The organism is Arthrobacter sp. (genome assembly GCF_031179985.1).
GTDB lineage: Bacteria > Actinomycetota > Actinomycetes > Actinomycetales > Micrococcaceae > Arthrobacter.
Genome location: NZ_JAPSHJ010000033.1, coordinates 1 through 41894 on the forward strand (window position 1 = coordinate 1; position 41894 = coordinate 41894).

40 protein-coding genes are annotated in these 41894 nt (G+C 59.7%); 21 read left to right on the top strand and 19 right to left on the bottom strand.

The window, feature by feature from the left end:
- Positions 1-227 precede the first annotated feature (227 nt).
- From RIN13_RS14310 to RIN13_RS14320, 3 genes are read right to left on the bottom strand one after another with little or no spacing between them, the layout of a single operon-like run.
- On the bottom strand, positions 228-833 hold the full coding sequence (locus RIN13_RS14310; protein ID WP_309108009.1) for a TetR/AcrR family transcriptional regulator: 606 nt from the start codon (positions 831-833) through the stop codon (positions 228-230).
- A gap of 13 nt (positions 834-846) precedes the next feature.
- Positions 847-2229 (bottom strand): phenylacetate--CoA ligase PaaK, encoded by a 1383-nt coding sequence (gene paaK, locus RIN13_RS14315; protein WP_309108010.1) that lies wholly within the window; start codon positions 2227-2229, stop codon positions 847-849.
- Between the two features lie 32 nt (positions 2230-2261).
- Complete coding sequence (locus RIN13_RS14320) at positions 2262-2801, bottom strand: hotdog fold thioesterase (RefSeq protein ID WP_309108011.1); 540 nt, start codon at positions 2799-2801, stop codon at positions 2262-2264.
- Positions 2802-2916: 115 nt separating this feature from the next.
- Here RIN13_RS14320 and pta point away from each other — a divergent pair, with 115 nt between their 5' ends.
- Complete coding sequence (gene pta / locus RIN13_RS14325) at positions 2917-5028, top strand: phosphate acetyltransferase (RefSeq protein ID WP_309108012.1); 2112 nt, start codon at positions 2917-2919, stop codon at positions 5026-5028.
- Here the strand turns inward: pta and RIN13_RS14330 are convergent.
- Positions 5025-5282 (bottom strand): hypothetical protein, encoded by a 258-nt coding sequence (locus RIN13_RS14330; RefSeq protein WP_309108013.1) that lies wholly within the window; start codon positions 5280-5282, stop codon positions 5025-5027. The two genes, pta and RIN13_RS14330, sit on opposite strands and share 4 nt — an antisense overlap.
- 239 nt (positions 5283-5521) lie before the next feature.
- Here RIN13_RS14330 and RIN13_RS14335 point away from each other — a divergent pair, with 239 nt between their 5' ends.
- Together RIN13_RS14335 and RIN13_RS14340 are read left to right on the top strand one after the other, a co-directional pair.
- Complete coding sequence (locus RIN13_RS14335) at positions 5522-6706, top strand: acetate kinase (protein WP_309108014.1); 1185 nt, start codon at positions 5522-5524, stop codon at positions 6704-6706.
- 184 nt (positions 6707-6890) lie between these two features.
- Complete coding sequence (locus RIN13_RS14340) at positions 6891-8048, top strand: glutamate--cysteine ligase (RefSeq protein WP_309108015.1); 1158 nt, start codon at positions 6891-6893, stop codon at positions 8046-8048.
- Positions 8049-8143: 95 nt separating this feature from the next.
- Here the strand turns inward: RIN13_RS14340 and RIN13_RS14345 are convergent, their stop codons facing one another.
- The 3 genes from RIN13_RS14345 to RIN13_RS14355 form a co-directional block, all read right to left on the bottom strand.
- Positions 8144-8572 (bottom strand): nuclear transport factor 2 family protein, encoded by a 429-nt coding sequence (locus tag RIN13_RS14345; protein WP_309108016.1) that lies wholly within the window; start codon positions 8570-8572, stop codon positions 8144-8146.
- A 53-nt stretch (positions 8573-8625) separates the two neighbouring features.
- Positions 8626-10845 carry a S9 family peptidase gene (locus RIN13_RS14350; RefSeq protein ID WP_309108017.1) on the bottom strand — a complete coding sequence of 740 codons (2220 nt, stop codon included), beginning with the start codon at positions 10843-10845 and terminating at the stop codon, positions 8626-8628.
- A 153-nt stretch (positions 10846-10998) separates the two neighbouring features.
- A complete protein-coding gene (locus RIN13_RS14355; protein ID WP_309108018.1) occupies positions 10999-11373 on the bottom strand; it encodes a cupin domain-containing protein in 375 nt (124 codons plus the stop codon).
- Positions 11374-11555: 182 nt separating this feature from the next.
- Here RIN13_RS14355 and RIN13_RS14360 point away from each other — a divergent pair, with 182 nt between their 5' ends.
- A complete protein-coding gene (locus RIN13_RS14360; protein ID WP_309108019.1) occupies positions 11556-11927 on the top strand; it encodes a hypothetical protein in 372 nt (123 codons plus the stop codon).
- Between the two features lie 65 nt (positions 11928-11992).
- Here the strand turns inward: RIN13_RS14360 and RIN13_RS14365 are convergent, their stop codons facing one another.
- Complete coding sequence (locus RIN13_RS14365; protein WP_309108020.1) at positions 11993-12706, bottom strand: metalloregulator ArsR/SmtB family transcription factor; 714 nt, start codon at positions 12704-12706, stop codon at positions 11993-11995.
- Positions 12707-12839: 133 nt separating this feature from the next.
- Here RIN13_RS14365 and RIN13_RS14370 point away from each other — a divergent pair, with 133 nt between their 5' ends.
- Positions 12840-13670 (top strand): methyltransferase domain-containing protein, encoded by an 831-nt coding sequence (locus RIN13_RS14370; RefSeq protein ID WP_309108021.1) that lies wholly within the window; start codon positions 12840-12842, stop codon positions 13668-13670.
- A gap of 96 nt (positions 13671-13766) precedes the next feature.
- Here the strand turns inward: RIN13_RS14370 and RIN13_RS14375 are convergent, their stop codons facing one another.
- The 4 genes from RIN13_RS14375 to RIN13_RS14390 form a co-directional block, all read right to left on the bottom strand.
- Entirely contained in the window at positions 13767-14282 is a 516-nt protein-coding gene (locus tag RIN13_RS14375; protein ID WP_309108022.1) for a DM13 domain-containing protein, read from the bottom strand.
- 61 nt (positions 14283-14343) lie between these two features.
- Complete coding sequence (locus RIN13_RS14380) at positions 14344-14535, bottom strand: three-helix bundle dimerization domain-containing protein (protein WP_309108023.1); 192 nt, start codon at positions 14533-14535, stop codon at positions 14344-14346.
- Between the two features lie 56 nt (positions 14536-14591).
- Entirely contained in the window at positions 14592-15671 is a 1080-nt protein-coding gene (locus RIN13_RS14385) for an LCP family protein (RefSeq protein WP_309108024.1), read from the bottom strand.
- 143 nt (positions 15672-15814) lie between these two features.
- Complete coding sequence (locus RIN13_RS14390) at positions 15815-16459, bottom strand: low molecular weight phosphatase family protein (protein ID WP_309108025.1); 645 nt, start codon at positions 16457-16459, stop codon at positions 15815-15817.
- A gap of 208 nt (positions 16460-16667) precedes the next feature.
- Here RIN13_RS14390 and paaA point away from each other — a divergent pair, with 208 nt between their 5' ends.
- The 7 genes from paaA (at position 16668) to galU (ending at position 22979) form a co-directional block, all read left to right on the top strand.
- Complete coding sequence (gene paaA / locus RIN13_RS14395; RefSeq protein ID WP_309108026.1) at positions 16668-17660, top strand: 1,2-phenylacetyl-CoA epoxidase subunit PaaA; 993 nt, start codon at positions 16668-16670, stop codon at positions 17658-17660.
- Positions 17657-18127, top strand: a complete 471-nt coding sequence (gene paaB, locus RIN13_RS14400) for a 1,2-phenylacetyl-CoA epoxidase subunit PaaB (protein ID WP_309108027.1) — start codon at positions 17657-17659, stop codon at positions 18125-18127. Before paaA ends, paaB begins: the two co-directional genes overlap by 4 nt.
- On the top strand, positions 18127-19014 hold the full coding sequence (gene paaC, locus RIN13_RS14405; protein ID WP_375164778.1) for a 1,2-phenylacetyl-CoA epoxidase subunit PaaC: 888 nt from the start codon (positions 18127-18129) through the stop codon (positions 19012-19014). The genes paaB and paaC overlap by 1 nt, the downstream gene beginning before the upstream one ends.
- Positions 19011-19577 (top strand): 1,2-phenylacetyl-CoA epoxidase subunit PaaD, encoded by a 567-nt coding sequence (paaD, locus tag RIN13_RS14410; RefSeq protein WP_309108028.1) that lies wholly within the window; start codon positions 19011-19013, stop codon positions 19575-19577. Before paaC ends, paaD begins: the two co-directional genes overlap by 4 nt.
- 14 nt (positions 19578-19591) lie before the next feature.
- A complete protein-coding gene (gene paaE / locus RIN13_RS14415; protein ID WP_309108029.1) occupies positions 19592-20830 on the top strand; it encodes a 1,2-phenylacetyl-CoA epoxidase subunit PaaE in 1239 nt (412 codons plus the stop codon).
- Positions 20831-20896: 66 nt separating this feature from the next.
- Positions 20897-21685 (top strand): enoyl-CoA hydratase/isomerase family protein, encoded by a 789-nt coding sequence (locus tag RIN13_RS14420; RefSeq protein ID WP_309108030.1) that lies wholly within the window; start codon positions 20897-20899, stop codon positions 21683-21685.
- Between the two features lie 409 nt (positions 21686-22094).
- Positions 22095-22979 carry a UTP--glucose-1-phosphate uridylyltransferase GalU gene (galU, locus tag RIN13_RS14425; protein ID WP_309108031.1) on the top strand — a complete coding sequence of 295 codons (885 nt, stop codon included), beginning with the start codon at positions 22095-22097 and terminating at the stop codon, positions 22977-22979.
- A gap of 29 nt (positions 22980-23008) precedes the next feature.
- On the opposite strand, the gene RIN13_RS14430 is transcribed toward galU, so the two are convergent.
- From RIN13_RS14430 to RIN13_RS14445, 4 genes are all read right to left on the bottom strand, one after another.
- Positions 23009-23443 carry a VanZ family protein gene (locus tag RIN13_RS14430; protein WP_309108032.1) on the bottom strand — a complete coding sequence of 145 codons (435 nt, stop codon included), beginning with the start codon at positions 23441-23443 and terminating at the stop codon, positions 23009-23011.
- 291 nt (positions 23444-23734) lie between these two features.
- Positions 23735-24328: an LPXTG cell wall anchor domain-containing protein gene (locus tag RIN13_RS14435; RefSeq protein ID WP_309108033.1), complete on the bottom strand. Its 594-nt coding sequence runs from the start codon at positions 24326-24328 to the stop codon at positions 23735-23737.
- A 165-nt stretch (positions 24329-24493) separates the two neighbouring features.
- Positions 24494-26227 (bottom strand): DUF4012 domain-containing protein, encoded by a 1734-nt coding sequence (locus tag RIN13_RS14440; protein WP_309108034.1) that lies wholly within the window; start codon positions 26225-26227, stop codon positions 24494-24496.
- A 179-nt stretch (positions 26228-26406) separates the two neighbouring features.
- Positions 26407-27909 (bottom strand): polysaccharide biosynthesis tyrosine autokinase, encoded by a 1503-nt coding sequence (locus RIN13_RS14445; protein WP_309108035.1) that lies wholly within the window; start codon positions 27907-27909, stop codon positions 26407-26409.
- Between the two features lie 349 nt (positions 27910-28258).
- Between RIN13_RS14445 and RIN13_RS14450 the strand changes: the two genes are divergently transcribed.
- From RIN13_RS14450 to RIN13_RS14470, 5 genes are all read left to right on the top strand, one after another.
- The gene (locus RIN13_RS14450) at positions 28259-30106 is read left to right on the top strand and encodes a nucleoside-diphosphate sugar epimerase/dehydratase (RefSeq protein ID WP_309108036.1); all 1848 of its coding nucleotides are present in this window, start codon (positions 28259-28261) and stop codon (positions 30104-30106) included.
- 115 nt (positions 30107-30221) lie between these two features.
- A complete protein-coding gene (locus RIN13_RS14455; RefSeq protein WP_309108037.1) occupies positions 30222-30872 on the top strand; it encodes an acetyltransferase in 651 nt (216 codons plus the stop codon).
- A complete protein-coding gene (locus tag RIN13_RS14460; RefSeq protein WP_309108038.1) occupies positions 30869-32074 on the top strand; it encodes a DegT/DnrJ/EryC1/StrS family aminotransferase in 1206 nt (401 codons plus the stop codon). The genes RIN13_RS14455 and RIN13_RS14460 overlap by 4 nt, the downstream gene beginning before the upstream one ends.
- On the top strand, positions 32075-32734 hold the full coding sequence (locus tag RIN13_RS14465; protein WP_309108039.1) for a sugar transferase: 660 nt from the start codon (positions 32075-32077) through the stop codon (positions 32732-32734).
- 106 nt (positions 32735-32840) lie between these two features.
- The gene (locus RIN13_RS14470; RefSeq protein WP_309108040.1) at positions 32841-34028 is read left to right on the top strand and encodes a glycosyltransferase family 4 protein; all 1188 of its coding nucleotides are present in this window, start codon (positions 32841-32843) and stop codon (positions 34026-34028) included.
- A gap of 166 nt (positions 34029-34194) precedes the next feature.
- On the opposite strand, the gene RIN13_RS14475 is transcribed toward RIN13_RS14470, so the two are convergent.
- On the bottom strand, positions 34195-35487 hold the full coding sequence (locus RIN13_RS14475; protein WP_309108041.1) for an oligosaccharide flippase family protein: 1293 nt from the start codon (positions 35485-35487) through the stop codon (positions 34195-34197).
- Positions 35484-36659 carry a glycosyltransferase gene (locus tag RIN13_RS14480; protein WP_309108042.1) on the bottom strand — a complete coding sequence of 392 codons (1176 nt, stop codon included), beginning with the start codon at positions 36657-36659 and terminating at the stop codon, positions 35484-35486. The genes RIN13_RS14475 and RIN13_RS14480 overlap by 4 nt, the downstream gene beginning before the upstream one ends.
- 471 nt (positions 36660-37130) lie before the next feature.
- Between RIN13_RS14480 and RIN13_RS14485 the strand changes: the two genes are divergently transcribed.
- From RIN13_RS14485 to RIN13_RS14500, 4 genes are read left to right on the top strand one after another with little or no spacing between them, the layout of a single operon-like run.
- On the top strand, positions 37131-38420 hold the full coding sequence (locus tag RIN13_RS14485; protein ID WP_309108043.1) for a nucleotide sugar dehydrogenase: 1290 nt from the start codon (positions 37131-37133) through the stop codon (positions 38418-38420).
- Positions 38421-38478: 58 nt separating this feature from the next.
- On the top strand, positions 38479-39078 hold the full coding sequence (locus RIN13_RS14490) for an acyltransferase (protein ID WP_309108044.1): 600 nt from the start codon (positions 38479-38481) through the stop codon (positions 39076-39078).
- Complete coding sequence (locus RIN13_RS14495; RefSeq protein WP_309108045.1) at positions 39075-40166, top strand: DegT/DnrJ/EryC1/StrS family aminotransferase; 1092 nt, start codon at positions 39075-39077, stop codon at positions 40164-40166. The genes RIN13_RS14490 and RIN13_RS14495 overlap by 4 nt, the downstream gene beginning before the upstream one ends.
- The gene (locus tag RIN13_RS14500; RefSeq protein ID WP_309108046.1) at positions 40166-41167 is read left to right on the top strand and encodes a Gfo/Idh/MocA family oxidoreductase; all 1002 of its coding nucleotides are present in this window, start codon (positions 40166-40168) and stop codon (positions 41165-41167) included. Before RIN13_RS14495 ends, RIN13_RS14500 begins: the two co-directional genes overlap by 1 nt.
- Before the next feature lie 227 nt (positions 41168-41394).
- Here RIN13_RS14500 and RIN13_RS14505 read toward each other — a convergent pair whose 3' ends face one another.
- Positions 41395-41859: an Lrp/AsnC family transcriptional regulator gene (locus RIN13_RS14505; protein WP_309108048.1), complete on the bottom strand. Its 465-nt coding sequence runs from the start codon at positions 41857-41859 to the stop codon at positions 41395-41397.
- Between the last annotated feature and the right edge of the window lie 35 nt (positions 41860-41894).

The window sequence follows — 41894 nt, forward strand, 5'->3', positions numbered from 1 at the left end:
CACTTCCGGGCCACCGGTGAACCCGCCTTCTCAGGGCGTACCTACCAATCCTTCCCAGCCACGCTGATCGGAGCCTCACGGATGTGAGGGAGCGTTCGGGAAACGCCCGCAGGATGTGAGGGAGCGTCCGGGAAACGCCCGCAGGATGTGAGGGAGCGTTCGGGAAACGCCCGCAGGATGTGAGGGAGCGTCCGGGAAACGCCCGCAGGATGTGAGGGAGCGTCCGGTTAGGGGTTGGCGTGGAGCCCGCGGAAGGCCATGGCGATGACGTCGTCGGCCAGCTTTTCGGGGGACAGGGAACCGGCCGGTTTGTACCACTCCACGATCGAGTTGATCGTTCCGAACAGGAGCCTGGTCACCGTGCGCGGGTCGATGTCCTTGCGCATGGAGCCCTCGTCCTGGGCCGAGGAGATCAAGCCGGCAACAATGTGGTCGAAGGCCCGGCGGCGTTCCATGGCGTTCCGCTCGATCTCCGTATTGCCCCTCAGGCGCAGGAGCAGAGTCACGAACGGCAGGCGGTCCACCAGCACGGAGATGGTCTGGCGCAGCACGAATTCCAGCCGCGCCTCCGCGGAACCTTCCTTGGCCTCCGGCTCTTCCAGGATGGCTTCCAAACCGCCCAGGGCGTGTTCCAGAGCCAGCTTGAGCAGATCGCCCTTGGACGGGACGTGGTGGTAGATCGCCGACTTGGAGATGCCCAGGTTCTCGGCCAGGATCCCCATCGACGTGGCGTCGTAGCCGTGCTTGTTGAAAACGTCGACGGCAATCAGCAGCACCGACTGCTGGTCGTAACCGGGCCGGCCGCGCTTCGTGGGTGCTTCTGTACTGGACATGTTGGCTAGTTTCTCATGAACGGTCGGTTGGCGCGGCCTGGCTGTGTTGGCCCTTGGGCCGCAGATCGTAGATCCTCCGCAGCTTCCCGCTTGAGCGCTCCAGCGTTCCAGGCTCCACCACGGCGACCTCGCACGATGAACCCACGTGGATCTTGATCTGTTCCTGCAACGCCCGTGCCGCCGTCGAGCTTTGCTCCGGCGTTACCGATTCCCGCCGCTCGATCTTGACCGTCATCTGGTCCATGCGCTGGCCTTCAGGGCGGGTGAGTTCCAGTTGGAAGTGCGGGCTCAACTCCGGGATCCGCAGTGCAATCTCCTCGATCTGGGACGGGAACAGATTGACGCCCCTGAGGATGATCATGTCGTCACTGCGGCCAGTGATGCGGCCCATCCTTCGGTGCGCGGGGCGGGCGGTACCGGGCAGGAGCCGGGTGAGGTCCTTGGTGCGGTAACGGATGATGGGCAGCGCTTCCTTGGTGAGGGACGTGAACACCAGTTCGCCGTGCTCGCCATCGCCCAGCACCGCGTCCACGCCAATCACCGGGTTGAACGCGTCGATGATTTCAGGGCGGAAGTGGTCCTCCCAGATGTGGCTGCCGTCCTGCGTCTCCACGGCTTCCCCGGCCACTCCCGGGCCCATGACTTCGGAGAGCCCGTAAATGTCGCAGGCCTTGATGTTCATGGTGGCTTCAAGCTCGTGCCGCATCTCCTCGGTCCATGGCTCCGCTCCCAGCACGGCGTATTTCAAGGACGTCGAGGCGGGGTCGATCCCGGCGTGCACCATGGCGTCGGCGATGGTCAGCAGGTAGGTAGGCGTGCACAGAATGGCGTCCGGCTCAAAGTCCTGGATGAGCTGAATCTGGCGCTCGGTCTGCCCGCCGGACATGGGAATGACGGTGCAGCCGAGGACTTCCGCTCCGGCGTGTGCCCCCAGGCCGCCGGTAAAGAGGCCGTAGCCGTAGGCGTTGTGGACTTTCATTCCAGGGCGGATGCCGGAAGCGCGCAGGCAGCGGGCCACCAGTTTGGCCCAGTCGGCGAGGTCCTGTTTGGTATAGCCAACCACGGTGGGGCGGCCGGTGGTGCCCGAGCTGGCGTGGACGCGGGCCACCTCGTTTTGCGGCACTGCGAACATGCCGAACGGGTATTCCTGCCGGAGGTCCTCCTTGGTGGTGAAGGGGAAGTTTCCGAGGTCGGCCAAATCCGCCAAATCGCTGGGGTGGATCCCGGCCTCGTCGAATTTGCGCTTGTACAGGGGCACCCGCTCATAGGCGTAGGCCACCGTGTCCTGCAGACGCTTGAGCTGCAGGGCCTCCAGTTCGTCGCGGGACATGGTTTCTTCGCGGTCCAGGACTGCATCGCTGGAAGCTGATGCGGGCTCGGTGGCGTGCAGGGTCATGATGGTTCTCTGTTCTGTTGCCTGGAGGCGTTCTATTGCCTGGTGGGGTTCTGTTTCTTGGCGATGGTCCGGCTGCGCCCCCGGAACTCGGCGATGAGGTCGCCTGGAGCGAAGGCGGCAACGGCGTCGGAAGTTGGCGTCGCCGTCGCGGCGGGAGTTCCGGCGTCGGCAGCAAAGATCCGGATGTCGTAGAGCCCGGTTCGCCCCGCGCTCGCCCGGAGATCGGCGATGGCGGTGATCACCTGGCCTGTATAGGCAGGCTGCAGGAAGTTAATGTCGACGCCGGCGGCAACAGTGATGGTGTCCGCCTCCTCTGCTGTCGGGTTGACCGGGTTGCAGGCGAGCGCAAAGGCCGAATCGGCGAAGGCGAAGATCATTCCGCCGTGCGCCATACCGAAGCCGTTGAGCATTTCCTGGCGGAGGGTCATCCGGATGGTGGCATGGCCTTCACCGAGCGCGAGGACTTCGATTCCCATCCATTCGGAGGCGTAGTCGTCCTTCAATATCGGATGGGTGGTGGCCTGCTCTTGGGAGGTGCCTGTAGCGGCGCCAGGGATGGTGAGTTCAGCCATGCGTCATTGCCTCCAGCTTTATTTACCGAATGTTCATTAGGTAATCCCATTTGGGTGGTGGCTGTCAAGAGGTGAAAGTATGGTGGGACGGGACCAGCACAATCAAGGGTGGACCATGGCTAAAGGGATCTACGTCAGCGCAACAACTCCAGGCTCCGGGAAGTCGCTCGTTGCATTGGGCCTGGCGGACACGCTCCACAGGCACGCGGACCGGATCGGGTTCTTCAAGCCGGTGGTACACGGGGATGAGCCCTCGGCTGATCCCATGGTGGCGCTGATGAGGGCCCGCTTCGACCTGGACGATCAACGATGCCGTGGTGGCCTGACCTCCACTGAAGTCAGGAAGCTCCTGGCCGAGGGCAACCGGGCCGAGATCGACACCCGGTGTGTTGAGATCTTCGCGGAAATGTCCCGTCACTGCGATGTGGTGATTGTTGAAGGCACCGACCTGACCGGCCAGGATGCTGCCGTCGAATTCGATCTCAACGCCCGCCTTGCCAACAATCTTGCCGCCCCTGTGGTGGCCGTTGTGGGGGCAAAAGGCCGCACCGTGGCGGAAGCAGCGGACGCCGTCGAGGTAGCCCGCAAGGAACTGGTGGCGGAGCGCTGTTCCCTCCTGGCCATCATGGTGAACCGCGCCGATGCCGGCGATCTTGAGGCCATCACCGCAGCCGTGCGTCCCGGCGCATCCGGCCGCCCGGTCTATGTCCTACCCGAGCTCGAGGACATTGCCCGGCCCACCATCGGGGAAGTGGCGTCCGCCCTCGGCATCCGCCAAGTAGCAGGGCGCCAGGACATGGAACGGGATGTCCACTCCAACAAAGTTGCGGCCATGAATGTGGCCAACTTCCTGCACGTGCTCGACGACGGCGCCCTGGTGATCGTTCCGGGTGACAGGGCGGACGTGATGGTGGCCTGCCTCGCATCGTCGTTCTCCCCGGAGTTTCCGGTGCCCTCCGGCCTGATCCTCACCGGCAACCTCGCCCCGGATCCCACCATCTATTCACTCCTGGCGCAGGCACCCTTCCCCGTGTTCACGGCGCCGCACGATACGTACACCACAGCCAAGCAGGTCTCCGAGGTCCGCAGCGAGATCTGGTCCGGCCACCGCCGGAAGGTTGCTTCTGCCCTCGGCCTGTGGGCCCGGCGGGTGGACGAAACGGAACTGGTGGAGCGGCTTCACCTGCCACGTGCGGAGCGGATGACGCCGCTGCGCTTCCTGCACGACCTGGTTGAGCGGGCAAGGTCGCAGCGACGGCACATTGTGCTCCCCGAAGGCACGGACGTGCGGATACTGCGGGCAGCCGAGATCCTGCAACGGCGTGATGTCTGCGATCTGACGGTGCTGGGGCGGGAAGCGGACATCCGGGAGCTCGCGGCGAGCCAGGGGATTGACCTGACCGGGATCAACATCGTGGATCCGCTCACCTCCCGGTGGCGCCAAGAATTTGCCAGGAAGTACGCCGAGCTGCGCGCGCACAAGGGCGTTGACTTCCCTAAGGCGCTTGAGGTGATGCACGATGAAAGCTATTTCGGCACCATGATGGTCCAGCTGGGAGTGGTGGACGGGATGGTGTCCGGCGCCGCCCACACCACGGCCCACACCATCCGGCCGGCGCTGGAATTCGTGAAGACCCGCGACGGCGTCAAGATTGTGTCCTCGGTGTTCCTGATGCTGATGCCGGACCGCGTGCTGGTGTACGGGGACTGCGCAGTGAACCCGAATCCGAACGTGGAACAGCTCGCCGACATCGCCCTGGCCTCGGCTGAAACCGCTGCCCAGTTCGGGGTGGAGCCGCGGGTTGCCATGCTCTCGTACTCCACCGGTGGATCCGGCTCCGGTGAGGCAGTGGAGGCTGTCCGGCAGGCCACCGAACTGGTCAAGGACCGGCGGCCGGATCTGGCTGTCGAAGGTCCCATCCAGTACGACGCCGCCGTGGACGCCGCGATCGCCGAGTCCAAGATGCCGGGATCAACAGTTGCCGGCCAGGCCACCGTGTTCATCTTCCCCGATCTGAACACGGGCAACAACACCTATAAGGCGGTGCAGCAATCCTCGGGGGCGGTAGCCGTCGGACCTGTCCTGCAGGGGCTGCGGAAGCCGGTGAACGATCTCTCCCGCGGCTGCACAGTGGAGGACATCGTCAACACTGTGGCCATCACCGCCATTCAGGCCCAGGTGACAGTCACACAGCTTCCGGCAGCCCAGTCCCTACCGCAGAATTAGCTGTTTTCGGGCTTGGCGAAGCTCTCCGGGTCCTCCTCTTTGGCCGGTTCGTCCGAAAGACCCAGGGGCGTGAGTTCCATGTCATCAGCATCCTTGCCCTTCGCGGCTTCGCCCGGAGCTGCCTTGCTGCGGCCCGTATCGTCCAGAGCAGGATTTTCGCCCTCTGTGCCGCCTGCGGGCGGCTGGGCCGTTTCGGTATGGGCCTCGATGTTCTCAGGCGTGGTGTTGTCCGGCTGCGTGGTGTCTTTCGTCATGGGAGGTTCCTCTCGGGGTGTCCAGGGTGTCCGCCGACTCTCGGCGTCACCCACAGGATCCGCAAGGCAACCGTATCGTGGCCGGGCGAGTCACGGAACTGCCGGCCCGGCAATTTATAGTGGAACTTATGGGCGCTGCGCCAGGCCCCCTGCGACGCCGGAGCAGTAAGCCTGCCGGACGCCCCGGCCGAAGCTCCGATACAAGAACTTTCAGCAGAACCGAAGGCTTAGGAGGCCCCGTGCTCGTCCTCGTCATCAATTCCGGCTCGTCCTCGCTCAAGTACCAGGTCCGTGATGTGGAAGCCGCCAACGTGCTCACCGAAGGGCTGATCGAGAAAATCGGCATGGGCAACGGAGGCGAGGGTGACGGTGAAATCATGGGGCCCAGGGACCACGCCGAGGCGCTGGAGCAGGTGGATGCCGCCATCCATCAGGAACTCGGGGAGCTGGAGCTCGCAGCCGTGGGGCACCGCGTTGTGCATGGCGGCGAACGGTTTTCCGAGCCCGTCCTGATCGACAACGAGATCACCCGGGCCATTGAACGACTCAACCCGCTGGCGCCCCTGCACAATCCGGCGAACGTGCTGGGCATCCGCGCCATCTCCAAAAAGTGGCCGGACATGCCGCAGGTGGCCGTCTTCGACACCGCCTTCCACCGCACCCTGCCCGAGCACGCGTGGCGGTACGCGGTCCCGGACGAGCTCTACACGAACCACGGCATCCGCCGCTACGGCTTCCACGGAACCTCACATGAGTATGTGACGCACCGTGCCGCCGCCATGCTGGATCTTCCCGTGGAAGAGTTCGACGGCGTCATCGCCCACCTGGGGAACGGCGCCTCCGTCACGGCGATCCAAGGCGGAAAATCCGTGGACACCTCCATGGGATTCACTCCCTTGGAGGGGCTGGTCATGGGCACCCGGTCCGGAGACCTGGACCCGTCCATCCTCGTTTTCCTGGCCCGCGCGGGCTGGTCCACCGAGGACATCGACTCGATGCTCAACCGCCAGTCCGGGCTCAAGGGCCTGTCCGGGGACAACGACATGAGGTCAGTCGTAGAGGCGTCCGAGGCCGGCGATGCCAAGGCGTCCATGGCGCTCGCGGTTGCTGCATACCGGCTTGCGAAGTACATCGGCGGCTACCACGTGGCGGCCGGCGGGGCCAAGGCCATCGTGTTTACGGCAGGGATCGGCGAAAACTCCCATCAGTTCCGCGCCCTCGTCGGGGAGCACCTGACCGCCCTGGGAATACAGCTCGACGCCGGTCTTAACCAGGTCCGATCCAAAATGGCCCGCATCATCTCGGCAGCCGATTCGGCCATTCCTGTGCTGGTGGTTCCCACTGACGAAGAGCAGGCCATCGCGGAGGCAACTGCCGCCGTCGTCGGCGGTCAAGCGATCAAGCCGGTTCACGGCCCTGGCTAAACGTTGAGGAAACTGCCTGATAATTCTCAGCTCTTCCGCTGGGGACGCCCTAGACAGCCCCCTTATAATTGATTTCACATCCTGGCCTGAGGAGATCCTTCGGACCCGGCTGGTAGGGATTGGTTTGTGCTCTCCGGGTCGTGCAGGTGGCCCGCTAATCATCGTTCGACCATGGAGGTCAAACGTGAAGTATCAGCAGCCCGGGCATTTGCGCCAGTTTGGGGTCGAAGAGGAACTGCTGCTTGTGGATTCCCTCACCTTCAAGCCGGTGCCTGCCGTAGCCTCGGCCCTTGCCGGCCAACCTGCCGCTGTCAATGCGGCCTTCCTTGAACTTGAGGTCAAGCAGGAACAGATCGAAGTGGTTGGATCTCCCTCCCTGACCATGGCCGATGCCTTGTCCTCCATCAGGCAGGGCCGGCGCCTTGCCGATGCCGCGGCGTCCAGTGCCGGTGCCAGGGCGGTGGCACTGGCAACCTCAGCCGTTTCGGTGGTTCCCCATATCGTCCGGACCAGCCGGTACCTCGCCATGGAGTCGCGCTTTGGCAGGACCATGAGGGACCAGCTCACGTGCGGGTTCCACGTCCATGTGGAGGTGGGCTCCGCAGAGGAAGGCGTGGCTGTTCTGGACCGGATCCGGATCTGGCTGCCGGTCCTCCTGGCATTGAGCAGCAACTCGCCGTTCTGGAGTGGAACCGACAGCGGGTTTGCCAGTTACCGGTATCAGCTGTGGGGCCGCTGGCCTACAGCGGGTCCCTGCGAGATCTTCGGCTCCGCCCCTGCCTACCGGCGGGAAGTGGCGCGGCTGCTGGAAACGGGTGTTCCTCTCGACCCCGGAATGATCTACTTTGATGCCCGGCTTTCCCGGCACCATCCCACGGTGGAAGTGCGGATCGCTGATGTCTGCCTTGACGCCGAACATGCAGCAGGGATAGCCGCTGTGGTCCGGGCGCTCGTCCAGACGGCCGCCCGTGACTGGAAAGCGGGCCGGAAACCCCGACAGGTCCCGGCAAGTGCCTTGCGCATGGCTTCGTGGAAGGCCAGCAAGTCGGGCGTGGAAGGCGATCTGATCCACCCGATCACGGGCCAGCCACGGGACGCCGCCGTGGTGGTCGCAGCGCTTTTGGACCACATACAGCGGGCCTTGGCCGAGGCCGGAGAAGTCGAAGCCGTGGCGCGTGTTGTCGGGGACATCCTCGCTGGCGGAACGGGTGCGGCTATACAGCGCCGGGCCGCGCTGGCGGCAGGTTCCCTTGCCGGGATGGTGGCTCAGGCCGTGGAACGGACGCATCGCCTGGGTGATGTCCCGCCGGAGGAAGTCTTACAGGAGCCGATGCGGTACTAGCAGGCGCCCCAACCCATCCAATGCTCCGTAGGTGCCGTTTTGAGGGCCAAATGGGCACTTACGGAGCAATGGATGGGAGGTTACGAGACCAGCGCTCAGCCTTCTCTCTGCGGCCCGGCATTCAGAGGTCGGGGATTCATGATCGGGTCTGCGTGGCGATGGACGAGCGCCCACGTGCCTCCTTCAGCCCGATAAACACTTGTTACGCGCAGGTCCAGTGTGGATTCCTCGTCGCTCCCTCCTATCTTCGCCTGCCAATGTTCGATGTCCAGAAAGCAGGCCAGATCGGAAGCGACATGACGGGTGAGGGACTCGATGGAAGAGACTCGTCCTTCTTTGAATCGTGCGGCGGCTGAATCGAGGGTCTCGGACACCAGGTCCCAGCCCACCGCGGGAGGGCCCCAAGGATTGGCAAGGGACATATCCGCGCTGTGGGAGCAGATGGCCTTTGCCGGTTCCGGGTCGCCTTGGGCAAACTGATTTAGCGCCTTATGAAACTGGTCGATTACTTCGTCAAGCTGCATTGATCTGCCTTTCCGTAAGCTGATGCTCAAATGCTTGAACTCGCCGGGGACGGTTACTTCAGCCCGGCTCCGGGCAGAAGCCCGGTGGCTCCGAGGGCATCGGCGATAAAGGCGTAGTCCCAGGCGCGTTCACGCCACTGGACGTAGCGGCCGGAGGCTCCGCCGTGCCCGCCTTCCATCTCGATCTTCATCACGATCGGCTCGCTGCCGGTGGTGGCCTCGCGCAGGACCTGGACCCACTTGGCCGGTTCCACGTAAAGGACACGCGTGTCGTTGAACGAGGTGACCGCCGCAATCTTGGGATACCTGGCAGTGTGGACGTTCTCATACGGGGCGTAGGACTTCATGTACGCGTACGCCTCGGGATCAGTGATGGGATTGCCCCACTCCTCCCACTCCAGGGCGGACAGCGGCAGCTCCGGGTCCAGCACCGAGGTGAGGGGATCCACGAACGGTACCTGCGCCACCACTGCGGCATACTTTTCCGGCGCGAGATTGGCCGCGGCGCCCATCAGGAGCCCGCCGGCCGAGCCACCCAGCGCAGCAATCCGTGCCGGGTCCACCCAGCCGGAGGCAGCCAGCCAATCGGTGGCCGCGATAAAGTCAGTGAAGGTGTTCTTCTTCCGCAGCTTCTTTCCGTCCTCGTACCAGTGCCGGCCAAGCTCACCGCCGCCGCGGACATGGGCGATCACGAAGATGATTCCGCGGTCCAGGAGGGACAACCGGGCAATCCCGAATCCCGGATCCATGCTCATCTCGTACGATCCGTATCCGTACACCAGCCCGGCGTTGGTGCCGTCCTGCTGGAGGGAAGCGTGCCTGAGCACTGACAGCGGAATCCGGGTGCCGTCGTCGGCGATTGCCCACTCCCGTGTGGCCACATAGTCAGCGGCGGAGTAGCCGCCCAGCACCGGGCTTTCCCGGCGCAGCAGAAGCTCGCCGGCCGGCTGTTCCTCTGTGGGCAGCACAAAGTCATAGACGCGCGACGGCGTGAAGTAGGACGTGTAGCCCAGCCTGATCACCGGCGCCTCGTAGTCGGACCCGCCCACTCCAGCCGTGTAGAGCTCCTCATCGAAGGCAGGCTCCACCGGAGCGCCCTGTGCAGGCGTCCCCAGCCCGGCCAGCGGCAGCACCTGCACCCGCTCGATGGTGTCCTTGCGGACCGAGACCAGGAGGTGGGTTGAGGTCACGCCGGCACCGTTGACGCGGACGTCGTCGGAATGTTCGACGACGGTGGTCCAGTGCTGCTCGGACAGCGGCTTTGACAGTTCGGAAGGATCAATGAGCGAGACCATGGAGTTCACGGCGTTGCGGTTGTGCGTGATGAGGATCTGCTCGGCGCTGGCACCGGAGGCGTCTTCGAGCAGGAACGGCTCGGCCTCGTACAGGACGCGCTCGTTTCGGGAGACGACAGTGGTGAGCCCGGCGTCGTAATCGTCGAAGCGCAGGAGCCGGGTTTCGCTGTACTCCGAGCAGCCGATGCTCAGCACGAGGTGCCGCCGGTCCGCGGAGAGCTCAAAGCCCAGCCACATCGCGGCGTCGTCCTCCTGGTAAATGATGGCGTCCTGTTCCACGGGTGTGCCCAGAATGTGGGCCTTCACCTGGTACGGCCGCCAGGAATCATCCACTACCGTGTAGAAGACCCGGCTGCCGTCGGGGGAGAAGGCAACGCCATAGAACACGTTCTCAATGACATCGGGCAGCATCTCGCCGGTCCGGAGGTCCTTCATGCGCAGGGTGAAGCGTTCGTCGCCCGAGTTGTCCACTGCGTAGGCGTAAATGTGGCCGTCCACGGTGACAGCTGTTCCGCCGATGGAGAAGAACGGCTGGCCTTCGGCTTCCACGTTCCCGTCCAGCAGAACCTCCTCGCCGGGGATTTCAACGCCGGCTTCCACCTTGGGAGGGGTCCAGTCGGCCACCGGGTTGCCGGTGTTGCTGGCGAGGACGCGGCAGGAAATACCGTACTCCTTGCCCTCGACTGAGCGGGTGTAGTACCACCAGCCGTCCTTCCGGTTGGGCACGGAGAGATCCGTCTCCTGGGTGCGGCCCTTGATCTCCTGGAAGATGGCCTCGCGCAGGGGTTGCTGGTGGGCGGTCATTGCTTCCTGGTAGGCGTTTTCGGCCTTCAGGTGCTCCACAACTTCTGCGGATTCCTTGTTCCGGAGCCATTCGTAGTTGTCCACGAACGTGTCACCGTGATGGGTGCGCTCAGTGGGGACTCTCTTGGCAACGGGCGGAGCGGCGACGGTGGTCTGCAGCGGAGTTTCGGTCATTCCAACAATCTACCGCCACGGTCCGTTGTGCGCCTCCGGCTGAACCGGGTTCCAGCTGAGGGCTGAAACCCGGTCTCAGGCCCGGCAGAAATTCTTTGGCCTCCGCAGAAATGCGTCACTTTTGCGGGGCGGAGCAACCGGTTCAGTGCAAAACTACGCTGGCTTGGCGAACGTGGCTGCGCTCATGATTTCGTAGCCCACGAACGTCTCGTTATTTTCAACCCAGGCATCGTGGCCAGGAGGAATGGCGTAGGCATCGCCGGCGTGAATGGTGGTGCGACTCCCGTCCTCCAGCTCGACGGTGAGCGTGCCGGCCGTGCAGAAGCCCAGATGGTTGCTCTGGCAGCTGTCGGTGTGGACCACGGTCTTGACCGTCTCGGACCAGCGCCAGCCTGGCTCGAAGGTGAACCTGCCCAACGTAGTCTCACCGATGTTGATTACGTCGACCTGAGTCTTCGGCGGGCGACGCTTCTCGTCGGGTTCGTCGAAGGACTTTGTTTCAAGGGCCTTTATGGTTACCGCAGGCATTTCAGTTCTCCTCAACAGGGAGTGGTTACTACTGTTCGTCCGGAGCCCTGGCACGGGCTCCGGGAATGCGCTCTTTGACGCAATCCGGTATCAATATGACGGTGCTGTTGCGTACATCACATAGCGCTGTCTACTGTGGGGTTCGGTCGCAGCGTCGCGGCCACCCATGGAGGGGGATTCCATTGAACGACAAACTTCGGGTACTGGTGCGCGTGGACCTGGATTGCGGACAGGCCGAGGTGGCCGCCCAAGGTCATGTGACCGCCCAGAGCATCCAAGCACTCTATGTGGTTGTGAAGCGTGCCAATCATCTGCGGGAAGGGCTTGACGTCGTCGTCGATGTCAGTCATGCAAAGGTGGACACAGCCGCCCTGGAGCAGCTCCGCGAGTGCTCCAAAACCCACCATCTGCCAGCATCTATCGATCCGTTCCAGTCCGAATGCAAACTTCGCATCGTGGCCCCCGCGGCGGAAAAACCACTCGTCTCAGTTGCCGACGCCAGGAAGCACACTATGGCGGGACGCCGCTTGCCCGCTTTGGCGACGGCCGCCTGAGAAACACTCCCTGCCGCTCGAAAGGCGGCAGGGACGCGTCGTTCGGCTTTTCGTTCCGGAACATGTCATACCCCGGATGCGTGGGTATTGGAGGCCTCCACCGGGAGGCCTGCTTCTTTCCACTCCGGAAACCCGTCCTCGAGCCGTGCGGCCTTCATGCCTTGGCGAGTCAGTATCCGGACGGCATTGTCTGCATAGACGCAGTAGGGCCCGCGGCAGTACGCAACGATCAGTCTGTCGTTGGGCAGTTGATCCAGTCGGGTCTCCAGCTCCTTGATTGTCACTGAGGACGCGCCTGCAATATGGCCGGCTCTGAACTCTGCCTCGGGCCGGACGTCGATGAGCATCAGGTCGCCATCGTCCATCCGTTCACGCAGTTCGCTTCGCGTCATGGTGGTGAGGCTGGATCGGTCTCCCAGATAGGACGTGGCAAGCTCCTCAAGTTCGGCAAGGTGTTCAACAGCCACGTCCCGGACGGCTGCCCACAGCCGGCTCACGGCTGAGCCGCTGAGTGAGTAGTAGATTCTCGTTCCGTCGCGCCGGCTCTTGAGGAGTCCTGCGCGCAATAGCAGCTGCAGATGTTGGGACGTGTTGGCGATGCTCTGGCGAATTTCATGTGAGATCTCATCAACCGGACGCTCACCCTGCGCCAGGATGTCCACGATCTCCGCGCGTCTTCCACTGCTCATCACCTTGGCCACGGATGCGAAACCGTCGAACAGCTCCTTCTTAGCGTCACGGCTTCCAAGGGTGCCGCTGCTCTTTTTCTGCCTGCTCATTGCGTATCCCTCGCGACTATTCAAGTAACTCCTTGACAATGTACTCGGGCAAGGAACAGTATTCAAGTATTTACTTGAATAAGCCCCGGAGCTTCTCGGCCCCCTGGTGTCATGTCGAAAGAGGCGAACCGCAATGGAGGAAGTGCAGACCGTCAGCAACGACGTAGGAAATTTGATCGAGACGGGTCTGAGGAATGCGAGAGAGGCTGTGGATCGCGCTGACCTGGAGGCCAAGGTCAAAGGTGTCTACCGGCAGGTGGCCTTGGCGCCGGAGGGGAAGTATCACTTTGAGCTGGGCCGCTCCCTGGCGGAACGCCTCGGCTACCCCGTGCCACTGCTCGACGCCATCCCTGCCGGCGCCGTGGAGTCCTTCGCCGGAGTGGGCTATTTCTTTGACCTTGCCCGGCTTTCCCCGGGGGAAAGTGTCCTCGATCTTGGCAGTGGTTCCGGAGCGGATGTCTTCGCTGCGGCTGTGTCTGTTGGCCACGGTGGATCCGTTATAGGCCTGGATATGACGCCGGAGCAGCTCCACAAGGCAAGCGGGTTCCTAAAGGGCGGAGCCTTCCCCAATGTGGACTTCAGGCAAGGCCACATAGAAGAGCTCCCATTCGAAGACGCCAGCTTCGACGTCGTCATCTCCAACGGGGCAATCAACCTGGCTCCGGACAAGGCAGCCGTGTTCCGCGAGGCTGCACGGGTGCTGCGAAAAGGTGGCCGGCTCGTTTTTGCCGACATTGTCACCAAGAAGCCCATGACTCCCGAGATCGTTTGCAATGTGGACTTGTGGGCTGCGTGCGTCGGCGGTGCTGAGCAGATAGATGTGTATCAGCAGCTAATCGCCGACAGCGGGCTGCGGCTGGGAGAGCGAAAGAGGAATCCATACGAATTTCTGTCCGGCAGGGCCCGCAACGCAACTGACAGGTTTGGCGTAATGAGCCTCTCTTTTGCGGCGACCAAGGACTGAGAGGCCTCCTGAAGCTCTGGACGTCAACGAATGAAGGTGTCCCGTGACGGGTCTGGTGGAGGCTTTACAAACCTGCAGTACCCGGCCTCGTCGCTGCTACCTATCGCCTGGCATGACTTGCTGGCCGATGAGGTTGGCAGTGCCGTAGGCGGTCCTGTCGGCGTAGTTGTAAATCACCACACTCCTGACTGGTGAGGGCAGGGAGGACCACTGCCTGATGTCCATTTCGACGCGCTGGCTTCCGGACCCGTCGAGCTGCCCTAGCTCGATCAGATCCTGGGACGTGAGTCCCAGTTCTCCACTGGCATTGGGGCTTAGAGTTCCCGGGCTGAGCATGAGGCGGAGGTCGTCGCCCTGCCCGGTTGAAATGTCTTTCAACTGAAGAACCGCGCTCGTGTCTGTGACCTGAACCGTGACGGAGCCGCTAGTGGCGGCAGCCTGGGACTGGAACTTTCCCTCAAATGTCGTTGGGATAGTGGATGGGGCGGAACTTGAGGGCGCCGGAGGTTGCGTGGGCGTGCTTCCCGCCTCCGAAGAAGGGTCCGAGTAGGTGCAACCGGCGACGCCTGCAACAAGAAAGCCCGCGATCAACGTAAGTCGAAACAGTTCCATGATTCCCCCCGATATTAAGTTCCTTACGAACCATACCGGACGCCCATGGACAGAGACTTGGTTAGTCAGCTAAGCGCCGCTTGGCCGCTCTTTCAACCAGTACGGGAATGTAGTCGCGGATGGGGCCTGCGTTTAGCAGGCCGTGTTCTTCAGCCACCACCATCTCGATCGTCGGGCGCGGCTTGTTCGGGAAACGCTCGGCCAGACGGTCGATGACAGCCACCAAAGCATGTGGCTCGTTGTCTCTTTGCATGCGCCAAGTTTCCGCCCGGCGGTTGAAGTCCGTCAAGAAAAAGTTCGCGCAGTCACCTAGTTCCCACCGCCCAAACCGTTGGCAGCCACATACTCCCCGATCCTGCCCTCAGCAAAGGCTGCGCCCACGGCGGCGGTAGCAGCCGGGTCCTGCAGCACAATGGATTGGCCGTCGGGCGAGAATCCTGTTCCGGCAGTGGGCAGCGTGAAGAAGACAACCTGACCGGTGCTGCGAAGGCTGTAGGCCAGCCAGGCAAGCGAGGTGGCATCCATGGATTGGTCAACCGTCATGAGCGGGAACACCTGTGAGATGAGGCTCCGGGCTGCCGCTGGATCTGCCAGCCAGTTCTTCTTGTGCGCCTCTGTCAGCACCGCGCGAAGCAAGGTCTGCTGGTTGCGGACCCGCTGGTAGTCGCCGTCGGAAAACGCATAGCGCTCACGGACAAACTGCAGGGCTTCATTTCCCATCAGACGGTTCATTCCAGGCGGAAAGTAATGCCGGGATTCGCTGGTGGAAGTGAATGGCACCGTCACATTTACCTCGACGCCGCCCACAGCATTCACCATCCACCTGAAGCCCTCGAAGTCCACCAGGACGGTGTGGTGGATCGGGGTGTTCAGCAGCGAGCCAACGGTCTGGGTGACCATCGGGACGCCGCCGGCTTCGAGGCTCGCGTTGATCTTGGACCCGCCGTAGCCCGGGATATTCACCCACATGTCCCGCATCAGTGAGACACCATAGACGGCGTGCCTGTCAGCAGGCACGTGAACCAGCATGAGGGCATCGGCGCGGTGATCGGGCCGTTGGCCTGTGGCAGACCGTGCGGCTTCTGCCTCACGTGCGTTGCCGCGGATGTCGCTGCCGATCAGCAGGATGTTCATCGCGGCCCTGGGGGGTTCGGTCTCCGGCGGGGGCGGCGGTGGGGCCGCAGGAGTCGGCGTGGGCGTGGGAGTTGGCGTCGCCGTCACACTCGGAGTTGATGTTTCCGTAGGGGAACGACCCTGGCTGGATGTGGGCTGCCGGTTGAAAAAGAGGGCTGCGCTGATGACGCCAAGCACCAGTACGAAGGACAGGGCCATGGCAAGGAACAGTTGAGGCCGGCGCAATTCGCCACCGGGATCGGATGGGATGCTCAAGGCAGGAACCCCCTCTGGGATGACCCTTTTCAGTTACATTTTCCGGGCCTGGCACCCTCCACACCGTGCCTATGACGGGACGGTACCACTTCTGAATTCGCCGCGAAATAGGTACCAGCACGGGTCTCGATACTGCTTGCGGGCTACCTTTTTGCCGGGGCGTTCAGCCGCGCAAAACGAAGGACTGAGAGGATTGCGGGCGCCAATTCGTCTTCCATCCGGTTGTAGTAATCGGCACTGCGCAGGTAGGGGTCCACCACGTCATTATCAGCTGGGTCCGCAGCCAAGGACAGGTGGCGTACTGACGCTGCCCGCCCAGGGAGCTCCTGCCAGAGAGTCCTGACGTCACCACGTGAGGAGTGCGCGTCCGACGGCGGCACACCGGTTTCGGTTCCCGACTCGCCTCGCTCTTCGAGCACCTCGAGCATCCGGGCGAACTCCCGGATGGTGAAAGTCCGCCGCAGGAGCGAGGGGTCCAGTTTGAGGACTTCGCCGCGGTGTCCGGTGGACATGGTCAGCACCAGGTCCGTGTCGCGGAGGATTTTGGGTGTCAGTTGGCGGGCCGCAAACTGCTCCGGGTTCCCGCTGTACCGGGTGATGATTTCGGCCGAAAGCGGCTGGATGGGGTCCCCGACCATTGCCCTGGTCCCGGCGCTCCGAACGACGAATCCGCCGGGGAGTACCTGGTCCAGCCCGGCCTGAAGCAGCCGTTCCGCCACGGGCGAGCGGCAGATGTTGCCGGTGCAGACGGTCAGGATTCGAACGGTGCCTGGTGCGGGTGTTTCCAAAGGTGAGGGCTACTTCCGGAGGGCGGGGAGATCGGGTGATTCCTGGACTTCAACTTAACACGCAGGAACACCACGGGCACGTGCCGAACCGCCAGCGCGGCGGGGCCGTATTGAACAGCTGTTGCTTGACGCTCCTCGGCCGTTCCGCATATCCTGAACGAACGGTCGGTAATTATTTACTGACGTTCGGAATGCATAGGAGCAACCAATGGCATCGCAGATTCTGCAGTCACAGCAGGACGAGGCCGCCCTCGAGGCTGAAGGCCAGGCATACTTTGACCGCATCATTTCAGAGGACTCCCGGATCGAACCCAGGGATTGGATGCCGGCGGGCTACCGTAAGACTCTGCTGCGCCAGATATCCCAGCACGCCCACTCGGAGATTATCGGGATGCAGCCTGAGGCCAACTGGATCTCCCGGGCTCCCAGCCTCAAGCGCAAGGCCATCCTCATGGCCAAGGTCCAGGACGAGGCAGGCCACGGGCTCTACCTGTACTCAGCTGCCGAGACCCTGGGCCAATCGCGCGACCAGATGATGGATGACCTCATCGCAGGCAAAGCCCGTTACTCCTCCATCTTCAACTACCCGGCTTTGACCTGGGCGGACATGGGCGCCATCGGCTGGCTGGTGGACGGCGCGGCCATCTGCAACCAGGTGCCCCTGTGCCGGGCATCCTATGGACCGTACGGACGCGCGATGGTCCGCATCTGCAAGGAAGAGTCCTTCCACCAGCGCCAGGGCTTTGAGATCCTTCTGGAACTTGCGAATGGAACGCCTGAGCAGAAGCAGATGGCCCAGGACGCAGTGAACCGTTGGTACGCGCCGTCGCTCATGATGTTCGGCCCTCCCGACGACGATTCCCCCAACTCCAAGCAATCCATGGCCTGGAACATCAAGCGCTTCAGCAACGACGAGCTGCGCAGCCGGTTCGTCGGAATGATGGTGGAGCAGGTCAGGATCCTCGGGCTCACCCTGCCGGACAGTGAGGTTCGTTTCAACGAGGAAACGAGGAAATGGGAACACGGACCCCTGGACTGGGACGAGTTCAAGGAAGTACTCGACGGCCGCGGCCCCTGCAACGCGCAGCGCCTTGAGCGTCGCCGCAAGGCCCACGACAACGGCGCATGGGTGCGCGAAGCAGCAGCCGCCTACGCCGAAAAGCAGAGTCGCAAGCAGGCAGAAAAGGAACTCGCAGCATGAAACCACCACACGGAAATCCGGAGATGCCAGCGAGCGCTGGCGGCGGGTCGGACTCGTCGTCGGCCCCAACCGAGACCACAACCCAGGCCCCAACCGACGCTCCAACAAACAGCACTGCAACAGCCCCCGGCACCACATCACCGGAGGCCACACCCCAGAGTCAGGCCCAGACGGGCCAAGGCCACCGCAGCGCCTGGCCTCTGTGGGAAGTCTTTGTACGCTCAAGCCGCGGCCTGTCGCACGTTCACGCCGGGTCCCTGCACGCGCCGGATGCCGCCATGGCCCTGCGCAACGCCCGGGATCTCTACACCCGCCGGAACGAGGGCGTCTCCATCTGGGTGGTCCCGGCCGACGCCATTGCCTCGAGTGACCCTGATGCCAAGGGCGCGTTCTTCGAGTCACCCCAGGGCAAGGATTACCGCCACGCCACGTATTACACCAAGAGCGAGGGCGTGAAGCACCTGTGATCCCCACCGACTCCCACGACTCGCAAGCTCGCAGCGGGGCCCTCGTCGGCGTGGGTCCAGAGTCAGCCACCCGCATCACTCCCGGTAATGCGCTGCGCCCCGAGGACATTGCGCTTGAGGTCAGCACCGGGCTGGTCAAGCCCGCCGAAGACGCGGCCGAATATGCCCTCCGGCTGGGTGATGACGCGCTGATCCTCGCCCAGCGACTGGGCCACTGGATCTCCCGGGCTCCTGAGTTGGAAGAGGACGTGGCCCTGGGAAACATCGCCCTCGACCAGCTGGGCCATGCCCGTTCCTTCCTCAGCTACGCCGGGGGAGCGTGGGGCAAGAGCGAGGACGATCTCGCCTACTTCCGGCGCGAGCCCGAGTTCCGCTCCGCCCACCTCGTTGAGCAGCCCAACGGGGACTTCGCGGTCACCATTGCCCGCCAGTTCGTGGTGAGCTACTACCAGTTCGAGCTCTACCGCCGGCTCACCGAATCCAAGGACTCCACTCTTTCCGCTATCGCCGCCAAGGCCGTGAAGGAAGTGGACTACCACCGGGATCACAGCGCCCAATGGGTACTTCGCCTGGCCCTCGGGACCGAGGAATCCCGCCGTCGGATCCAGCACGCCTTCAAGCTCATCTGGCCCTACGTTGATGAGCTCTTCCTCGACGATGAGCTGACCACGCGCCTGGCTGAAGCCGGTGTCGCCGTCGAACCTTCCAGCCTGCGCGGCGACTTTGACCGCCTGACAGGCGAGGTGCTCGCCGAAGCCGAGCTGGAGGTTCCGCAGGTTCCGGCAGCACCGGGCGGCGGACGGCGGGGACGGCACTCTGAACACCTGGGCTACATCCTTGCTGAGATGCAGGTTCTGGCCCGCGAACATCCGGGAGCTAAGTGGTGACCGCCGTGACCATAACCCGGGAACAGACGCAGCCTCAGGAAAAGCAGCAGACCCGGCAGCGCGCGTGGAGCATCGCCGCGACTGTCTGCGACCCCGAGATCCCGGTGCTCACCATCGAGGACCTGGGCATCCTGCGGAACGTCGAGATCCTAAAGGAAAGGGAGCCCGACGGCGGCACTCACCAGACGGTCCGGGTCACCATCACGCCAACTTACTCGGGCTGCCCGGCCATGGACGCCATCCGGGACGACCTCAAGACCGCGTTCGCCAAAGAAGGCTACGCCGACGTCGAAGTGGACCTGGTGCTCTCACCGGCCTGGACCACTGACTGGATGAGCGAGGCCGGTAAGGCGAAGCTGCGGGAGTACGGCATCGCGCCACCGAGCGGGCGGGCCGCGGCTCTGCGGCATGCAGGCCCGGTACGGCTGACCCTCGCCGTCAAGTGCCCGCAGTGTTCCTCCCTGAACACCAAGGAACTCACCCGCTTCGGCTCCACATCCTGCAAGGCCCTGTATGTCTGCCAGGACTGCAGGGAACCGTTCGACTACTTCAAAGTTTTGTAAGGAACAGGTGTCCCATGACTGTTGTCCGCCAGACTGCCGCTGAGTCGGCCGCAGCCACCGGCCGCCGTCGTGCGTCCTTCCACACCCTCACCGTGACGGAAGTCCGCCGGTTGACGGAGGACGCGATCGAGGTGACGTTCGGGGTGCCGCCGGAGCTGGCCGGGCAGTTCGACTACCTCCCAGGCCAGTACGTGGCCCTGCGCACCACCTTGCCGGATGAGAAGGGCGAGCCGCACGAGGTCCGCCGCAGCTACTCCATCTGCGCCGAGCCGCGGACCTTCGAGGACGGCAGCAGCGAGATCCGGGTGGCCATCAAGAAGGACCTCGGCGGGCTGTTCTCCACGTGGGCCAATGCCGAGCTCAAGCCGGGGGACACGCTGGACGTCATGAGCCCCATGGGTGCGTTCGTCTCCCGGCACGGCAAGGATGGGAAGGCCGTGGAGCAGAAGCTGATGAACTCCATGAACAACCCGCTGGAGATGGCCGGCGAGCGGGACGGGCAGCCCGGCAACTTTGTGGCCATCGCGGCCGGTTCCGGCATCACCCCCGTGATCGCCATAGCCCGCACCCTGCTGGCTGCCCATCCGGATACCCGCTTTGACCTGATCTATGCCAACAAGGCGGCCATGGACGTGATGTTCCTGGAGGAGCTCGCGGACCTGAAGGACAAGTACCCTTCCCGGCTGGCGCTTCACCATGTGCTGTCCCGGGAGCAACGGATCGCGCCCCTGATGACCGGCAGGATCGACGCCGAGAAGCTTCAGGCGCTGCTGGGCACCGCCATCCATGCCGACGACGTCGACGAATGGTTCCTGTGCGGGCCGTTCGAACTGGTGCAGCTGTGCCGGGACACCCTTGCCGAGCGCGGAGTGAAGCCTGAGCAGATCCGCTTCGAACTGTTCTCCTCGGGCAAACCGGACCGCCCTGAAGGCAATGCAGGCCGTCCCGTGGTGGCGGACGAGTCCAAGGAAACGTACAAGATCACGTTCAAGCTGGACGGTCTGCAGGGCGAGGTGGCCAGCCCTACCCACGCCCGCGAATCCGTCCTCAATGCGGCTCTGCGCGTCCGGCCAGACGTCCCGTTCGCGTGCGCCGGGGGAGTCTGCGGCACCTGCCGCGCCAAACTGGTCAGCGGCAGCGTGAATATGGACGAAAACTACGCTTTGGAGCAGGATGAGCTGGACAGGGGCTACGTCCTGACCTGCCAGTCGCATCCCACGACGCCGGAAGTCACTGTGGACTTCGACGTTTAGCTCCGCCGCTGGGCCCGTCAGCCGAGCCCGCCCCTTCAACCGTCCGGTGAACCCTCAAGGAGCCCCATGATTTCCCTGTCCACAGCCGACGGCGTTGCCGAGATAGTGCTTAACGCCCCGCACAAGCTGAACTCGCTGGATGAGCAGGCGCTCCGGGATCTGGCCGAAGCGTACGACGACGCCGCTGCCGCCGCCTCCAGCGGGGATGTGCGGGCGCTGCTGCTGAGGGGTGAGGGACGCGCCTTTTGCGCGGGACGGGATATTTCCGGCGTGACGCCAGAGACGGACGACGCCGCCGCTTACCTGGGCGGACTGGTGCAGCCGCTGCTGCAGAAGATGAGCGCGTTCCCGGCCCCGACGTTTGCGGCCGCCCAGGGCGCCTGCCTGGGCGTCGGGCTGGGCCTGCTGCTTGCTACCGACGTGGTTTACGTGGCCGAGGACGCCAAATTCGGCTCCCCGTTCGCGAAGCTTGGCGCCACCCTGGATTCAGGTGGGCACTGGTACTTCACGGAACGGCTGGGAATGCACCGGACGCTGGACCTCATTTACACAGCTGAACTGATGAGCGGAGCCGAGGCTGTGGCCCAAGGAATGTTCAGCCGTGCCATGCCCAAGGGTGAATTGCTGGAGAAAACTCGCCGGATAGTCGCCGGCGTAGCCTCTGGGGCCACGGGAGCCTTCAATGTGAGCAAGGAATTGGTGGCCCATATCCGTGACGAGAGGCTGGGACTCTGGGAAGCCATGGAAGAAGAAAATGCCGAGCAGGCCCGCTTGTGCAAGACGGCTGACTATGCCGAGGGATTCCGGGCTTTCCAGGAAAAGCGGGTTCCGAACTTTAAGGGAACTGGTGTGTAAGGCAGGCTGAATACGGGCCTGGAACGGATTAGGAAAATGATTGTGAAAATAGGCGAGACCTTTTGGGGACCCGCCACATTAACCAGTTGTAGGACCCGCGGGGCGCTCCCATTGGGGGATGAAGGAAGAACGGCCTTCATATAGTGGTTGAGCGCCCCAGGGTTCTTCTGTATCCCGCCCCTAGAAGTGGAAAGTGCACTTTGTAGTTTCAGGACTGATCTTGAGACCTTCAGTCCTCCCGCCACATTAGTTACTTGAAGGGCCTGGGGAGCTCCCGTTGGAAGAAGGAAGAACGGCCTCCGTCCCGCTGGTCGAGCTCCCCTGGGCCCTTCCCAAGTAGTACCTGTCTTGGTACTCGTTTTTCCCATCGCTGATTTCGCTTTTTCAAGCCGGATTGTAAGGTTCAAAGATGAGTATGGGGAAAGTTCGTAAAGCAGTTATTCCGGCGGCAGGGCTGGGAACCCGGTTCTTGCCAGCCACCAAGGCCATGCCGAAGGAAATGCTGCCGGTGGTTGATATGCCGGCAATCCAGTATGTGGTGGAGGAAGCCGTCAAGGCCGGACTCACGGACCTGCTCATGATCACCGGGCGCAACAAGCGTTCCCTGGAGGATCACTTCGACAGGACTCCCGCCTTGGAGCGTGCCCTCGAGGAGAAGGGCGACAGGACACGTCTGGAGGCCGTACAGCACTCGTCTGAGCTTGGGCCCATCCACTATGTCCGCCAGGGCGAAGCCAAGGGCCTGGGTCACGCTGTTCTTTGCGCCCGCCAGCACGTGGGTGACGAGCCCTTTGCCGTCCTGCTCGGGGATGACCTCATTGACGAGCACGATGAGCTGCTCACCACCATGATCGAGGTTCAGGCCAAGACAGGCGGTTCGGTCATTGCCTTGATCGAGGTGGACCCCTCGCAGATCAGCGCCTACGGTTGCGCGGATATCTCAGTGGTGGAGGGCGAAGACTACGTTCAGGTAAACAGCCTCGTTGAGAAACCGTCAGTAGATGAGGCTCCTTCCAACCTCGCTGTCATTGGCCGTTACGTGCTTCATCCCTCCGTTTTCGGCGTTCTGGAGAAGACCGGGCCCGGGCGCGGGGGCGAGATCCAGTTGACCGACGCTTTGCAGTCGCTCGCAGTGAACGGCGACGGCGGTGGCGTGTACGGCGTCGTGTTCAAGGGCCGGCGCTTCGATACGGGGGACAAGCTGAGTTACCTGAAGGCAGTGATCACGCTGGCAGCGGAGCGCGTGGAGTTCGGCGAAGAGCTCCGGGCATGGATGAAGGCCTTTGTGAACTGACCTCCTTGTTCTTAGAGTTTTAGGCAGGTTCAGTGCGCCGCTTGGTCGCGTTGGGCCTGCCGCCTTCTAAGCCACCAGGCCATGGCATAGACGAGAAAGATCCCTATCACTGTTCCTGTGGCGTTAGTGACGAGATCCCGAGGGCTTGGGTCACGACGGCTGAGGAACAGGAACTGCCCCAGCTCCATCGACGCGGACACCATCACTCCGATTGCGACGTTCTGGAACCAGGTGTTTCGCCGGAAAGTGGCCACGCACAGGGCGCCCACAGGAATAAAGAGGAGCACGTTGGCTCCTGCCTCCAGCAGCTTGTAGCCAAACCAGCGGGGTGCGCCTTGCTGGTGCGCCCAGTCGAAAAAGGCCTCCAATGCCTCCCAGGCAGGTTCATCAACAGGTGTGGGCCAGTATCCAATGATTGCCAGTGCTGCGAAATAAGCGACGAGTACCCAGCCCCAGGGATTCACCCTCCGAGCTGGGTACTTTCCAGCGGTCAGGTTGTCCTCGCCAAGGCAATTGCCGCTGTTCCTACAGCGCCCAGGGCCAACACCGCCAGCCAAATGTAGGGATGCCACGTCCGTGGCGGCAGAGTGATGGTTCTGCCCGGTCTTACATTGGTGTTCCGCCAGTGTCGCCCCATAGGCAAATGACTATCACGGGGTGGCACTTGGTGAATACGGGTAGTCAGACGAAAAAAGCGGGTGGTTCTCCGGTTTCCCCGAGAACCACCCACCTTGTGATTCGTGTTTTTGATGTACTTATTGCGACCAGGCTACGGTCTCAGCCTTAGCGCGGCGGCGAGTGACAACAACGGCTCCAGCGCCGAGGCCGAGGGCACCAATTCCCGCTGCTCCCCACAGGAGGAGGCTGGCGTCAGTACCCGTGTTGGCCAGAGGTGCGCCACCGGTGCCTGCGAGAGGAGCGGCCTCTCCCACAACTGTCACGTAAACCGGACCAACGGTGATGCCTGAATTATTGCCGGTAGCGGTGAGGGCATAGGTACCTGGTGTGTCGATGCTGAGGGTGATGCTGAACCTGCCCTGTGCATCAGCAACTGTACTGAACGTCTGCGTTGCCATCGGCAGCTTGATCTTACCTGAGACGGTCTGGCTGCCACCGGCAATGCTTGCGCCAGTAGCTGCAGGCCGGGCGCCGGGAGTAACAGAAATGGTGAGCGGTTCGTTGGCGTGCATGCCCTGGCCGCGGAAGACGAAGTCCTCGCCGGGGCCGACTGTGCCGTCAGATACGGCAGCCTGAGGCGGAAGCGGCGGGTAGTTTGCGGCAACAGACGGAGCTGCGCCGACGAGCGCAATTAATCCTGCGAGTGCGATTGCTGAAAATGCTTTTTTCATGAGCGTCCCCCCGGAGGCATGATGTATAACTATATTCACCCGATATTGAGGAGATTCCTCTCCGCTGTGAGACCAACTGCGGAACTATCGAATATGTATCCCAAAGTTGACCGTACCACTTCGGCTTGATGATCCGCAAAGGTTAATCCTGACGATTACTTGAGCTTAATCTGTAGTCCGAGTGCCAGCGGTGCAAGCTTTCTCTTCTTTGTCAAGAATTACATCCTTGACATTCTGGACAGTGGGGGTTACTACGGCTTTCGGTTCTGTATGTTGAACAATTTTTCCGAAAGTAAAGTCAACAGTACTTTCTTGGCCGGGGGCCAAACTGGTTGTCACCATGCCCACCGGGCGTCCGGCGTGAATGTGAGAGCCGAAGGGAACTTTTGTGCCGTTGTCGTGGGCAGTTTCAATGTGTGATTGCGCAGGACCATAAACCACGATGTTGGTTTGCACGGTTCCTGCAGGCACGCCATAGCGCCCGCCACCAGTCACTAATTCGGGTAGGGAAGTAGCTGCGTCCATGGGGGCAGTGTTGGACGTAGTCACCCGAACGGTGACTTCCGAATAACCATCAGTTTTGCACTCTTCCATCAGTTGCACGCTGCGTCTGACGTAGTAGTCCATTTTGGCACCCGTTCCGTCATTAAAGAACACGCCGAAGGAATTCCCACCGGCAGCGGGTCCGGATATTGAGCCGCCGATGCTGGTTTTCCCGATAATGTCCTGTTCTGCTTTATGGCTGCTCCAGACGTGCAACCGGTTCTCCTGCGCACCGGTCGTCAAAGCTTCAAGGAGGTGATCTCCAGGAACCTTACCGGAAGCCAACGCCGAGAAAACTTCTTTTGAAGCCGATGCAAAATAGGCGTCTTGTAGCTCATTGCTGTCCAATTCCTTGTAGACATCGGAGAGGAGGGTCTTTACAACGTTTTCTTCTGTCAAGGTCGTGGGCAACCCGCTTGCTATCACGGCATCAGGAATAGGGATAGTAAGCGGGCCAGATGCCTTCAGAATGTGGGCCAGGACCACCGGATCCAAGGCGATAACACCGTCCACCGGACTTCCCTGCCGGGCTTCCCACATGGACTTAGCGGCTTTTGCTGCCGTCGGAAAATCCGGAGTGAGGTTGACGTCGCTGATGAAGGTTCCCAGCCTCTTTGAGTAAATCTGAGTCTGCACCGGATCCACGTCAACAGGAGGCGTGAACCTGCCCATTGCGGAACCGGTGGACTGCGCCTCAAGCCGAATTTCACCGTCCTCAAGGTGCAACACGGCCAGAGCGCCAGGCAGTCCGCCGGTCGCACGTATCTCAGCATTGTTCTGGATCAGGACCAGGTAGTTTCTGGGTCCAGCTGCCCCCATCATGGCTGGCAGTATTCGCGATGTGTCAGCGGCAGTATTGAGCGTCTGCCGGAGATCGTCCAGCGATTGCGTTGCTTCTGCGAGCGGACGCGAGACTTCGGGGAACAGTCCTGAATCGTCTATACCGGACAAGCGTGCATGAGTCAGTTCAACTGTGTTCGCGGCGGCCACGATTGTGGGTGAAGACGATTCCAATGGCGCCACGTCGAACTTGCCGTTCACAGGAGTCATTTTCTGCCAGTCCAACGAGCTAACAACTCCCAGCATCGGTTGGGCGGCTCGGTCCACCACATCGTCAGCCGATAGAACCAGCTCTGCCGTGACTGAAAAGTTCGGCCCAACAAACGGAAGGGCCCCGGCTGCTTTCCACAGCGGATCGGTCGCCGCTCCGCGTGCCGTATCAATGTGTAGCTGTAGCTCATCGAGTGTTTTTTGTGCCGCTTGATTGTCCTTGGCCAGCAGTTCTTCCTTGAACTGTGGCACGAGTTGGCTGACAGCCGCCATTTCAGTTCGCAGCTCTGTGGCGCGGTAGGCCAACCAGGCTGCTGCGGCTCCGGCCAGAAGGGCTAGTGACCCCATTACTGCTGCCATTCGTACTAGAAGCCGGCGTCGGCCGCTACGATCAGACCTCTTGGGACCGGGCCTTGACGGACGAGTGGCACGAGGTTGTTCGGTAGATCCTGACACGCCCAAAGGATCCCCCAAATCCTTAGTGGTCACTGCGGCTGCCTGCCGAGTCCGCTTCTTATGCGGGTAGGCTCTCGGGTCTCACCGTGCAGTATTTCTTCTGCAAAGCGTCCTTCGTCGTCGTCCGGGGCCGCTTGAGAATCCGGGTCGATCGGTTTCATGGTTTGGGCACCGCTCGTTGTGTTGCCGTAGCTGTAGTAGCTGTAGGCGTAAGCATCGGGTCCCTTAGTCGGAAGCCGGTTGAGTACCACGCCCAACACATCAGCTTGCACCATCTCCAACGCAGCAAGAGATTTTTCGAGGTCCGTGGTGCGTACCTTTTGCGTCCCCACGACCACTACCACTCCGCCTACTTGCTGGGCGAGAACCGCGGCATCAGTCACAGGCAGAAGCGGCGGCGCGTCGATGATCACGGCGTCAAAGGTGCCTTCCAACCTGGATATTAATTGCTTCATTTTCTCGGATCCAAGCAACTCGCTCGGGTTTGGAGGTATTTGACCTGACGCGAGAACATACAGTTGCTCACTGCCCCAGGGTTGCAGCAGATCGACGATGTCCGCTCTCCCGATGAGGGCTGTGGTCAACCCAGCATTGCGCTCCAGACCCAGGTATTCGGCGATCATAGGTCTACGCAGGTCAGCATCCACTAAGGCCACAGTCTGTCCCGCCTGGGCCATTGCGATGGCAAGGTTTAGTGCTGTTGTGCTTTTGCCTTCGCCCGGAACCGACGAGGTGATGAGTACGGTTTTTGAGTCATGGCCCACGTGGGCGAACTGCAGATTCGTGCGCAGCTGGCGGAAGGATTCTGCCCTTGGACTTTGAGTCGCCGTTTGCGTAAGCAACGGCTTCTTCACGGCATCTGAGTCAAAGCTGACCCCGCCGAGTAGTGCCGCCGTCGTCACCCGGCGCAGATCTGCCTCGCCGCGGATTCTTGTATCCAAAACCGATCGGAGGACGGCAAGCGCGACGCCGGCAGCAATTCCCGCCAGCAATCCTAGAATCAGGTTCAGGCGGACGTTGGGTGAAGAAGGGCCAGCCGGGGCCATGGCTGGGGTTATGATCGACAATTTCACCGGAGAGGAGCCGCCCGCAGATGGCTTTTCGAGCTCATCAACTGCCTGAATGAGGCTGTTGCCGACTGCCTGGGCTATTGCCGCAGCTTGTATGGGTGACTCGTCAGTCACAGAAATACTAATGAGGACAGTATTGACATCTGAGGTCGCTGTTATTTTGTTGGATAGTACTTCCGGAGTCACTTCCAGCCCCAAGCTGTCAACCACCGGCTGAAGTACAGCTGGTGTATTTACGGTTTTAACGTAGGACTGGACTCGCGCCTGGGTGAATACGTTGCCCTGCTGCAGTTCCGTGACCGTAGCCGAATTCTGAAGTGCTACAAAAAGTTTCGTTTCGGACTCGTAGGTCGGTTGAATCATGAGAGTCGCAACCCCCGCGATCAGGAGACCAGCAAGAGTACTCGCCACCACCGCGATCCAATTTCGTCTCAGAATGCGAAAATAATCCTTAAGCTCCAAAATCGAGCCCCTTCCGGATGAGGGTTAGGCGAGTTTTTCCTCATCGTACCGCGCTTCAAGATTTCGGAGACGGAAGAGTGGTGCTGCATTCTCCAGGGACTCCACGTCATGGAAGACCCGGGGATTCAATATCTTCGTGATCCATTCCCACAGCCAGCCTCGCAAACTAGGCTATAAAGGAAAGCATCAGGTCGAACGGCTAGCTTGGTTTCAATAGCCATTCAGTTGTGCTCAGCACGGGTCTCAAGAGTATTACGTCGGTGCGAGTGCAGCACTGGGCATGGATACTGCGTTGATTGGTTTGGCAATCTAGGCAACGTCTGGGCCAATTTCGGGGGGAAAAGTTCGAGTGGGAATAACAATTAATGAGCGCAATCGTCTGGGCGAAGGCGATCGCACTGCACGCTGGGCATCCCGCGTCCTCCAGTATTCTGTTGATGCAGAGGCATGGGTTATCGCTGTAGTCTTCGCCGTGTTGTTTCGCTACGATTTCGTTGCCGATCGCGTCAATTGGTTGTCTGTTGGCATCTTATCCATATTGGCAATGTTGTTACAGGCTGTCGTCGGTTGGGCGTTCGCCCTCTATCGTGGGCGCCACCGGCACGGCGCGTTTCATGAGGCGCAGACTCTCCTGGGTACCGTGGTGGTCGTTGCTACCCTCTTGTTCGGGGTCAACTTTTATCTGCTTAGCGCTGCAGGTCTTCCACGGAGCACCGCGCTCGTAGCTTTACCAGTTGCGTTCGTGCTCATGGGAGGAAGTCGCTATCTCCAGAGGATTGTGTCCGAACGGAGAGTTCGTCCGTTGAATTCCGCCGAACGGGTGCTGATCTACGGGGCGGGCCAAACCGGGGACTACCTCGTCAAACGAATGCTCACTGATCCCGGGTCTCCATACAGACCTGTTGGACTCGTTGACGATGATTCCGACAAGCGGCACCTTCGCCTCTCCAATATTCCGGTTCTGGGCAGCGGCCTCGATTTGACGTCCGTGGCCGAAAAGACTGGTGCAACCGCTTTGGTCCTGTGTGTGGCACGAGCCGATGCCGACGTCGTTCGAGAAGTGTCTGACCGGGCCGACAGAGCGGGTTTGCGGTTAATGGTGATGCCACTACTTTCCGAAATCCTTGAAGAGGGCATGGGGCTTGCTGACCTGCGGGATGTCGCGATCGAGGATATTATCGGACGCCGTCCAGTCGACACCCACGTGGAATCGATTGCCGGATACGTCGCAGGCAAGCGTGTCTTGGTTACAGGGGCCGGTGGATCAATCGGTTCTGAACTTTGCCGTCAGCTGACGAAATTCTCTCCGAGCGAGCTCATCATGCTTGATCGAGATGAGACGGGTCTTCACGGAGTACAACTGTCCATCGTTGGGCATGGTCTGCTCGACAGTGACGAGGTAGTTCTCGCCGACATCCGTGATGCGCAAGCACTGCAGCGAATATTTGATGAGCGCAAGCCCGAGGTCGTTTTCCATGCGGCAGCGCTGAAACACCTTCCCATGCTCGAACAGTATCCATCCGAGGCTTGGAAGACGAATGTTCTAGGAACCTTGAATGTCTTGAAAGTGGCCGGCAGTGTGGGTGTCGAGACCTTCGTCAATATTTCAACAGACAAAGCAGCGAATCCAGTCAGTGTGCTAGGTCGATCCAAAAGACTTGCTGAAAAGCTGACTGCATGGGCCGCCTGGTCAACTGACAAACCTTACCTTTCAGTGCGGTTTGGCAATGTCATTGGAAGCCGGGGATCAATGCTCCCTACATTTATCGCGCAGATAGAAGCAGGCGGTCCAGTGACTGTCACGCATCCCGACGTCACACGCTACTTCATGACTATTCCTGAAGCCTGTCAGCTCGTCATTCAGGCCGGGGCGATTGGGCGGGCTGGGGAGGTGCTCATCCTAGACATGGGGGAACCAGTTCGTATTCTTGATATCGCCCAGAGAATGATTGCTACATCTGGAAAGAAGATCGACATCTCATTTACGGGGCTGAGGGAAGGAGAAAAACTCCATGAAGACCTCATTGGAACGAGCGAATCAGATGAGCGTCCTTTCCACGCAAGTATTAGCCACACGAGCGTACCCACTTTAGATCCTGCAGATTTGGACAGACACAAATGGCAAGAAAGCATCGCTAGTACAAGAAACTTACAGCCGCCCCAGATACTTCACACTCTTGCTGACATACAGAAATAGCTCCGACTGGCGAAACCTACGCAAGCTGCCGATATCCTATCCAGCAGATAAAGGATGAGTATTGCCCTTTGCCCCCTCTTCCACGAGCACAGCTAGCAGGATATGAGATTAAGCCTTGGTTCCATCATTAATTATTGTGGGCGCAGGTGGTTTCGGTCGTGAAACCATTGATGTTGTCGAAGCCATCAATCAGGTTTCACCACATGCTGAGACCTACTCGCTGCAAGGCGTCGTCGATGATAACCCTGCTCTGGATGACCTAGCTTTGCTGTCGAGGAGAGGTGTGCGGTACCTCGGTACGACCAGTGAAGTACTGGATACGATCGCCTCTGACGTCCGTTACCTCATAGGTGTCGGAAGTCCCGCGGCCAGAGAAAAAATAGACTTTCAGTACCGGCAGGCGGGCTTACAAGCGGGAACGGCAATCCACCCACGGGCAACTATTGGTTCAGATTTTCAACTTGCGCCGGGCACTGTAATTTGTGCCGGCGCCCAAGTGTCTACCAACGTAAAGTTTGGCGCTCACGTCCACATAAACCCTGGTGCGATCTTAGGACATGACGCGCGTCTTTCCGACTATGTATCCGTAAATCCGGGGGCAATAGTTTCTGGTCGCGTGGAGGTGGGTTCTCGAGTTCTGGTAGGAGCAGGTTCCATAATCTTGCAGGGGCTCACCGTTGGCGCGGGTTCACTGGTGGGCGCAGGAGCCGTCGTCACTAAAGACGTGCCGGAACGCACGGTGGTCAAGGGCGTGCCGGCACGATGAGTTTCGTTAAGACAGATGTTCAGGGTGCACACAACAAGATTGCTGGCGAAGGGGGATCAGTGGAAACGACCAGAATTTTGATGTCGACACCGGATATAGGTGAGCTGGAGGAGGAGTATGTTCTTTCAGCAATGCGTTCAGGATGGGTTGCTCCCCTCGGGCCTGATGTGGACCGGTTTGAAGAAGAAGTTGCTGTCAGAGTTGGAGCGCACCACGCCGTTGCTCTCAGTTCAGGGACTGCAGGCCTGCACCTTGGATTGCTCGGCGTTGGCGTCAAGCCAGGGGATTTAGTCGTGACAGCCTCGATGACCTTCGCGGCTACTGCTAACGCCATTACTTACACTGGCGCCACTCCGGTTTTCGTTGACTGCGATCTAAGTACCGGAAACATCGATCCAAACGTGTTATCCGAGGCGGTAATAGACTTAATGCGCCTTGGGAAAAGGCCAGCGGCCATAGTTCCCGTCGATCTTCTAGGGAAGACGGTCGACTACACAATGGTCTGCAGACTTGCGAAGGAGTTGAGAATCCCAGTCATCGCCGATGCAGCTGAATCCCTGGGTGCGACGCACAAGAATATCGCGGCAGGCAGCTGGGGGGATGCTTCCGTTTTTTCCTTTAATGGCAACAAAATTATGACCACTTCAGGCGGCGGCATGATCACGACTGATGATGGTGCCTTGGCCGCAAAAGTCCGATATTTGGCCACGCAGGCGCGGCAGCCAGCATCGCACTATGAACATACTGAAATCGGGTATAACTATCGACTCAGCAATCTATTGGCCGCGTTGGGCAGGGCGCAGTTGACTCGGCTGGATGAAATGATTGCTGCTCGGCGTGCTCACAGAAACACCTACCGTGAAACGGTCAGCCAGTTTGAGGGTGTTGAGATATTTGGTGGGGAAGACGATAGCCAGGACAACTGTTGGTTGACCGCGATTATTATCGATCCTAAAGCTTCGCATCGTACGGCTACCGAGTTGCAAGACGCATTGAACCGTGCTGATATTGAAAGCCGCCCGCTGTGGAAACCGATGCACCTTCAACCTGTTTTCAAAAATCATCGATCATATTTGAATGGAAGTAGCCAATATCTATTTGAGAATGGGCTTACGCTTCCCAGCGGTTCGAATCTTAGTAGCCGATCCATCGGCCGCGTAGTAGATGTGCTCGATGCGTTTTTTGCCGAAAGTCTCAAGTGAATGAGGAACTCACTCTATTCCTATCGCACGGTAAAGCGTGCACTTGATTTGATTTTCGCAACTATTGGCCTAGCTGTGTCTGCCCCCGCACAATCGGTGATCGCAGTATTGGTCTTACTTAAACACGGCCGCCCCATCATCTTCAAGCAGGATCGGCCTGGTCTCCATGGTGAGACATTTAGCTTGCTGAAATTTCGTTCGATGAAGAACCACGATGAGGATGGGGGTCTAGACACCGATGAACAGCGACTGACGAGGTTTGGGCGTTGGTTAAGGTCGACAAGTCTGGATGAGTTACCCAGTCTCATTAACGTACTCAAGGGTGATATGAGTCTGGTAGGGCCTAGGCCACTGTTGGTCAAGTATTTGGAACTGTATACACCTGAACAGGCGCATCGGCACGATGTTCGTCCCGGAGTTACTGGGCTGGCGCAAGTGAAAGGGCGCAACTCCATTACGTGGGAGGAGAAATTGAAATGGGATCTGATCTATGTGGATCACCAATCCTGCGGATTGGACCTACTGATAGTCGCGGAGACTGTGCTGGCAGTATGCAAACGCTCTGGTATTTCGGCTGAAGGTTCTGCCACAATGCCGGAATTTCGTGGGCAGCCGGAAATAAAGGACCGAAAGTCCCCTGATGTGAGGAACGACGTGTAACTTTCTAAGGAAGCCACACAGTCCGGCTTTCGACATTGAGGGCCACTTGTCATTCCCCAATAGTAGCTATTCTCGAGATGGAAGATATGTCAGGCAGTTCAAAAAAATGGATACCCAACGTACGGTCTTGGTTCTTAATCAGTTTGCCCTGCCATCAAATTGTCCTGGCGGAACTAGGCACGTGGAAATGTTTTCGCTATTGGAGAACTGGCGAAGCATCTTTATTGTGGGAGATAGAAATTACTTCTCCGGTGAACGAATTGACACGAGCGATGCTCGGTTCAGAACCGTTCGACTACTTATTACCGGTAAGACACCCGCCCGGCGCGCAATGGGGTGGCTTGAGTATATGGTGAAAGCTATTTTTGTTGGATTGAAGGAACGCAACGTCGATGTCATTTATGCGTCTTCCCCACACTTGTTTACACCTGTAGCTGGGTGGGTACTCGCGAAGATGATGCGGGCAAAGTTGGTGGTCGAAATTCGCGATTTGTGGCCCGAATCGTTTATTGCACTGGATGTGATTCGGACCCAGGGGCGAATGTACAAGGGGCTTAAGGCCTTGGAGAAATGGATTTATGACCGAGCCGACTGGATAGTGGGTGTAAGTGTTCAGTGGAAAGTTTACTTTCAACAGAATGCCCCGAATAAAAGCTTTACGGCAATACCGAACGGTACCGATGTGGCAGCCTTCGACTTAGCAAAGCCGGCAGCATTGGATTGGGGGAAGCATGGCTCAGCGACGAACGGTCTCAAGTTTGTTTTTGCAGGCTCTCATGGTCCGAAAGATGGTCTTGACTTGCTTCTTGATGCAGTAGGAGACTTTCCGGAGGATCTCTTTGTCTTGATAGGGAACGGTACGGAAAAGAGCAAGCTTGCTGACCGCGTAGAGCGGGAGGGCCTGAAGAACGTATTGATGTTAGAGCCCGTGACCAAGGCAGAGCTTCCCAGTTATCTCAAACTAATGGACGTCGGACTTCACTTGGTGGCAGATTGGGAAGTTTTCAAGCGTGGAATGAGCCCCAACAAATTGCACGACTACCTCGGTGTGGGATTGCCCGTTATCAGCAATGCAGTCGGAGAGCCGCATCACATCTTGGAAGTATCAAGGGCCGGTGTCGGTGTTTCATCCGGGGAGATATCTCGTGGAATAAGGGCCATGAAGATGCTGGAACGAACGGAGCTTAGAGCTATGGGGCAAAACGGTCGCGAATGGATGTTGAACAACCGTTCCCGCCCCATCGTTGCCTCAGCCCTGGAACAGGTGCTGAATGAAGTCTCAAAGAGCGGGTGAGGTGGTCCCTTATGAGGTAGCTGGCCTCAGTTAGGGGCTCGTTCATCTTCGATATCTACGCCAGCGTCGGCTCGTAGGCTCGCCGGAGCCATTGGTCTCATTGGGTAACAGCACGGCCAGAAGGATATCAGCATGCCCCCCCCATATGGCCAACACGATGACAGATTCATTTTGCTTCCGGGACTGGCATTATTACTGGGTCAGCTTTGCTTTTTACTGCATGAATTACAATTAGCAGCAGTGAACCATAGCTAAAGATCTGGACTAAGACCATGATGATGCACGCTTGAAAGAGATCCCATTCCAGCAAGGCGCATCCAACGAGACCTCCTCCAATCGCAATTGCTCGACATACGTCCCAAACCGCTTGTCGTCCGTGGAGCTCCAGTAGCAATAAGGTTTTAGAAACGGGCGAGATTACAAACTGCGAGTAGTAACCCAGAATTAGAATCTGAGCAAAAACACCGGACGACTCCCAACTATCGCCGAATACGATCTTGAATAGCACCGGACCATATGTGATTATCAGGGCAACGGGTATTGCCCCTATAAACAGTTGGCGTAGAACGGTTCGGCGAACTTGCAAGAGCAGTTCAGTTCGGCTGGAGCGGATACCCTTGGCGGCGACTGCTTCAAAATGCTGAGAAACGGCATCTGAGATAATTCCAACTGGGGCCGTCAGTACCCTCATTGTTAGCGCCAAGAGACCAAAGGCCACGCCTCCATAGAATGCCGATAGTATCAACACGGGCGCTTGTAAGCCCACTGAGTTCACTGTCGCCGAAAGGGATGAAACCAGTGGAAATCTCTTGTACCGCTGAGCCACACGGAAAATGTCCCTGAGCCTGGGCTGAGGGCCAGCGAATAAGCCAGTGGGTCCGAAGGCACCTCCCATTCCAGCAAGCCGCCCCCCTGCAAGCCCTAACAGTAAACCGATGGGTCTAATCCCGAACGCGCCCAAGCCCAACTGGACGCATAGTTGACCAAAGCCCACAAGAAAATTTCGCTGTCCCAGTCGAACGAACTGCTCTTTCCTCACCATCCAGGCAGATAGGATTTTGTGGAATGAAATGGCCATGATTGTCAGCGGGAGAATCCACGAATAAATTGACGCGGCACCGCTTCCAGCAAACAACTCGATTGAGGATGGCCATAACTGCGTGGAGATGTAAGCCAGAAAGGATATAAAAGCTGCGCTGCCCAAAGCCAGCCAGCCCAAGGCCTTTGCGTCAGTATCTTTTTGAGGCAGAACGATGCCAGCCTCCCAGCGCAGAGTAGCAAAGACGGCGATTACGGCTGAAAAGGCCGTTAAGACAGCTAGGGATCCAAAGTCCGTCGGTGCGTATAGCCGGGTCAAGAGAGGGGACGCCAACAACAGGATCCCTTGGCCTCCTGCGCTGCCAAGGAGTATTTTGGCAATGGGAGAGGACCGGAGACGTACCCAAATCCCTTTTATCATCCTTGGAGTTTGGAGTAGAGATCGGTGAGGACCCGTCCTTGGGAGCCCCAATTGAGGGCATCCTCGGCGGCCCTCCGAGCATTCCCACCGTGAAGTAAAAGCAGGTCACGGTCGTCAGCGTAGCGCTGAACTGCGTTAGCAATTTCAACGGGATCGGTCTCGTCTACAAGGGTGCCACAATCATATGTCTCAATAATTTTTCGCCATAGGGGGAAGTTGGAAGCAATTATAGGGATTCCCGCACTCATGTATTCAAACATCTTGGTGGGCAGCGAGTCCAAGTAGGCCGCGGTTTTTTGTAGGGTCACCAATCCCACCCGTGCGGAAAGCATCAGATCGCGCGCGTCATCAGGAGAAACCACTCCATGATCAATAACGCGCTTCCATCCAGTCAAGTTTTGAAGAGAACCACGATAAGACGGTGTGGCTCCGTGACCTGCAAGCACCAAGTTCCAACCTTCTGGGAATAATTCCGCAGCTCGAACTATCTGTGGAATACCCCTTGAATCTGAGAGGGCACCCACGTACACGACGTTGCTTGCTCGGCTGGATACAGCTAGGGCCTTGTGATCGGCGACCCGCAACGGGGGGTAGTTTCGTACAATACGCACCTTCGAAGTTGGATAGCTTTCAGCAATTTTTTCTGTGGCAGCCACGACATGGTCTGCCATGGAGGATACGGAAACTAGAAGCTTTGCTCCGGAAACGGCCAGGCCGGCTAACTTGGCGGGAATGTAAGGTTTGTCAACAATCTGGCTAGATAGGTCTTCGTGCGCGTCATAAATAACCGTCTTACCTATAAGGCGTAAGAAAGGGATGGCGGGGATCAGCTCTGGATCATGTAGGTGGAAAACTTGGGCTCTTGTCCTGAGCGCACGAATTATCGCATCGCAAGTGCCAAAGGTGAATCTCGCCAGCCGAGAGCGCTTCCTGATTCTTACCACGTTAACTCCCGGCGCTGCAGGGACATGATTGTTCGTTTCGACGGCAATCAAGGTAACCCTGTGTCCAGCGCTTGCCAGTGTCGCGGCCTCTCGGTAGTGAATTCTGTTATCCGTCCAGGGATGAGCGGAACTGACGATCACGACGGACTTCTTCTGCTGGGCACTCGGTGTTTTGTTGGAGTTTAGTGTTGGCCAGTAGTTATTGGCGCCAGTCGCCCATTGCTTCATTCGATTCCCACTTATCGTCTAGCCAGCTGCTGCCCCCGCGGCTCAGCGAGGTCGGCTTCGCTGAAGGGCTTCCACAGCTTGGCAAGCTCAATTCAGAAAAATATTACACGGGGCGGGTAAAGACGCGGATTGCGCCCGTACTACCGCCGGTCCAAAAAATGGTGCTCGGTGTGCCTACTGCTACCTTTTCCTCAAACAAATTTAGCGCTGCTGGCGACGCTGCCCGGTTTTCGACCTCGGTGCCTGCGGCATGTGCTGCTACTTCGCGGTTAGTCCCTGGCAGACTAAGCGAAAACCCCGTAAGTGTCCCTTCCGTGATCGCGAAGTAGGACGCTTTATTTATATGCGGTTATGGCCAAGAGAACGGAGGGTGTTCTTTGGCTCCGCTATCGATTAACCAGATAGTCTATTGCCACGGGCGTCAATGTCCTGCTGTTCCGTGCCAGTTATTAGAGAAAAGGCATCAGAATCGTGAAGATTGCTGTAGTCGCGTTGGGAAAAATTGGGCTGCCGCTGGCTGTGCAGTTTGCCCTCAAGGGGCATGAAGTTGTTGGCGTCGATACTAATCAGCACGTTGTGAACCTTGTTAATGCTGGAACTGAGCCGTTTCCCGGTGAGGCTCATTTGCAGGAGAAACTCTCCGAACTCGTGCCGACAGGCCGGCTACGTGCGACTACAGACTACGCTGATGCGGTTCCAGGCGCCGATGCTGTAGTGCTCGTTGTGCCGTTGTTTGTTGATTCTGAGGGAATACCCGATTTCGGCTGGATGGACGGTGCAACTGCCGAGCTGGCCAAGCACCTGAGCCCCGGAACCTTGGTCTCCTACGAGACCACCCTGCCGGTCGGAACCACACGCTCACGCTGGAAACCAGCGTTGGAGGGGGCCTCCGGGCTTGTCGAGGGCCGGGATTTCCACTTAGTCTTCTCCCCGGAACGAGTCCTTACCGGCCGAGTTTTTCAAGATTTGCGCAAATACCCGAAACTCGTGGGCGGCCTTTCTGCGGAGGGTGCAGCGAAGGCGGTCGCATTCTATGAGTCGGTTCTCGACTTCGATGAGCGCTCCGATCTTCCACGCCCTAACGGTGTTTGGGATCTTGGGTCTGCCGAGGCCTCTGAGATGGCCAAGCTGGCAGAAACCACGTACCGAGATGTCAATATTGGGCTGGCTAACCAATTCGCGCGCTTTGCTGCGACGGCTGGCATTGACATCTACCAGGTAATTGAGGCTTCCAATTCTCAGCCTTACAGCCATATTCACCAGCCCGGTATTGCCGTTGGTGGGCACTGCATACCAGTTTACCCGCGCCTGTACTTATGGAATGACCCTGATGCAACGGTGGTGCGGGCAGCCCGCGCTGCCAATGCTGACATGCCGGATTACACGGTGGGCCTGCTGGAGGGGGTTCATGGGGATCTAACCGGCGCCCGCGTTGTGGTCCTTGGGGCCGCATATCGGGGCGGGGTTAAGGAGACAGCATTCTCTGGCGTCTTCGATACTGTGGCGGCGCTGGAGAAGCGTGGCGCGGCCGTGTCAGTCCATGATCCGCTGTATACGGATGCGGAGCTGGAGAAGCTCGGCTTCGCGGCCCACCATATAGGTGAATCTGTGGATGCTGCAGTTGTTCAGGCGGATCACGTTGAGTACCGGTCGCTGTCCCCCGCTGACCTGCCTGGCATCAAGGCGTTCATTGACGGCCGTCGTGTGAGCTCTGCCGACAGGTGGGACGGTGTCATCTACCGCGTTATCGGGAAGGCCTGATCCGGTCTGCTTCTGCAAGTCCTAAAAACAGGGTGAGATTCCTGGAAGGAACGGAATTATGACGACGACGATTGCTTCGAGCGCTGACGTTTCCGATCAGGCTGTCCTCGGTGAAGGCACCCAAGTCTGGCATCTTGCACAGGTGCGTGAGCAGGCCGTTCTTGGCGACAACTGCATTGTGGGCCGCGGTGCCTATGTAGGCACGGGTGTCCAGATCGGTGAGAACACCAAGATTCAGAACTACGCCTTAGTGTACGAGCCTGCCCGACTCGGCAAAGGCGTCTTCATTGGACCGGCAGTTGTGCTGACCAACGACATCTACCCGCGTGCGGTTGGTCCCGACGGTTCGCTTAAGAACTCGCACGACTGGACCCCGGTAGGGGTCACAGTGGAGGACGGCGCCTCCATCGGTGCTCGGGCTGTCTGCGTGGCACCCGTGACAGTCGGGCGTTGGGCCACGATTGCCGCTGGTGCCGTAGTTACCAAGGACGTCCCGGCATTCGGACTGATGGTAGGAGTCCCAGCGCGCCGCGTGGGATGGGTAGGCAAGGCCGGTGAACCGCTGAAGCAACAGGACGCCTTCTGGGTGTGCCCCGCCACCGGTACTAAATACATCGAAGACGGAGCTTCCCTGAAAGAATCTGAGGAGAACGCATGAGCTACGACTTTATTCCGGCGGCGAGGCCCATTATTGGCTTAGACGAACGGACTGCCGTCGATGCCGTTCTTGCAACCGGGATGCTTGCCCAAGGACAGCAGGTCGCAGACTTCGAGAGGGAGTTCTCTGAAGTGCTCCTCGACGGCCGATCTGCTGTGGCGGTGAGTTCGGGTACGTCCGGCCTGCACTTGGGGCTGCTGGCGTCCGGAGTCGGGCCCGGTGATGAAGTCATCGTTCCCTCCTTCACGTTCGCCGCAACGGGCAATTCCGTGGCACTTACGGGCGCCACGCCCGTGTTCGCAGACATCGAACTGGATCACTACACCCTCGATGTAAACCATGTCTCCTCGCTCATTACGGACAAGACCAAGGGCATCATGCCGGTTCATCTTTACGGGCACCCGTTCAACGTCGACGGTTTTGCGAATCTCGCGGCGGAGCGGGGTATCGATCTTTACGAGGACGCGGCCCAGGCCCACGGCGCCAGCTTCAACGGGCAAAAGGTGGGAACGTTTGGCAAATTCGCAATGTTCAGCCTGTACCCCACGAAGAACATGACCTCCGGGGAGGGCGGCATGGTTTCTAGCCCGGACGCCACAGTGGAGCGGAACCTGCGTCTCCTTCGAAACCAGGGCATGGAAAAGCAGTACGAAAACAAAATCGTGGGCTTCAACGCCCGGATGACGGATATGCACGCTTCGATTGGTCGAGTGCAGCTCAAGAAAGTCCTGGGGTGGACCGAACAGCGGCAGCAGAACGCCATGTTCCTGACTGACAATCTTGAGGGCGTCGGCAAGCCGACGGTAGCCGATGGCGCATCCCACGTGTACCACCAGTACACCATTAGGGTCTCCGAGGACCGTGACGGGCTTGCCAATGCGCTGCGCGAGGAGTTCAATATCGGCACCGGCGTGTACTACCCGGTTCCTAATCACCGGCTTCCGTCCTTTAACCGCACAGAGCATCTGCCGAATACCGAGATCGCGGTACAGGAAGTCCTGTCTTTGCCAGTCCACCCGTCGCTTAGCCAAGGCGATCTGGAACGCATCGTCGCGGCCGTCAACAAGCTCGTCCGGGCCGGTGCCTGATGGGGGACCTTCGCGTCGGCCTCATTGGCCTTGGGATGATGGGCCGGCACCACGCTCGCGTACTGCGGGAGCTCGACGGCGTTGATTTGGTAGCCGTCGCTGACTCCCTCGGAGACCCTCACCGAGTTGCCGACCGACTCAACTTGCTGTCGTCGGTGGAGGAACTCATCGCCGTCGGCCTCGACATGGCAGTCGTTGCCGTTCCCACCGGACTGCATGAGGACGTGGGATTGGCGTTAGCCGAAGCCGGTGTCCACACGTTGGTAGAAAAACCCATAGCCTTCAGCGCTGAGGCCGGGCAGCGTATGGTTGATGCCTTTGCAGCCAAAGGCCTCATCGGTGCTGTCGGACACATAGAAAGGTTCAACCCCGCGCTGCAGTCGCTGCGGAAACGGATAGAGGCCGGCGAGCTTGGCGATGTTTACCAGATCGCTACCCGTCGGCAAGGGCCATTCCCAGCACGCATCGCTGACGTCGGCGTCGTTAAGGACCTCGGCACGCACGACATCGATTTGACGGCCTGGCTAGCCCAGAGCAGCTTCCAGTCGATCTTTGCCCAGATTACCGCCCGCAGCGGCCGTCCGCATGAAGACATGGTCGCAGCGACCGGACATCTCGAAAACGGCATCATAACCAACCACTTGGTCAACTGGCTATCTCCCATGAAGGAAAGGCTCACGATCGTTACCGGTGAAAAGGGAGCCTTTGTGGCCGATACGATCACGGCAGATCTCACGTTCTTCGAGAATGGAACTGTGGCTACAGAATGGGAATCCATGGCCGCCTTTCGTGGTGTTTCCGAGGGTAACGTTATCCGCCTAGCGATCGCTAAACCTGAGCCTCTACGAACGGAGCACGAAGCCTTTCGCGACGCCGTACTCGGCCTGCGACAGGATGTGGTCACCCTGCAAGAAGGGTTGGACACCCTCAGGGTCGCCGAAGCCGTGCTGGCATCTGCTAAGAGTCGTCAAATCGTAAAAATTGGCGGCTCAGAGAGCTGAGCGTGAGTTAACAGCGTGACATGTGGTCCCTTCCTGAAGGGATCTCTCGTAATTCTTAGATAAAGGCGGGCGATCTGTCGGGCGTCTGATCTGGATAACGCAGCTGGAACTTCGACGAAGCTCGCAAGGTCGCACAACAGACACCTGTCCAGACACAGCGTGGCAAGAAGCTCACGGAGATCGACTCTTCGCGCCATAAATACCGCGCGGGCCGTTCTAGTCCATGTCTACCGCGTATCCAGATCCTCAAACACCAGGAATGTCTGGGTATCCAACACACCAGGCATGGACTGCAATTGGTCAAAGATGACCCGGCGTAAATCCACGTTGTCCACTGCCCTGACCAGAAGGATCACGTCGAAGTCCCCGCCCACGAGGGCAATGTGATGAATTTCAGGAATGAGCCGCAGCTGTTCCCGGAGCTCACGCCACGAGTGCTGGCTGACTTTGAGCGTTACGTAAGCGGAGGACTTGAGGCCGGCCTTGATGGGGTCCACGAGGGCCGTGAACTTAGTCAGTACGCCTTCGCTTGTCAGTCGCGCTATCCGCGTATAGGCATGCGCCCGGGAAATATGGACATTCTCCGCCACCTGAGTCACGGACATCCGGCCATCGCGGGTCAGCTCGGCAATGATGTTCCGGTCCACGTCGTCCAGGCGGACTTCGCCCCGGTCAATGCCACTCTCGGCCATTCGTCTACAACTCCTGTCCGTAATCCAGCTCACAC

Coding starts and splice junctions, on each gene's coding strand:
- RIN13_RS14310 (WP_309108009.1), bottom strand. CDS start 833: ATGTCCAGTACAGAAGCACCCACGAAGCGCGGCCGGCCCGGTTACGAC.
- paaK (WP_309108010.1), bottom strand. CDS start 2,229: ATGACCCTGCACGCCACCGAGCCCGCATCAGCTTCCAGCGATGCAGTC.
- RIN13_RS14320 (WP_309108011.1), bottom strand. CDS start 2,801: ATGGCTGAACTCACCATCCCTGGCGCCGCTACAGGCACCTCCCAAGAG.
- pta (WP_309108012.1), top strand. CDS start 2,917: ATGGCTAAAGGGATCTACGTCAGCGCAACAACTCCAGGCTCCGGGAAG.
- RIN13_RS14330 (WP_309108013.1), bottom strand. CDS start 5,282: ATGACGAAAGACACCACGCAGCCGGACAACACCACGCCTGAGAACATC.
- RIN13_RS14345 (WP_309108016.1), bottom strand. CDS start 8,572: ATGCAGCTTGACGAAGTAATCGACCAGTTTCATAAGGCGCTAAATCAG.
- RIN13_RS14350 (WP_309108017.1), bottom strand. CDS start 10,845: ATGACCGAAACTCCGCTGCAGACCACCGTCGCCGCTCCGCCCGTTGCC.
- RIN13_RS14355 (WP_309108018.1), bottom strand. CDS start 11,373: ATGCCTGCGGTAACCATAAAGGCCCTTGAAACAAAGTCCTTCGACGAA.
- RIN13_RS14365 (WP_309108020.1), bottom strand. CDS start 12,706: ATGAGCAGGCAGAAAAAGAGCAGCGGCACCCTTGGAAGCCGTGACGCT.
- RIN13_RS14370 (WP_309108021.1), top strand. CDS start 12,840: ATGGAGGAAGTGCAGACCGTCAGCAACGACGTAGGAAATTTGATCGAG.
- RIN13_RS14375 (WP_309108022.1), bottom strand. CDS start 14,282: ATGGAACTGTTTCGACTTACGTTGATCGCGGGCTTTCTTGTTGCAGGC.
- RIN13_RS14380 (WP_309108023.1), bottom strand. CDS start 14,535: ATGCAAAGAGACAACGAGCCACATGCTTTGGTGGCTGTCATCGACCGT.
- paaA (WP_309108026.1), top strand. CDS start 16,668: ATGGCATCGCAGATTCTGCAGTCACAGCAGGACGAGGCCGCCCTCGAG.
- paaB (WP_309108027.1), top strand. CDS start 17,657: ATGAAACCACCACACGGAAATCCGGAGATGCCAGCGAGCGCTGGCGGC.
- paaE (WP_309108029.1), top strand. CDS start 19,592: ATGACTGTTGTCCGCCAGACTGCCGCTGAGTCGGCCGCAGCCACCGGC.
- RIN13_RS14420 (WP_309108030.1), top strand. CDS start 20,897: ATGATTTCCCTGTCCACAGCCGACGGCGTTGCCGAGATAGTGCTTAAC.
- galU (WP_309108031.1), top strand. CDS start 22,095: ATGAGTATGGGGAAAGTTCGTAAAGCAGTTATTCCGGCGGCAGGGCTG.
- RIN13_RS14435 (WP_309108033.1), bottom strand. CDS start 24,328: ATGAAAAAAGCATTTTCAGCAATCGCACTCGCAGGATTAATTGCGCTC.
- RIN13_RS14460 (WP_309108038.1), top strand. CDS start 30,869: ATGAGTTTCGTTAAGACAGATGTTCAGGGTGCACACAACAAGATTGCT.
- RIN13_RS14465 (WP_309108039.1), top strand. CDS start 32,075: ATGAGGAACTCACTCTATTCCTATCGCACGGTAAAGCGTGCACTTGAT.
- RIN13_RS14470 (WP_309108040.1), top strand. CDS start 32,841: ATGGATACCCAACGTACGGTCTTGGTTCTTAATCAGTTTGCCCTGCCA.
- RIN13_RS14475 (WP_309108041.1), bottom strand. CDS start 35,487: ATGATAAAAGGGATTTGGGTACGTCTCCGGTCCTCTCCCATTGCCAAA.
- RIN13_RS14480 (WP_309108042.1), bottom strand. CDS start 36,659: ATGAAGCAATGGGCGACTGGCGCCAATAACTACTGGCCAACACTAAAC.
- RIN13_RS14490 (WP_309108044.1), top strand. CDS start 38,479: ATGACGACGACGATTGCTTCGAGCGCTGACGTTTCCGATCAGGCTGTC.
- RIN13_RS14495 (WP_309108045.1), top strand. CDS start 39,075: ATGAGCTACGACTTTATTCCGGCGGCGAGGCCCATTATTGGCTTAGAC.
- RIN13_RS14500 (WP_309108046.1), top strand. CDS start 40,166: ATGGGGGACCTTCGCGTCGGCCTCATTGGCCTTGGGATGATGGGCCGG.
- RIN13_RS14505 (WP_309108048.1), bottom strand. CDS start 41,859: ATGGCCGAGAGTGGCATTGACCGGGGCGAAGTCCGCCTGGACGACGTG.